The following is a 57,298-nucleotide window of genomic DNA, read 5'->3' as shown; positions in this document are numbered from 1 at the left end:
TGCACGGCGATGGTACTGCACCCGACAGGGCGTGGGAGAGTAGCACGTCGCCGCTATTAACATACTGGACCCCCGGTCGAGCGTCACGCTCCCGGGGGTCCTTCACATACCCACACACAAACACGAAACAAGACAAACCGGGACCGGCCACGACGACAAGACCGGCGGACGGCACCACCCCGGGCCACTCCCACACACACCGGTGATGACGCCGGACATACACGAACCACACCACACACCCTGTCAACACCCCACGTATCGTGGAACACATGACGGTTCATTTCTCCTCGCGCGTGGACATCTCCGCGCCCAATCCCATCGCCGCGGCGGAAGCGCAGGCGCGCGCCCACGGCGTCATCCTCGGCAAACTCAACGATTCCAACCCCACCAAGCACGGTCTCGCCCCCGAACAGGTCCCGGGCGTCTACACGGCCGAACCGCGAGGCCCCCGCACGGCACGCGAGGCCCTCGCGCGGTTCCTGTCCGACGAACAGCGCTTCGCGTCGAAGGACAGCGCCGAATCCCGCATCGTCGACGATGCGCAGGCGACGGACATCGACCCCGATTCCCTGTACCTGCTCAGCTCCACGTCCGAAGCGTATTCGTGGCTCATCAAACTGCTGTGCGACGCGGGCGACGCCGTCCTCGCGCCCAAACCCGGCTATCCGCTCATCGAGTCGATCGCGCGCCTCGAATGCGTGGACACCATCGAATACCAGCTCCAATTCGACGGCTCCTGGTACATCGACACCGCCGCCATCGAACAGCTCCTCTACTCCGAGGAGGGCGAACGCATCCGCGCGCTCGTGCTCATCAACCCGAACAACCCCACCGGATCCTACGTCAAACCCGAGGAGCGCGAGACGCTCGTGCGCCTGTGCCGCGAACGCGGGATCGCCATCATCGCCGACGAGGTGTTCTACGAATACTCGCTCGAGCCGTTCGACGGCAACGCGCGGCTCGCGGGGGAGCGGGGCGTGCTCACCTTCGCGCTCGACGGTTTCTCCAAGATGCTCGCGGCGCCGCACGCCAAGGTCGGCTGGATCCGTGTCTCCGGACCGGAGGACGACGTCATCGAGGCGCAGCGTCGGCTCGACGTCATCGCCGACGACTACCTGCCGATGAGCGACCTCATCGCGGACCGCCTGCCCGAACTTCTGTCCGTCGCGCCGCGGCAGACCGCGCTCGTGCGCGACCGCGTGCGCGCCAACCTCGCCACATTGCACGCCATGCTGGAACGTGACGAACACGGCCTCGTCGACGTGCTGCGCGCGGAAGGCGGCTGGAACGTGCTGTTGCGCGTGCCCGGCGTCATCGACGAGAACGAGCTCGTCCTCAGCCTCATCGAGACCCATGGGCTCACCGGACAGCCCGGCTACTTCTTCGACATGACCACGAACGGCTACCTCGCCATCTCGTTGCTGCCCGAACCGGACCGGTTCCGCGCCAATGTGGCCGCCATACTCGACACGGTCGCCGCGATGCTCGCGTAGGCGGAGGGACATCCGCAGGGGATAAACGGAAAACGGGGGACGCGATGCGAATGGATCGCGTCCCCCGTTATTCGCATATGCGGTCTAAGCCGCGGATTTCGCGGCCTCGTAGCGTTTGCGGATGAGGTCCATGTAGAAGTCGACGGCCTCCTCGGGGGAGCCGTCGAAGACGACGTGCTGCGCGTCGAGGACGAGCGTGCGGTCGATGGCGTATTCGGGGCGCACGATCATGTCCGTGTCATGCGTGGCGACGATCACCTGCTTGTCGTAGGTGAACAGCGCCTCGGCCACGTGACGCGTGCCAATCTCGTCCAGGCCCTTCGACGGCTCGTCCGCCACGATTGCGGACGGGTCGAACGCCAGCGCGGCGGCGATGGCGAGCAGATGCCGCTTCTCCGAATCGAGTTCGGCCGCCTTCGCCTGCCGCATGCGCTGCAGGCCGAAATGCGCGAACAGGTTGCCGATGCGCGCCGCACGCTCCGCGTCCGCGATCTTGTGCTTCTTCAGCGATTCGTCGACCGCCGCCGCGATGTTGTCCGCACGGTAGAACACGTTCGGGATCTCCTCGCGGCGCACCTTGCCCACCCATTCGTCCACCGTCTTCAGATCCTTCTTCGACGACGTGTCGAGCGTGGCTCCCTCGCCGGACAGCGTCACCGTGCCGGCGGACGGCTTGAGCGAACCATCGAGCAGGCCGAGCAGCGTGGACTTGCCGGAGCCGTTGAGGCCGATGATCGCGACGCGTTTCTCGGTGATGGTCAGATCGGTGGGGTTCAGGCCCACGTGCCCGTCATCGTAGACGTGCCCGGCCCCCGCGAGCGTGAACGTGAGCGACGCCGGCTTCGCGACGGCCTTGCGAGAAAAGAAAAAGCCCATGCCCCTCAGTGTAGTGAGTGGCATGGGCCGAGCCGTGAAGCGGAGCGCCCGGTGGGCGGTCCGTAGGCGAGGCCGAGCGGCGGCAGCCGCGAGGTGATGTAGGTCCGGCCGTAGGCCGGTCCGTGATTGCTGGACCGGAGGGGAGCCGTGAAGCGGAGCGCCCGGTGGGCGGTCCGTGATTGTCTCCCTCGGCCGAGGGAGACAACCAACCGTCAGGCAAAGTAGAAGCCCTTGAAATCGTAGTGGTAGACGCGGTAGATGTATCCGGTCGACAGACCCATCTTGTACTGCGCCTGCAGGTTGCCGTCGTCGTCGTACACGCCGAACACGCCCTGCATGCCCGTGTCCACCAGGTTGATGGAGTCGGTGATCTCCTGCGAGGAACTCACGTACGGGGAGTACGGCACGTCGAACGACTGCACCTCCGTGTAGGTGCCGGCCTTCTCGTCGATCAGGTACTTGCGGAACTGGGAGTTGGAGTTCGGATCCTTCGAGCTTTACGCGGTGGAGATGCCCTTGATCGTCGTCCAGTCGAAGTCGGGGCGGGTCATCGCGTAGCCGAAGTTGTTGTCGAACATGTAGATGTAGTACTGGCCGTCCGGCAGGGAGGGATCCTCCTCGTAGGTGATCGAGTGCTGGCCGCCCGTGTCGCCGAAGTCGCCCACCTTGGTGAGGAACGACTTCTGGTACGAGGTGCCGTCCCACACGCTCGGCTCGCCGACCATCCAGTCGAGCTTCGGCGTGCCCTCGATGTCGTCCACCTTGATGATGGTGGAGGTCTCGCGTGCGGAGAACAGCGCGGACCCGTCGGGCAGCAGCTGGATCGTGTTGAAGTGGATCCAATCCCAACGGTTCGTGGCGGTCGGATCGGATTCGTCGATGCCGGAATGGTCGGTGGACGCCTTGTAATCGGGGAACATGTCGCCGAAGTCGATGAGCTGCGTCACCTCGCCGGTGTCCGTGTCCACCTTGATGACCTGGTCCTGCACCGCATGGTCGGAGCGGGTCAGGTCGGTGGCGAGGGACACGATGTTGCCGTCCTTGTCGAGCGCGTAGTCGTGGTGGAGGATGAACCTGTCGCCCAGGTCGATGATCTTCTCCAGCTTGCCCAGTCGGTTCATGCCGACGAAGTGCTTCGTGGAGGCGGAGAACCACATGAGGCCGTTGTCGTCGAACAGGAGGCGGTGCGAACGGTAGTAGAGCACCGGCACCTCGCCGCGCAGCACGCCGTTCACGTCGTAGTAGTACATGAAGTCCTGGTCGTTGGAGTCGTTGCCGAGAATGGCGTACAGACCGTTGCCGAGCGCCTGCGTGGCCGCGTCGGTCGGTTCGACCGGCTGTTCGAGGCGCACCTCCTCCTCGCCGAGGATCTTCGCGCCCTTGTGGGTGATCTGCTTGGTGGCGACGGTCGCGCCCGAGGAGTCCTTCAACGTGAACGTGATCGTGTTCGTCACGTCCGGGATGAGGCCGAGCACGAGGAATTCATGCTCGGTGGCATAGTCCTTGCCCTGCTCGGCGGTGGCGGAGAAGTCCGGGTAGCCGTCCGCGCTCACCGTGTAGGAGACGCTGGACGCCTTGTCGGTGGTGAAGTAGACGTACAGCGACGTGGTGTTCGTGCCGTACGGGTTCTCGGCGACGAACGGGTCGTCGAGCGTGGCGGCCGACTTGTCGCGGTCCGCGGCGAGCTGCTCGTCGGCCATCTTCTGGTAGTCGGCGGTGTAGATGTTCTCGATGCGCGCGTTCAGCCGTTCGACGCGACGCTCCTTGACGGCGGCGGTGACGTCGTCCTGCGAGAGCAGGCACAGGCCGCACGCGACGGCGAGCGTCACGACGGCCGCCGCTATTTTGAGGACGAGATTCTTGCTGGCGGTTCGCTTCATTGTGGAATTCCGGCTTTCATGGTTCGGGCATAAACATGCATATCCACTTCAGTATTATGCCCGGGCCCTTGGAATTCTTGACGTTTGACTGGAATCGTCCTGAAAGCCCCCTGCGTGTCCTCTGGACCGCCGGGATCGGACGTGCGGGCGAACCCGGCACGCGAGGACGGCGCCTAGAGCCTGAACCAGGAGAGCACGTCGTGGAAGAACGCCGGATTCGTGGCGAGCAGCTGGTCCTGCCGGCCCGGGGTGAAGCAGGCGAGCAGGCAGAACAGCAGCGTCCAGCACATCAGGGTGAACACCGCGATCCGTGCGGCGCGCACGCGCGCGGGGACGGGCGGCCTCGTCCCGCCGGCGCGCCGGCAGGGACGCGCGTCCGCGACGGCCACGCACGCCCCCGGCTCGTCGAGCACACGCAACAGGCCGGGCAGGGCCGCCAACGCGAACAGCCATCCGAAATCGCACATGTACCGCCATCCCAGGCCGGCGCTGACGCCGTCGAACAATGCCATCGCCAATCCCAGCACGAGCGCGGCCGTCAGCATGGCCGGCAGCCCGTCGACGGGCGGAGTGACGGACCTGCGGCCGCGACGGTACAGGAAGGGCGCCGCGAAGGCGAGCAGCAGCAGCGGGCACAGCGTGAACAGGCCGCCGACCAAAGGCTCGGTGAACGCCCATTGCGGCAGCGGCGTGGGCGACAGCGCGACGAACGGGAAGGACCCGGTGAACCGGGGCGGCAGGAACAGGTAGTAGCCGAAGACCGGCAGCACGTCCGCCGCGGGCTGGCGGAACGCCGTCATGTCCGTGACGGTGAGCTGGTATTCGTTGCCGAACTCGAGGAACGAGCCGAATCGCGCATGGTTGTACGCCAGCAGCGGCACCAACGGCACCAACGCCGCGCCGACCACGACGGCCGGCGCGCGCAGCGCCTTCGCCCAGCCCGTGCGGCCCGCCTTCAGGTTCGCGACCAGCGCCGCGATCTGCGGCCAGAACAGCGGGATGCCGAGCAGCGCCGCCAGGCAGAAAGTGGGACGGCAGCCGAAGTTCAGGGCGATGCACGCCGCGCCCAACCCCAGACGGGGCAGCGACAGTTCGGGCGCGCCCTCCATGCGCCACCGGTCGGCCGGGGCGAGCGGGCGCTTCGTGGTCTGCGCGCCGAGCCACAGCCACAGTCCGAGCGCCGTGAAGGCCAGGGACGCGGAGAACGGCACCGAATAGAAGTTCGTGCGGAACACGAGATACACGAAGTTGCCGGCCAATGGCACGAACGCCAGCGCCATCGACGTGGCGGCCAGCGAGGCGCGCGGCGCGATGCGGGCGACGACGCGCACCGTGAGCAGCCAGAAGAACAGCAGCGCGAGGAACATGAGCAGGTGCACGGCCGCCGCGCTCGACAGCATCCCGCCCGTCAGCGCGCGGTAGGGGGCGAACAGCAGCACGGCCGGCACCACGCCGAAATACGAATACCATTTGCCGTCGTGGAAGGCGTAATCCCAGTAGATGGGGGTGACGCCCTCGGAGAGCAGACGGCCGCGCGTGCCCACGTCATACGGGTTCGCGGCCTTCGCGAGCGCGTCCGGCACGATGAGGTCGAGCGAGACCCGTCCGTGCAGCAGCGCGTCGGCGAGATGGCCGTACTGGTCGATGTCGTACGTGTACCCGCCGGGCGTATGGAAGCTCAGCGGCACGGCATAGCGCATCTGCCATACGACGTTCACGGCGGTGACGGCGGCGAACGGCGCCGCCAGCGCCGCGAACGCGCACCGTTGGCGCAGGCTGGACGTGTCGAGCGGGATGCGCCACAGGCGCGAGCCCGGCCTCCATGCCATGACGAGCAGCAGCGCGCCCGCCATGAGCGCCACGCGCGTCACGCTGAACGAGAACGGCACGCGCACGTTCGCGCGCACCGCCTGGATCGGCACCACCGACCCCTTCGCCTCCTCGACCCACACGCGCATCACGCCCGATCCGGGCGCATACAGGTACAGGGAACGCGGCGAACGGGGTGCGACCGACTGGGTCGCGGCCGTGGATTCCGCCGTGTTCGGGGAGGCGGACCCTTGGGACCTAGGCGTCGATGCGTCGCGGAACGTGGCGCGCAGGTGGATGACGTGCAACGCGTCCTGCTTCGGCGTGAGCGTATCGACCCGCGCATAGTCGGACGTGCCGTCCGCCTTCACCTCCAGCCAGGCGTCGGTCGGGTCGGACACGCGCAGCATGCCCGTGTCCGTGCGCTTGAGACCGGGTCCCAGCGTGTTCTCGTACGAGGCGGAATCGGTGCTCGCGCCCAGCGTGCGCCAGAACGTCATGTTGAACCCCACGCATTCGATCAGGAGGATGACGAGCGTGGCCGCGAGCACCGCGAAGGCCGCGCGGCGACGGCGGGCGTTGGCGAACGGATGGGGAAGATGAAGCACCCGACCATTCTATAGGCAGTTATTCTCAGGGCTTCATCGCCCGCACCATGTCGGGCTGCGTTGGAACAATGTGAGGCATGTCAGTACGCAAGTCACACCAGGGCACCCCGTTCGACCCCCTCAAGGGCGCGATGAGGCGGGTACGCCGGCTTGCGTCGAACCTGACGCGCTCGGGCCGCGGCGCGTTCGAGGCGGTGGACCCGTTCGGCGCCACCATCGACAAGGCGTCGCGTGCGGCCATCGCCGGAAGCCTGGCGGGAGAGGGCGACGGCAGCCCCGCCGAACTCGACGTCGCCGCGGAGCTCGCGCGCCATTCGCGCCGCCTCGGACCGCTCGTCAAACGCCGCCTGCTCGACTTCGACGACGTGCCCGGCCGTCTCACCCTCGGATGGGCGCAACTGCCCGGCGTGCACGGCAACGGCGGGTTCTCGCTCGGCGTGTTCGCCGACCGCGACCACTTCTCCCAGATCGCCTACGCCGACGCGAAGGGACGCGTCTACGTGGGCGCCGAGATCGGCATGGACGTGCAGGGCCGCGACCCGCGGTTCATGTTCACCAAGGAACCGCGCCACGACCGCGTGGGCGGCGGCATCGTGGGCCGCGACGACAACGGCCGCATGAACTGGCTCGCCTCCTGGCGACGCGACCGCGAGGACGGCACCTACACGCTCGAGCAGATGCGCTACGTGCTGCCCGAACGGATGCGCACCGGGCTCGAATTCCGCGACGCCGTCGCCGTCGCCTTCTTCGCCGCGTACATGCTGCCCCAGATGCACGGCATGCTCATCGGCTTCGGCGCCGGCAACATCTTCCGCAGGCTCAACCGCGAGGCGCCGATGGGCGCGATCCGCCGCTCCGTGCGCGACATGCTCGGGGTGCGCGCGCACGGCATGCGCGTCTCCGGGCTCGAGGACCATTTCGCCGAGCTCATGCGCGAGGCCGGCGCGCTCGACGAGGTCCCCAGCCTCGAGGCGGTGCACGGCGCCGAACCGCTGCACCTGTACACCTCCAGCTACTCCGGCTCCTACTTCTTCACCTGGGATTCGTCCCTGTCCCTGGCGCCGGCGCTGCGCGCGCTCGCCATCGAAGGCAACCTCAACCGCTTCTCCGCGGTGAGCGCGTGGCTGGAACGCAACGCGCGTCTCGGCCTGGAACCCACCGAGGACACGGTCACGCGCGCCCAGGCCGCCACCATCGACCTGAAACTGCTCGACGACCCCGCCCTCATCGCGCTCGGTCCGGACCTGTCGCCCGCGGCCGCGGCCGGCGGGGATGCGGGTGCGGGCGTCGCGGCGGCCGCCGGCGGCGACGCGTCCGGGCCGGACGCGGGCCACAACGCGATGTCCGCGCTGATCAGGACGGCGCGCAGCCTCGCCTGGAGCGTCGCCTACGAGGGCGATGACGAAAGCACCGGCTCCGAATGGGAGTACCGGCAGGGCATGGCGCAGCTCGTGCGCAGCCTGCGCCTGCCGTACCGCTTCGACGTGGAGATCCGCTCCAACCTCGCCGAGGGTCGCGTGGCGGTCGGGTTCACGACCGCCGGCGTGTCCATGATGCCGGCGAGCCGCTACGACGAGGCGTCCCACCGTTGGGTCACGCTCTCCGAAGGCGAACGCGCCGAGATGAGCGCCGCATACAACCTGCGCGTGGGCCTGATCATGGCCGCGCTGAGCTTCGCGGCGAGCGACGATGTGCGCGAGGTGTCGCTCCACGTCGACTCGCTCGGCCTCGAGGAGGCGGTCGCCGAACAGGATTCCGCCATCGAGGAGATGATGAGCGAGGCGCTGAGCGCGTTCGAACGCATGCACACCGGCGACATGGGGGCGGTGCGCGGCAAGTCCGAGCCGAAGGACGGCGACCTGCACGGCGACCCCGCGCGCACGCAGGCGCGTCCCGCCGGCGCCGCTCCCGCCGAACCGGTCGCGGCCGACACCACGGTCGACAGCGCCTCCGACGGGCGCGCGGACGGCGACGACAGCGTCGACCGCAGGTTCGAGGACCTCATGAAGGACGTCGACATCGACGAGACCGCGTTCGCGATGCCCTCCGACGCCCCTTCGCGTTCCGAATCGTTCGGGATCGCCGCGGACGGCGACGGGCGCGGCGCGGGGGACGCCCCCGCCGCGGGCGACGCCGACGACCCGATGAACGTGCTCAAACGCAATCCCACCGTGCGCAACCTCGCCACCGTCACCTTCACGCGCGACGCGTTCCTCACGCGCATCGAACAGGACGCGCTCGACCATCCGATGGACACCTACCGCATGTTCGACGCGGTGATGGACGTCGACGGCGACGGTGCGCTCAAACCCGTCGACGCGGGCTTCGACCTGCGCGACCCGCGTTTCGCGCCGGCTGGCGCGCAGGAGCAGCCCGAGGCCTCCGACCACGAGTTCGGGCCGGATGCCGCCAGGGTGCTCGGCACCGATCACGCGGTGGGCCTGTCCATCCAGCGCGTCGACCTGCTGCAGCGCGCCGAGGACGATTTCCACCGGCTCGCCTCCGACGGGACGCTCCCGTCCGTCGCCAAGGCGCAGGCGGCGATGCGCATCGTCGACATGATCGGCGATCCGGAGCTGACCGAACAGGCGCCGAACATCACCAATGCGCTCATCGACGGCCGGGACACGCCCGAACTCACCATCGTGATGGGCGACGAACTCGACAAGGAGCGGCTCAAGGCGCGCGACCTGCTGTTCGGCGGTCAGATCGACCAGGCCATCGACACCGCCGAAGCGGCCATCGCGCGGCTCGACGCCCTGTACGCGAAGGGCGACGGCGTGCCTCGCTACTTCAACTCGTACGCGGAACGCGTGATCTACAACCGCCTGTTCGCCACGCCGGGGGAGCGCACCGTGCTCATTCCGGACAACCTGTTCTACGCGCACATGGAACTGGCCGACGTGCTCGCGCAGATCAAGGGCGCCAGGGCGTCGCTCAAGCATCTCAACGCGATGGTCGCCTACGCGCCCGCCTACCCGCTCACGCATCTGAAGCTCGCCGTGCAGCTGGCACGCGGCGAGGACTGGGATTCGGCGCGCGCCGCATGCCTCAACGCGCTGCGCGTGGCGCTCGACCGCGACGACGCCGCGTTCGCCTACTACCGGTTCGCCTACACCGAATGGATGCAGGACCGGTTCGCCACGGCCGTCGCCGCCTACCTGATGAGCGACCACATCGCGCCCGGGCAGATCTCCTCCCTGGAAGGCGAGCTGCAGGAACTGGTGGCGCGCGCCGACTCGCAGTGCATCCGCGTGCCCGAGACCGTGGACGACGCGGCGCAGGTGCTCGCCGAGCACGACCTGCCGGTCTGGCCGCACACCGAGGTCGGCGCCATCGTGCGCGACGCCGCGCGCACCACCGTGGACGAGGGCATGTTCGTGCCCGCGCGCACGCTGTCCGTGGCGGCCGCGCGCATGAACGACGACGACGGCACCGGCATCGACGTGGTCCAGGCCCAGTTCATCCGCTCGTTGAACGGGTGAACGAACGGGTCACGCGGCCATCAGCCGTTCGGCCAGCGCCTTGAACTCGGCGCCGATGCCGTCGGGACGCAACGCGCCGTCCGCGTCGAGGACGGCCGGACGTCCCGCCTCGCCGGTCTCGCGCAGCTCCGGCTCGAGCGGCAGCCGCGCCATCAGCGGCACGTCGTGGCCGAGCGCCTCGGTCAGCTGTTCGCTCACGCGCTCGCCGCCGCCGCGGCCGAAGATCTCCAGCTTCTCGCCCTTGTGCTCGTAGTAGCTCATGTTCTCCACGATGCCGCGCACCTTCATCGGCACCTGCAGCGCGACGAGACCCGAGCGCACGGCCACGTCGGACGCGCTCGGCTGCGGCGTGGTCACGACCACGAGCTCCGCGTTGGGCAACGCCTGCGCCACCGAGATCGCCATGTCGCCGGTGCCGGGCGCGAGGTCGAGCAGCAGCACGTCCGGCTCGCCCCACCACACGTCGGACAGGAACTGTTCGAGCGAACGCTGGAGCCTCGGTCCGCGCCACAGGATCGCGCGGTCCGCGCCGGCGAACATGCCGATCGAGATGAGCTTGACGCCCCACGCGGTGACCGGCATCAGCATGCCGTTCAAGTTCGTGGGCTGCGTGTGCACGCCGAACAGACGGGGCAGGGAGAAGCCGTAGATGTCCGCGTCGATGGCGGCCGTGTCGTAGCCGAGCGCCGCGAACGTGGCCGCCAGGTTCGCGGTGACCGACGACTTGCCCACGCCGCCCTTGCCGGAGGCGATCGCGAAGATGCGGGTCCTGACGCCCGGCTTGTTGAACGGGTTCTGCTTGCGTTCCGCCTTGAGACCGGCCACGAGGTCGTCGAGCTTGTCGCGGCTCATCGAGCCGACCTCGATGTGCGGGGTGAGGTCCGCGTCCGGATAGGAGGCGACCGCGCCGTTGATCTGGTTGGTGATGGTCTCGCTCAGCGGGCAGCCGGGCACGGTGAGTTCGACGTGCACGGTCACGTCGTAGGCGTCGCGTGGGCCGGCCGCGGTGCCGTCGCCGTCGTCGTCTTGGCCGGCGGCGGGCGTCGCGTCGATCGCCGCGATCATGCCCAGATCGGTGACCGACCGCCCCAGCTCCGGGTCGATGACCTTGCTCAGCCTCTCGTAGATCGCCGCCTCGATGTGCCTGCTGTCCGTCATGCGTCCCTCCGTATCGCCGTGATCGATCGTATCGTCGTTATGCCGCGTCCCAGCCTAGCGTGAGAACGTCCGCCATGCCAGAGTCAGGCCTCGCCGGTCTCCAGCAGCGTCCTGAACTGGGCCTCGTCGAGCATGGGGATGCCGAGCTCCTCGGCCTTCGCGGCCTTGGAGCCGGCGTTCGCGCCGACGACCACGTAATCGGTCTTCCTGCTGACGGATCCGGCCGCCTTGCCGCCGCGTTCGAGGATCGCCTCCTTCGCGGAGTCGCGTGAATAGCCTTCCAACGAACCGGTGACGACGACCGTCTTGCCGGCGAGCGTCTGCGGCAGCGTGCTCTTCTTGGCGGCGGCGACGCCCACGCCGGCGGCGCGCCACGCACGCAGCGTCTCGCCGCGCCAGTCGCCGGGCTCCTTCGCCGCCGTGAACCAGTTCACCACCGATTCGGCGATCTCCGGGCCCACGCCGTCGATCTGCGTGAGTTCGTCGACGCTCGCCTCTCCGATCGCGTCGAGCGATCCGAGCGACGAGGCGATGAGCCGTGCGGTCGGCGGGCCGAGCCGGCGGATCGACAACGCGACCAGCACGCGCCACAGGTCGGCGTGACGCGCCTTGTCCATCTCGTCGAACATCTTGCGCGTGTTCTCGCCGGGGCGGACGACCACCGGCACGTCGGTCCCGCCGGCGCGCGTCTTCTTATGCTCGACGCGCACGACGACCGCGTCCGCCGGCACGTCGTAGTCCGGGTAGGCGGTCACGGCCACATCGTCGGCGGTCGTCCCCGCGCCGGCGCGCGCAGCCAGCTGCTTGGCGGTGAGCTTCCTCGCCGGCGCGGGCGCCGTCCAGAACGCGGGCACCTGATGCCACAGTCCGGAGCCGCCCACGCGCTTGCGTGTCTTCTTCTTGCGGCCGTTCGCGCCGACGGTCTCGTGGATCTCGATGATCGGCGCCTCGCGCCACACGCGCACGTCGCGAAGGTCCGCGGAGGTCAGGGCGAACAGCCCCGCCTCCGAAGACAGCACCGGCGTCTGGCGTTCCGGCAGTTCCAGCCCCTCGACCGGCTCGTACGGTTCCGGCTCCTCGCCGGGCTTGACGAGGATCTCGGTGATGTTCGGCGCGTAGGTCGCGACCGAATCGGGGCGGTTCTCCTCCGGGTTCGTGAGCGCGATCGCCGACTGGTCGCCCAGATGCTCGATGTCGAACGCCTTGCGCGAGGCGAGCGAGATCACGCGTTCGGTCAGCTGCGCCGGGCAGCTCTCCACGTTCGGGCAGCGGATGTCCTTGTCGCCCTCCTTGGCGGGCGCGAGCTTCGCGCCGCACGAGGGGCAACGCTCCGGCATGACGAACTCGCGCAGCTCGTTCTCGCGGCCCTTGCGGCGTTCCAGCACGGGGCCCACGAGTTCGGGGATCACGTCGCCGGCCTTGCGCACGACGACCGTGTCGCCGATGAGCACGTTCTTGCGTTTCACCTCGGACGGGTTGTGCAGCGTGGTGCGCGCCACCGTCGAACCGGCCACGTACACGGGCTTCAGGACCGCGACCGGGGTCACGCGGCCGGTGCGGCCCACCTGCACGGTGATGTCGAGCAGTTCGGTGTTGACCTCCTCCGGCGGGTACTTGTAGGCGATGGCCCAGCGCGGCGCGCGCGAGGTCGCACCCAGCGTGCGCTGCAATGCGAGATCGTCGACCTTGACGACGATGCCGTCGAGCGCGTGTTCGATGTCGCCGCGGTGCTCGCCGTAGTAGTCGATCATCGCGAGGATCCCGCTGAACGACGTGACGGTGCGGTTGTGCGGCGAGACCGGCACGCCCCACTTCTCGTACAGGGCGTACGCCTCCGACTGGTCGTTCACCTGGTCGTGCCTGCCGGCCGCGTTCGCGCCCCAACGCAGCGTGCCGAGGCCGTGCGCGTAGAAGCTCAGGCGGCGCGTGGCGGTGATGCGCGGGTCCTTCTGGCGCAGCGATCCGGCGGCCGCGTTGCGCGGGTTCGCGAACGGGGCTCGGCCCGCGTCCTCCTGCTCGCGGTTGAGCTCGTGGAAGTCGTCCCAGCGCATGAACACCTCGCCGCGGATCTCCACGAACTCCGGGATGTCGTCCTTCTCGCCGCCCAGGTTCGCGGGGATGGAGCCGATCGTGCGCACGTTCAACGTGATGTCCTCGCCGGTCACGCCGTCGCCGCGCGTGAGGCCCTGCTCGAGCACGCCGTTCCTGTAGATGAGGTTCAACGCGAGGCCGTCGATCTTCACCTCGCAGCTCATCGGCAGCTTCCTGCCCTCCGGCCAGTCGAGGTCGCGGATGACCGAATCGTACCAATCCTTGAGTTCCTCGATGGAGAAGACGTCGTCGAGGCTCATCATGCGGCTGGGATGGCGCACGGACGCGAAGTCGTTCGAGAACGTGCCGCCCACCCGGTGCGTGGGGCTCTGCGGGTTGTCGAGCGCGGGGAACGCGGCCTCCAGCCGTTGCAGGCAGCGCAGTCGCGCGTCATAGGCGGCGTCGGAGGATACCGGGGCGTCGTCGATGTAGTAGGCGATCTGGTCGGATTCCACCCACGCGGCGACGCGCGCCCAGAGGCGTGCGGCGTTCTCCGCGTTCAGCGTGTCGACGTCGAGACGGTCGAGACGGACCGCGTCCGCGTCGGTGGGCGTCAACGCGGCGATCCACGCCTCGCTTCCGGGCGCGAGATGCGTGATGCCCTCGTCGGCGACGATGGCCGGCGCGGCCGCGTCCCCGGACGGGCCGTCACCGGCCTCCATCGCGTCGAAATCCCATGCCAGCTGCTCGTCCGTCATATCCCCGCCTTATATCCGAAGTCGTTCGCATCGATTGTACCCGGAGGCGTCCGGTCTCCTGCCGCAGCGAACGGTTCTCATCAGCAAACATGCGAGGGGCGTGTACTGCCAATCGAACACCGGGACGGGGCTGGGCTGGCGTGAGCAAGCCGATTCGGCCCCTATTCCAGTAATGTGCGTTTACGTGCGTTTGTCTCGCACTTTCGCTATTGAGAATGGTTCGCTGCGAGCCACATGGTGCAGAATGCCGCCAAATACCGCTGGCGGTTCACGATCGTCCGGGCCCTATCCATGAACTCCCGCTTCGACTCCGAAGTTCGGAAGTCGTTCGCGGTGACGTAGACGATGGTCCAACCGTTCGCCTGAAGACGTCCGATGCGGGAGGCGTCGGCCATCATCACCCCCGGATCGGCGTGATGATATCCCTGATATTCGAACGCGACCCTGCAATCCGGATACGCCATGTCCAGCAGCACGTACCCGTTCGTGAGATTAACCCGGTGATTCGGCACGGGCCGGCCCAAGCCGGCGTCGCACAGCAATCGGAATAGTGCGGTCTCCGGCGGGGAGTCCGTGTTTTCCACGATGTATGGCAACGCGGCCAGACAGTTCTTCCTGCCGGCGAACCGCGGACTGGCGGCGACGTACCCGCGCAATTCGTCGAGCGTGGCGACCTTGCGCCGCCGGTCGCGGCTCAGCAGTGCCGCGCCGATGGCCGCCAGATCCTCCACACCGCAATGATTCGCCATCTGCGCCCAGGCCATTGCCGGCGAGGCCACCCAGAACCGCTCGTAATGCTCCTTGCGGTAGGACTCCGTGCCACGGAACACGTGAAAAGAGACGCCCTTGACCTGTTTGCGCATGCCGGCCTGCGGCACCGAGACGTGGATGACGTCGTCGCTGAGTCCACATTCCCGTGGCACGGGAGCGCCCCAGTACCGTATGGCGTTCAGGTAACCGACGTGCAGTGGCGCATTGGTGCGTTGCGCTGCATCATTGCAGCGTTTGCGTTCGCGTCTTCGGCTGGCGACGATACCGCTTTGCATGAACGATCCCATATGTCGACCGTAGAAGAGTTCCGGTTGCAGCGGCAAGCCGTTTCGGGGCATGTGGTCGGAACTCCCTTTTTCGGCGTGTCGGCCGTAGGGATCCCAGTCGTTCCAACGGTCGTGGGTTATCCACAATGCGATGGGGAAGTGGCGGGACTTGGGTATCGATAGGGATGGTGGCGGCAAGTTCCGGCCGGAATGGATTTCTCATTTCGCAGCGAACCATTCTCAATAGCGAAAGTGTGAGGATCCATGACTCCCAATCAAACAACGGACGGGGTGGAATCGACTAATCATGCCGATTCCACCCCGTCCGTTTATGTGTGCTTATGTGCTATTGCATCGCACCTTCGCTATTGAGAAAGGTTCGCTGCAAGGAGAAGGTGGTCGGGCCTAGTGCCGGGCGCGCCAGATGTCGGGCTCGACGTAGATCTCCCACTCATACCACGGCAGGGCCGTGCGGATGTTCGTCTCGATCTTGTCGACGGTCTGCACGTCGTAGTCGCGGTCGAACTTGTCGGTCTCGACCTTGAGACACAGCAGCACCGCGTCCTCGTCCATGTGGATGGCCTGCATGTTGATGAGCCGGTTCACGCCCTGAGTGCCCTCGACCGCCTCGACCAGCATTTCGCGGGTACGCGGGTCGATGTCCTCGCCGATGAGCAGCGAACCGGACTTGAACGCCAGCGCGGCCGAACCGCACACCAGCACGAGGCCGACCATGAGGCCGCCGATCGCATCGTAGAGCTCGTCGCCGGTGACGATGGACAGGCCGATGCCGAGCCCCGCGAACGCGAGGCCGATGAGCGCGAGCGTATCCTCCATCATCACGGAGGCGAGTTCGGCGGACTTGGTGCGGCGCCAGAACTTGACCAGCGAGTCGCTCTCCACCCGCACGCGGGCCATGCGCTCGCGGGCCTCGTGCACGGACGTGTGCAGCCCGTACCCTTCGAGGCAGGCGGAGACGGCCACCACGACGAGCGCGGCGATGAGCTCCACCGATTCGGCCTCGCGCGGCAGGGACCCGTCAAGCAGGCCGGTGAGCTTGCCGACCGCCTGGGAGACGGCGAACACGCCGCCGACGAAGAACAGGAGCGTGGCCACGATGAAGCTCGCCAGGTACTTGATGCGGTGCAGGCCGAACGGATGGTCGCCGTCCGACTTGTGGTCGGAGGTCCGGTCGCCGATCATGAGCACGATCTCGTTCGCGCAATCGGCCACCGAATGCACCGATTCGGAGAACATGGACGACGATCCGGTGAACGCGGCCGCCGCGAACTTCGCGAGCGCCACGCCGATGTTCGCCGCCAACGCGGCCTTCACCGCCGCACCCGCCTTCTTCGCCTGCGGCGCGGCCTGCGTCTTTTCCCCGTCCCGCGATGCGTCGTCCGATTGCCTGATGTCAGTCACTGTCGTTCCCTTTCCTTCCAGCACGGCATTGTAGCCATCCGGGATGTCGCTTCGGCCCGTCCGCGGCGTGATATGGAACGGCGCCCGTCCGATGGAGGGACGGGCGCCGTCGACGGCACGATCGGTTCGGGCTACAGCAGCAGGCCGAACGAGTAGGAGGACGTGGCGCTGCCGACGATCGCGAAGCCGAGGATGAACATGAGCACCCACAGCACGATGCCGATGATGACCGAGACGAGCGCGCCCATGCCGGCCTTCTTCGCGTCGTTGGGGCGGGAGTCCTTCCACACGAGGAACAGGATGAGGCCCACGATGGGGATGAAGAAGCCGAGCACCGCCCACCCGAACGAACCGGTGTCGGACGGGTTCGGCTGCGGCGCGTATCCGGGCTGGGCGTACGCCTGCTGCTGGTAGGCGGGCTGTGCGTACGGCTGCTGGTAGGCTTGCTGCGGCTGGGGCTGACCCGGTTGCGCGGCGTAGGCGCCGTATTCGGGCTGGGGCTGGGCCGGCTGGGTGTAGGCGTTGGGCTGCGGCGCGGCGTAGCCGGGTTGGGCCTGCGGGGCGGGGGCGCCGTATTGCGGCGTCTGCGGGACGGGCGGCACCTGCGGGGATGGAATCTGGTTGTTGTCGGTCATCATGTTCCCTTCTTCTTGATCGAAGGCCCCCGCACCGGCGGGCCGTCGATATGGTCCCGTGAACGCGGCCGTGCGCCCGCGGGGTTCCGACATCCCCATCATACCGCCGATGTGCCCGGATATTGGACATTGAAGACGTTTCCGTGGAAACGGGGAACGGACGAAGGCCGGGGCGCCGTACAATGCCCCGGAAACGGGGAAACCCCGCGGACACGTGTGATGTCCGCGGGGTTTCGCGCCTCGCCTGATCCGACGGTCCGATGGACCGTGCGAACTCAGATGTGGTAGTACAGCTCGTACTCGAGCGGGGTCGGGGCCAGACGGGCCTGGTCGATCTCGTCGCGCTTGAGCTCGATCCAGGTCTCGATGAGATCCGGGGTGAACACGTCGCCGGCGGTGAGGAAGTCGTTGTCCTCCTCGAGGGCGTTCAGCGCCTCGCCGAGGGAGCTCGGCACCTGCTTGATGTTGGCGTGCTCTTCCGGCGGCAGCTCGTAGAGGTCCTTGTCGACCGGAGCCGGCGGCTCGATGTGGTTCAGGATGCCGTCGAGGCCGGCCATCATCTGGGCGGAGAAGGCCAGGAACGGGTTGCAGGACGGATCCGGGGCGCGGAACTCGATGCGCTTGGAGGCGGGGGAGGTGCCGGCCAGCGGGATGCGGATGGCGGCGGAACGGTTGCGGGCCGAGTAGACCAGCGAGACCGGGGCCTCGAAGCCCGGGACCAGACGGTGGAAGGAGTTCAGCGACGGGTTCGTGAACGCGACGACCGCGGAGGAGTGCTTGATGAGGCCGCCGATGTACCAGCGGGCGATGTCGGACAGGCCGCCGTAGCCCTGCTCATCGTAGAACAGCGGCTTGCCGTCCTTCCACAGGGACTGGTGGCAGTGCATGCCGGTGCCGTTGTCGCCGGCGATCGGCTTCGGCATGAAGGTCACGGACTTGCCGGCCAGGGCGGCGGTCTCGTGGACGACGTACTTGTACTTCATCAGGTCGTCGCCGGCGTGCTGCAGCGTGTTGAAGCGGTAGTTGATCTCCTGCTGGCCGGCGCCCGCCACCTCGTGGTGGGAACGCTCGAGCTGCAGGCCGACCTTCTGCAGGTTGGCGACCATGTCGTCGCGCAGGTCCTGGTTGTGGTCGATCGGCGGGACCGGGAAGTAGCCGCGCTTGACGCGGTTCTTGAAGCCGATGTTCGGGGTGCCGTCCTCTTCGGTGTCGACGCCGGTGTTCCACGGGGCCTCGATGGAGTCGACCTCGTAGAAGGAGCGCTGCGCGGAGTTCTCGTAACGGACCTTGTCGAAGATGAAGAACTCGGCCTCAGGGGCGAAGGAGGCGGTGTCGGCGATGCCGGTGGACTTCAGGTAGGCCTCGGCCTTGCCGGCGACCTGACGCGGGTCGCGGGAGTACGGCTCGTCGGTCAGCGGGTCGACGATGGAGAAGGAGACGTCCAGGGTCTTGTGCTTGCGGAACGGATCGATGAAGGCGGTGGTCACGTCCGGGACCAGCTTCATATCGGACTCGTTGATGGCCTGGAAGCCCTGCACGGACGAACCGTCGAACGGCATGCCGTCGGTGAACGCGTTGTCCAGGAACTCGCTGACCGGAACGGTGAAGTGCTGCTGCACGCCGATCAGGTCGGTGAAACGAACGGAGACGTACTCGACGCCTTCCTTGTTGATGAGGGCCTCGGCCTCTTCCGGCGTATGGGCGAAGATCTTATTCTCAGCCACGATCGCTCCTTTAGTTGAGATGACTTACAGGGATAAAGCATAGGGGCGTGCGTTTCGCGTGCTCGAAACTTCGGTTACGAGAATGTTTCGGGCATGGTAACGGCAGGACGCGAACGTTGCGCTGGCGCGGTTCGCGGGCGTCGCGCGTGCGCGGGCGGGAAGAAGCCGGTGTCCGCAACGCGGACGCCTCCCGCGCTCCTCCTTCCTCCCGCACGCACGCGACGCGCATCCGGCCGGATACGACGGGACCCCGGCGGACGAATCCGCCGGGGTCCCGGGAACGATGACGAAAAGGCGTCGCCGTCAGCGGCCGCGCATCGCGCGACGGCTGACCTTCTGCACGCGGTTCGGGTCCATGCCCTTGGGGATGCCGTAGCCGCGCTTCGACTGCAGCGTGCGCAGACGCTCGTTGAGGACGTTCAGCTCCTCCTTGGTGAGCATGAAACGGCGGCGGGGATGGATCTTCGCCATGAGCTTGTTGGAGTGGTTGGACGGCGTGTAGCTCTTCATGCGGGTGATGGTGCGGCGCAGGTCCTGCAGACGGGTGGTGCCGTTGGTGCCGTCGCCCATGATGATGCGGTAGACGGGGATGGCGGAGCCGGCGGTCACGCCCTTGATCTCGCGCTCCTGACGGTCCATCTGGTGCTTGAGCTGGCTCGCGCCGCCCTCGCCGAGCAGGTAGATGCCGTTGTAGCCGGTGCCGCGCCAGATGGCGTCCTTGGTGCGCGCGTCGATCCACACGGGCTGCTCCGGGAAGGTGAAGCCGGCCTTGTTCATGTTGGTCAGCACGCTCACGGCGGCGCCCGGGCGGCCTTCGAGCTGCTTGTAGCCGACCTTGTCCGCGCGGTTGGTGAGGACCATCGTGGACAGCAGGACGCCGAGCATGACGCCGGCGATGACGGTGAGGATCCAGGTCAGCCAGGTCCACTTCATCACGACGCCCAGCACCACGACCAGGACGATCGGGGCGATGAACGCGCCGCCGCACAGCCACGGCAGCTGCTTGTCGTCCTTGTAGGTGTACTTGAAGATCTGGATGATCTGCTTGATCGTGCCGGTCTTCTTGGGCTTCTTCTCGTCCTTGTCAGCCATTCTTCCTCACTTGGATACGGTTTTACGCATACTGGCCGTCGATTGTACCAGCACGCGTGCCCGGCGTCGCACGCCGTGGGGCGCGCGGCACGCTCATCGCGTGTGCAGCGGACGGCCGTCCGCCTTGAGCAGCGCCTCGCCGAGTGTCTCGCTGAACGTGGGGTGCGGGTGGATGAGCCGCGCGGCCTCGCTCAACGGCACGTGGTTGCCGACGAGCTGCTCGGCCTCCGCGATGATGTCGGAGGCGACGGGGGAGACGAGGTGCACGCCGAGCACCACCGGCACGTCCGGCCGATCCGCACGCTCGCCGCTGACCACCGTCATCGCGCCGCCCACGCCGCTCATGAGCATGCGCGCGTTGCCCATCATCGGGTAGGCGGTCTCCTTGACGTTGTTGAGGTTCGGGTCGGCCGTGGCCTCCTGGCCCGTCAGACCCACGCACGCCGCCTCCGGATGGGAGAAGACGATCTGAGGCACGGCGGTCTCGTCGACCGGCTCCGGGTCGAGCCCCGCGATCGCCTCGGCGACCGTCACGCCCTGCTCGAAGGCGCGATGGGCGAGGGCGTGGCCGGCGACGATGTCGCCCACCGCCCACACGTGCGGCGCATGCGTGCGTCCCAGCGCGTCCGTGCCGACATAGCCGCGGTCGTCGAGCGTGACGCCGGCGCGCGCCAGCCAGTCGAAGCCGGTGTTCGGGTCGCGGCCGATGGCGGCCAGCACGATTTCCCCGTACACCTCATGGTCGGCGCCGTCCGTCCCTTGCGCGTAATGGACGGTGGCGCCGAGGTTCGCGCCCGTCTCGACGCGCGTGACGGCCGTGTTCTTCACGACCTTGACGCCCTGGCGCGTCAGCTCGCGGGTGAGCGTCACGGCGGTGCGGCGGTTCCAGCCGGACAGCACGCGGTCCTTGCGGATGAGGAGCGTCACGTCGACGCCGGCCGCGTTCCACATCGAGGCGAATTCGACGGCGACCGCGCCCGCGCCGATGATGACCGCGGAGGCGGGGAACTCGTCGAGCTCCAACGCCTGCGTCGAATCGATGAGCGCGCCGGCGAACGGGATGCCGGGCAGCGGGCGTGGGGAGGCGCCGGTGGCGAGGATCACGTCGCCGGCCTCGATGACGACGCTCCCGTCCATCTCCTCGGCTGCGCCGGCCCTGCGGAAACGCTCCACCGGCGAGCCGGTGACGGTCACGGCGAGGTTCGCGCCCGCCGGCCCCTCACCGGTCCCGTCGACCTCGCGCAGGTCGGTCGCCTCGCCATGGAACACGGTGACGCCGCGATGGGCGAGCAACGCCGCCAATCCGCCCGTCATCGTGTCGACCACGTGCACGCGGTAGTCGCGCAGCGTGCCGTAGTCGATGCCGTCCACCCGCGCCTGCACGCCCAGCTCGGCCGCGCGGTGCACGGTGTCGATGGTGTGCGTGGCGGTGATCAGCGCCTTCGACGGGATGCACCCGCGGTTCAGGCAGGTGCCGCCCACCGTCGCGTCACGTTCGATGAGCGCGACCGACCTGCCCAGTTCGGCCGCGCGCAACGCCGCCGAATAGCCTCCGGGACCCGCGCCGATGATCGCGATGTCGAAATGCTCCGTCATGATGCCTCCTCGAAAACGACAGCCGTCATACAAAGAACCCGGCTCCCATGATAGGGAGCCGGGCGTGGGATTACGCCGAGAGCCGTACGGCGTCGGATCACTCGGGGAAGTGGCCGCGCTTCTTCTCGCGCGGCTTGGGCAGACGCCAGCGGCGCACCTGGATGGCGCGGCTCCACGCGTAGGACGCGGAACGCGAGCCCTTCGCCACGGCGCGCTCGCCGTACTTGGCGACGAGCTTCTTCTTGAGCTTGCGCCACATGAGCCAGATGTCGAGGACCACGGCGGCCAGGTAGACGTACATGAGCAGCATCATGACCATCGAGGCGGTCTGGTTCTGCGCCACGGAGGTGATGACCATCGAAGCGATGAGGATGACGAACGCCACCGGGATGAAGAACTCGCCGATGTTGAAGCGGGCGTCCACGTAGTCGCGGATGTAGATGCGCCACGGCAGGCGCTCCGCCTTCGGCATGTGGTTGATGTCGCCCTTCTGCATCGCCTCGTACTCGGCGTTCTCGCGTTCGCGCAGCTTGGCCTTCGCCGCCTTCGCGCTGGCCTTGCGGTCCGTCGGCACCAGCGGACGCACGCCGGCGGCCTGCGCCTGCTTCATCTTCGGGGTGGGGCGTCCCTTGCCCTTCGTGGGCTCCTTCTTCTCAGGCGCCTGCTCGACGGGCTCCTGCGCGGATTCCTTCTTCTTCAACGGGTTCCATGTCATGCTTGCAGGTTACGGTGACGTCTAGACGCGCCCGCCGCCGCGCGAACGGGCCCCGGGCAAGGCCGCAGAAGGCCTTTTCCGCCGGGATCACGGCCATGGCGGCCGGACGCACGCACCCCATATCACCTCTATATATAAAGGAGAGACGAATGGCACAGCTCACCGCGGACGAGATCCGCTCCCGCGTGGAATCCGACTGGACCCGCATCGTCGACGTGCTGGGACGCAAGATCGCCCTGCGGTCGGTGTCCGCCAAGGGCATCACCGCCGACCACATGAAGCGGTCGGCCGAATTCGTGGCCGAACAGCTGCGCGAGGTCGGCGTGGACGCGAAGGTCGCCCAGTCGACGAACCCGGACGGCACCCCCGGCGCATGGGAGGTCATCGGCTCGCGCATCGTCGACGAGGCCGCCCCCACCGTGCTCCTGTACGCGCACCACGACGTGCAGCCCGTGCCGGACCCGTCCGCGTGGGACACCGACCCGTTCGTCGCCACCGAGATCGACGGACGCCTCTACGGCCGCGGCTCCGCCGACGACGGCGGCGGCATCGCCATCCACTCCGGCGCGCTCAAGGCCCTCGGCGACGATCTCAAGGTCAACATCAAGGTGTTCATCGAAGGCGAGGAGGAGATGGGCTCGCCGAGCTTCATCCCGTTCATCGAGGCGCACCGGGCCGAGTTCGAATCCGACGTGATCGTCGTGGCCGACTCCGGCAACTGGTCCGCCGACATCCCGTCCCTGACCACCTCCCTGCGCGGCAACACCTGCGTGGACGTGACCGTGCGCGGCCTGACCCACCCGGTCCACTCCGGCCAGTACGGCGGCCCGATCCTCGACTCGAACACGCTCGCCGCCATGCTCATCTCCTCCCTGTACGACGCGAACGGCGACCTCGCCGTGCCCGGCGTCGCCTCCGAGGAGCCGATCGGCGGCCTGCAGCGCGACCTCGACGAGGCGTCCGTGCGCGCCGACGCGGGCGTCGTCGGCTCCTACACGCTCGCCGGCACCGGCTCGCTCGCCTCGCGCCTGTGGACCAAGCCAAGCCTGACCGTCATCGGCTTCGACGCGCACCCGGTCGACGGTTCGTTCAACGTGATCAGCCCCGAGACCCGCTTCCGCCTGTCCCTGCGCACCGCGCCGAACCAGCGCCCCGAAGAGGCGCAGGACGCGCTCGCCGCGTACCTCGAGACCCACGCGCCGTTCGGCGCCGAGGTCGAGGTGACCAAGCTGGAGAACGGCATGGGCTGGGCCATGGACCCGGACGCGCTCGCCACCAAGGACGCGCTCGAGGCGATGGAGCAGGCGTTCGGCGTCGCCCCCATCAACAAGGGCGAAGGCGGGTCCATCCCGTTCATCCCCGAACTGCAGCGCATCTTCCCCCAGGCGCAGGTGCTCGTCACCGGCCCGGAGGACCCAAAGGCCAACGCGCACAGCCCCAACGAGTCCATCTCGCTGTCCGGCCTGAAGAACAACGTCATCACCGAGGCCCTGCTGCTCGACAAGCTCGGCAAGTGAGTCTTGCGCAAGTCGGTTCGGTCGTTTATGGTGGAGGGCTGACACGGGAGCTGCCTCGAGGCGGCTGAGAGGAGACCGCAACGGGTCTCGACCGATGGGACGTGGACGGGTAATGCCGCGCCACGGAATTGTCGCTCTTCACCCGTGCCTTGAAGGAAGTAGAGAGAAAGGCACATCCATGACCGAAACCGTCGCCAAGGCCAACTACAAGTGGCGCGTCGTCGACATCGTCGTCGCCGCCATCATCGCCGTCGCATCCGGCGTCATCTTCTGGGGCTGGGACATCGTCTGCGCCGCCCCGCTCGCCCTGTTCGAAGCGGTCACCCCCGGCTTCGAAGGCCTGCTCAACGGATTCTGGCTGTTCGCCGGCCCGCTCGCCGCCATCATCGTGCGCAAGCCCGGCGCCGCCCTCTTCGCCGAGACCCTCGCCGCGTTCCTCGAGCTCACGCTCGGCAACCAGTGGGGCGTGGGCGGCTCGCTCATCGTCGGCATCATGCAGGGCCTCGCCGCCGAGATCGCCTTCGCGATCTTCGCCTGGAAGCAGTGGAACATCGGCACCGCCATCCTGTCCGGCGCGCTCGCCGGCGTGGGCTGCTGGGCCTACTACTGGATGACCAACCCGGGCTGGAACGCCATGCGCGTCACCTGGTACCTGGTCGGCTCCATCATCTCCGGCGTCGTCATCGCCGGCGCGCTCATGTGGGCGCTGCACAAGGCGATCGCCGCCACCGGCGTGCTCGACCGCTTCGCCTCCGGCCGCGCCGAGGCCCGCGTCTGATGCGCATCACGCCCGCCCGCGTCGAGGCGAAGGATTGGGGATGGCGTCACGCCACGCGCAAGGACTTCGCCCTGCGCGGGCTTGACTTCGACATCCGTCCCGGGGAGCACGTGCTGCTCCTCGGCGCCTCCGGGGCGGGCAAAAGCACGCTCATGGCCGGACTGGCCGGCGTGCTCGGCGGATCCGACGAGGGCGAGCAGGAAGGCTCGCTCACCATCGACGGCGTCGAGGCCGGCATCGCCCGCGGCAAGGCCGGCCTCGTGCTGCAGGACCCGGATTCGCAGATCATCCTGGAACGCGTGGGCGACGACGCGGCCTTCGGCTGCGAGAACCTCGCCGTCCCGCGCGACGAGACCTGGCGGCGCGTACGCGAATCGCTCGACCTGGTCGGTCTGAAGGACATCGACCTCGACCGGTCCACGCGCCACCTGTCCGGCGGGCAGCGGCAGCGGCTCGCGCTCGCCGGCGTGCTCGCCATGCAGCCGGGACTCCTGCTGCTCGACGAGCCGACCGCCAACCTTGACCCGGAGGGCGTGCGCGAGGTGCACGACGCGGTGCGCGACGTGCTCGCGCGCACCGGGCAGACGATGGTCGTCGTCGAACACCACATCGATGTGTGGATGGACCTGATCGACCGTGTCATCGTCATCGGCCATCCCGACCCGGATTCGCACGTCGGCGGCGTCATCGCCGACGGAAAACCGGACGAGGTGTTCGGCGAGTATGGGGATCTGCTCGCGCGAGGCGGCGCATGGGTGCCGGGACGCGCGATCCCGGACCGCGCGCCGGCGCGCGTGCGCGCGGACCGCCGCGAACCCGCGCTCGTCACCGAGGATCTGGGCTTCGGCCGCGGATTCCCGCTCGGCGAACACATTGATCTTGAGTTCTTCTCCGGCGAGGTGACGGCCCTGATGGGGCCGAACGGCGCCGGCAAATCCACGCTCGCCCTCACGCTCGCCGGCCTGCTGAAACCGCTCGCCGGGCATGTGCGCGTGCGTGCCGACATCGCTGAAGGTGCTCGCGGCGGCGAGCCGGACAAGTGGAAGAGCCGCGAACTGCTCGGACGCATCGGCATGGTCTTCCAGGAGCCGGAACACCAGTTCGCCGCGGCACTCGTGCGCGACGAGGTCGCCATCGGCCCGAAGTCGATGGGCGCCGACGAGGCGCGCGCGTACGCGATCGCCGACGAGATGCTCGAACGCATGAACCTCTCCCGGTTCGCCAAGGCCAACCCGTATACGCTGTCCGGCGGCGAGAAAAGACGACTGTCCGTCGCCTCCATGCTGGCCGGTGCACCGAGGATCCTCGTCATGGACGAACCGACCTTCGGCCAGGACTTCACCACATGGACCGAGATGGTCGACCTCATCGCCAAGGTGCGCGACCGGGGTTCCGCGGTCGTCATCGTCACGCACGACGAAGCGCTCGTCAAGGCGCTCGACGCGCGCCGCATCATGTTCGGATTCGCAGGGGAGTGACTGTAGTATGAGCGACATCGTTCTGGTCTCGCCGCCGGACGCGCGCAAGGAGCCGGCACGGCCCGCGTCGCCCTCGTGGTTCATCGCGAAGGTGAACCCGGTGGCGCGCATCATCGGCGCGCTGCTGCTGTGCATCCCCATGTTCGTGAGCCTCGACGTGGTCTCCGCCTCCGTGGCGCTCGGGCTCGAGGTCGCGCTGCTGTGGATCGGCGGCGTCGACCCGATCCGCGTGTGCCGCAGCACCTGGCCCGTGTGGATCGCCGCGGTCGGCGGATTCATCTCCGTGCTGCTGTACGGCCGCACCTCCGGCGAGATCCTGTGGCAGGGCGGGTGGATCGTCGTGTCCGAAGGCTCCGTGTATCTCGCATGCGCCACGTTCCTACGCGTGCTCGCCATCGCCGTGCCCGGCGTGGTGCTCGCGCTCGGCCTCGACCCGACCGACCTGGCCGACGGCCTCGTGCAGATCCTGCACCTCTCGCCCCGGTTCGTGTACGGCGGCCTCGCCGGCATGCGCATGTTCACGCTGTTGCAGGACGACTGGCGCGCTCTGGGCCTGTCGCGCCGTTCGCGCGGACTCGGCGACGGCAACGCGATCCAGCGCGCGTTCTCGCAGGCGTTCGGCCTGCTGGTCCTGTCGATCCGCCGCGCCACGAAGCTCGCCACCGCGATGGAGGCGCGCGGCTTCGGCGGCGCCGGCCCGCGTTCGGCGGCCCGCGTCTCGCGCCTGCACCCGATCGACGCGGTGTTCTGCGCGATCTGCTTCGTGATCCCGTTCATCGCGCTCGGCGTCGCCGTCGCCACCGGCAACTGGCACTTCTCCTTCCAAGGCGCGTGACGCCCCGCCGCCGTTGAGGCGCGTGTATGCGTGCGTGCAATGGCGCGGTAGGCGTGACGGTAGGGTGGAGGGCATGCCCATCAACCATGCAGTGATCGACAATCCGAAATCCGACCGCATCAAACGCGTCGCCGACCTGGCCCGCGCCAAGGGGCGCGAACGCTCCGGCCGCTTCCTCATCGAAGGCCCGCAGTCCGTGCGCGAGGCCGTCGCGTGGCGCCCCGACGTGGTGAGCGACCTGTACGTCGCGATCGACGTCGACCCCGACGGCCAGCCGTACCTGTCCGACACGCTCGCGGCGATCGTCGACAAGTCGCAGGAATCCCGTGAGACGCCGATCTACGTGCATCAGGTCACGCGCGACGTGATGAACAGGATCAGCAAGGACGCGCAGGGCATCGCCGCCGTGGGCGACATCGAGACGCTCCACACGGAGATCTCCGCCGTCCGCCTCTCCGAACGCCCGATCATCGCGGCGTTCTGGCAGGTGCGCGACCCGGGCAACGCGGGCACCGTGATCCGCGCCGCCGACGCCGCCGGATGCGACGCGGTCGTGTTCGTCGACGAATGCGTGGACCCGTTGAACCCGAAGGTCGTCCGTTCGACCGCCGGATCCCTGTTCCACATCCCCGTGCTGCGCATGGACACCGGCACCTTCCTCAAGTGGATGGAACGCGCCGGCCTGAACACCATCGCCGCCGACGTGTACGGCACGCCGGAGCGCAGGCCCGAATCGCTGCCCGACGTGCTCGCCGGGCGCGCGGCGTCCGACGCGGACAGGACCGGCGCGAAGGGCGTGCGCGGCGACGCCGTGCTGTTCGGCAACGAGGCGAGGGGATTGCCCGCGGCCATCCTGGAGCGCATGGACCGCATCGTGTCCATCCCGCTGTACGGCAAGGCCGAGTCGCTCAACCTCGGCACCTCCGCCGCGGTCATGCTCATGAGCCTGGCCATGAGCGGACGGTGAGACGCGCGGCACGTGCCAGTTGCATGCCGGTCACGCGCCGGCCGTCCCGCGACCACGTGATGGAACCGGGCGGCCATGTCGAGTCATACCGTGACAATGTGATGTTGGACAACGCTTGGGAAATGTGTGTTTTCGCGTGTTTCCCCACGTGCAATGCACGTCAGTGAAGCAGATATAAAGGAAAGGGTGCTCGTGGCAGAAGCGCTATTCGATGCGCAAGCGGTGACCGATGCGGTCGCCGAAGGCATCGCGAAAATCCAGAACGCCTCCACGCTGGAGGAATTGAAGGCCATCAAGAGCGAATACGCCGGCGCCGACTCGGCGATGACGCAGGCCAGCAAGGCCATCGGGGCACTGCCCAAGGACCAGAAGAAGGACGCCGGCAAGCTTATGGGCAAGCTGCGCGCCGACTTCGGCCGCGCCTACGGGCCCAAGGAGAAGGAGCTCAAGGAGGCCGCCGAGGCCGCCGCGCTCGCCGCCGAGACCGTCGACATGACGCTGCCGGTCGCGCGCAAGCCGCTCGGCGCGCGCCACCCGCTCGCCAAGCTCATGGAGGACGTCGAGGACTTCTTCATCTCCATGGGATGGCAGATCTCCGCCGGCCCCGAGGTGGAGGCCGAATGGTACAACTTCGACGCCCTCAACTTCGGCCCGGACCATCCGGCCCGCCAGATGCAGGACACCTTCTACGTCAAGGGCAACCAGGCGAAGGACGCCGCCGGCTTCGTCGGCTCCAATATGGTCGTGCGCACGCAGACCTCGTCCGACCAGGTGCGCGCCCTGCTGTCGCGCGGCGTGCCGCTGTACATCGCCTCCCCGGGCCGCGTGTTCCGCACCGACGAGCTCGACGCCACCCACACCCCGGTGTTCCACCAGTGCGAGGCGCTCGCCGTCGACAAGCACCTGACCATGGCCGACCTCAAGGGCGTGCTCGACAAGCTCGCCGTGGCCATGTTCGGCCCGGAGGCCAAGACCCGCCTGCGCCCGAGCTACTTCCCGTTCACCGAGCCGAGCGCCGAGCTCGACCTGTGGTTCCCCGACAAGAAGGGCGGCCCGGGCTGGCTCGAATGGGGCGGCTGCGGCATGGTCAACCCGAACGTGCTCAAGTCCGCGGGCATCGACCCGAACGAGTACACCGGCTTCGCGTTCGGCGTGGGCATGGAGCGCACGCTGCTGCTGCGTTCCGACATCAACGACATGCACGACCTCGTCGAGGGCGACGTGCGTTTCGCCGAACAGTTTGTGATGGGGGAGTGATTACCCATGCCTATGGTTGATATCGATTGGCTCAAGGAGCACGTCGAGGTTCCGTCCGACCTCACCTACGAGCAGCTCGCCAAGGACCTGGTCAAGGTCGGCCTCGAGGAGGAGGAGATCCACGCCTCCCAGGTGACCGGCCCGATCGTCGTCGGCTACGTGGTCGACGCCACGCCGGAGCCGCAGAAGAACGGCAAGATCATCAACTGGTGCCATGTCGACGTCGGCGAGAAGTACAACGAGACCGACGAGAACGGCAACAAGGTGCCGCGCGGCATCATCTGCGGCGCGCCGAACATGGCCGCCGGCGAGAAGGTCGTCGTGACCCTTCCGGGCGCCGTCCTGCCCGGCGATTTCAAGATCGAGCCGCGCAAGACGTACGGCCACATCTCCAACGGCATGTGCGCCTCCGAGCGCGAGCTCGGCCTGGGCGACGACCACAACGGCATCATCCTGCTGCGCCACTACGGCTTCACGCCCGAGGAGTACGAGGCCTTGAAGCCCGGCGACGACGCGATGCACCTGCTGCACCTCGACCAGCCGCTGCTGGAGATCAACATCACCCCGGACCGCGGCTACACGCTGTCCTACCGCGGCGTGGCCCGCGAATACCACCACTCCACCGGCGCCGCGTACACCGACCCGGTCAAGGAGCTCAACGCGAAGGTGCCCGTCGCCGCCGGCGAGGCCTCCGGCACCGTGCCGGACGTGCAGGTCGAGATCGAGGACAACAACCCGATTCACGGCGTGCCCGGTTGCGACCGCTACTACGCGCGCGCCATTCGCGGCTTCGACCCGACCTCGCGCACGCCGAACTGGATGCGCCGCCGTCTCATCCGCGCCGGAGTGCGTTCCATCTCGCTCGCCGTGGACGTCACCAACTACGTGATGCTCGACCTCGGCCAGCCGATGCATGCCTACGATCTGGACAAGCTCGAAGGCCCGATCGTCGTGCGCCGCGCGAACGAGGGCGAGAAGCTCGTCACCCTCGACGGCAAGGAGCACGAGCTCAGCCCCGAGGACCTGCTCATCACCGATTCGCCGAACGGCCAGCGCGCCTCGCGCATCATCGGCCTCGCCGGCGTGATGGGCGGCCTGTACGGCGAGGTGACCGCCGAGACGAAGAACATCCTGCTCGAGGCCGCGCACTTCGACCAGGTGTCCATCGCCCGCTCCGCCCGCCGCCACAAGATCCCGTCCGAGGCGTCCCGCCGCTTCGAACGCGGAGTCGACTACCAGCTGCAGCCGGCAGCCGCGCAGATGGCCGCCGACCTGCTCATCAAGTACGGCGACGGCGAGGCCAGCGAGAAGCCGACCGACGTGAACAACACGCACCGCCGCAAGGCCATCCACTTCAAGGCCTCCGAGGTCAAGCGCGTCGCCGGCCTCGACACCGGCGTCAACGCCATCTCCGACATCCTCACCGACATCGGCTGCACCGTGGCCGGCGGCGGCAACGGCGAATTCTCCGTCACCCCGCCGACCTGGCGTCCGGACCTGAACGAGCCGTGCGACCTGGTCGAGGAGGTCGCGCGCCTCGTCGGCTACGACGAGATCCCCGTCACCGTGCCGCCGGCGCCGGTCGAGGGCACGGTCGGACTGACCGCCGACCAGCTGCGCCGCCGCCGCGTCGCCGATGAGCTCGCCGAGTACGGCATGGTGGAGGCGCTGAGCTACCCGTTCGTGGGCGACAACGACTACAAGGCGTTCGGCTACGACGCGGAGGCCACCAAGAAGGTCAGCGTCGAGATCGCGAACCCGCTGTACGGCGACCGCCCGTTCCTGCGCCGCCACATCCTGCCCACGCTCGCCACGACCGTGCAGCGCAACATCCGCCGCGGCATCGAGAACGTGTCGCTCTACGAGCTCGGCCACGTGTACCTGTGGAACCCGGACGCCCCCGCCATCCCGGCCCTGCCCGGCGGCGTGAAGCCCACGCCCGAGCAGCTCGCCGCGCTCGACGCCGGCCTGCCCGACCAGCCCGACCATGTGGCCGGCATCCTGACCGGTCTCGCCGAGAACACCGGCTGGCTGGGCGGCAAGCGCCCGGTCGACTGGTCCGACGCGGTCGAGGCCGTGCACCGCATCGCCGACCGTCTCGGCGCCGCCATCGAGCTCGAGCAGCCGGCCGCCGCCGACGTGCCCGTCCAGTGGCACCCGGGCCGTTTCGCCCGCGTGAACGCCGCCGGCACGTTCGTCGGCTTCGTCGGCGAGCTCCACCCGCACGTCAACGAGGCGCTCGGCTTCCCCGAGCACTCCGCCGCGTTCGAACTGAACCTCACCGCGCTGTTCGCCACGCTCGACGGCAAGCCGGTGCAGGCCAGGCCGATCTCCACGTTCCCGCCCGTCAAGCAGGACCTCGCCTTCACCGTGGACGACACGGTGACCGCCGCCCAGCTCGAGGACGTGGTGCGCGAGGCCGCCGGCGCGAACCTCGAATCCATCGAACTGTTCGACGTGTTCACCGGCGAGCAGGTGGGCGAAGGCAAGAAGTCCCTCGCCTTCGCGGTGGTGTTCCGTTCGCCGGACAAGACCCTGTCCGCCGAGGACAGCGAGGCGATCCGCAAGGCCATCGTCGACAAGGCCGCCGGGATCGGCGCGCAGCTGCGCGCCTGAGACGGGGCGACCGGCCTTCGGTCCGGCGTGCGTGAGCCGGTGGGCCGAAAGCGAAACGCCATAAGTTAACATAAGGTGCAACACGAGGAGGACCCGATGAGCGCACCCGAACAGCAGCCGAACGATCCCGCACAGCAGACGGGAGGGACGGACGCCGGTTCGGGCGTGGGCTCATCGGGTCCCGTCGTATCCGCGGAAGGGTCGCAGGGCACGCCGTCCGGCGCGGCCGCCGCCCCCGGTCAGGGCCGGCCCCAGGATCGTCCGCAGCCCCTGCCCCAGCCGCAGTACGGCCAGTACGCGCAACCCGACTACGGCGCGATGCGCAGCCAGTTCGGCCCGAACTACGATCCGTACCTGTACGGCGCGCCCGACCCGGATCCGAAGCAGGATTCGGGTGACGGCGGCGCGGACCAGGCGGACGGCGTCCCGCAGCCCATGGCGGGCCGCACGCCGGGCGCGGCGTATCCGGGAGGATACCCCGGGGCGCAGGGCGGCCCCTACGGGTGGAACGGCGCGAACGGCGCCGGAGCCCCCGGCGGGCCGTACGCGCAGGGGAACCGTCCCGATCCGGGCGCCGGCTCCGACGGCCACACGCCCAGGTACTTCTACGGCATCGACGTCAACGACCCCAACCAGAACCCGCTGTACGGGCACTGGGACTCCTACGCGATCATCGCGTTCGTCTTCGCGCTGGTCTTCAGCGTCCCGCTGCTGCCGGCCATCATGGGCGGCGTCTCCCTGTGGCGCACCAGGACCTTCCATATGAAGGGGCGTGGCCTGGCCGTCGCCGCCATCGTCATCAACGTGCTCACCACCGCCCTGCAGATCTGGATGTGGGTCAACGGCATCGACGTCACCGACCTGACCAACCAGATGCTCAACATGGTCGGGGGCGGCACGTCCGGTTCTTCCGGTTCCGATTCGATGAGCGCCTGAACGCGCCGGCCGCCGGAATCCCGGGTGGCGGGCGGCCCCGCCGTGCCCGATGCCGGCGTCGTCTCGACACGTGATTACATAATTATGCAATAGTCTGCATAGGTATGTATGCTCGTGGGTATTGCCCATGAAGTGAAGGACGTGATATGGCGAAGTACACGGTGGCCGTGGCGGGTGCCACGGGCTATGCGGGAGGCGAGGCGCTGCGCATTCTGGCCGCCCATCCCGATTTCGAAGTGACCTGCGTGGCGGGCCATTCCTCGGTGGGGGACAAGCTTGGCAAGCACATGCCGCACATCCCGCAACTGGCCGATCTGACCGTCGAGGACACCACCCCCGAGGTCCTGAACGGCCACGACGTGATCATCCTCGCGCTGCCGCACGGCGCCTCCGGCAAGCTGGCGTCCCAGCTCGACCCGGATGCGGTCGTCGTCGACCTCGGCGCCGACCACCGCCTCGAGGAGAAGAGCGCGTGGGACGAGTTCTACGGCGGCGACTTCTACGAGCATTGGACCTACGGCATGCCCGAGCTCATCACCGGCAAGGCCGCCGACGGCTCGTACACGCGCCAGCGCGCCGAGCTGCCCGGAACCAAGCGCATCGCCGGACCCGGCTGCAACGTGACCGCCACCACGCTGGCGTTGCAGCCCGGCGTCGCCGAAGGCCTCGTCGAGCACACCGACATCGTCGCCGACCTCGTCGTCGGCTATTCCGGCGCCGGCAAGAACCTCAAACGCGCCAACCTGCTCGCCGCCGAGGCGTTCGGATCCGCCCTGCCGTACGGCGTGGGCGGCACGCACCGCCACATCCCCGAGATCCTGCAGAACCTCGCGCACGCCGCCGGTCTCGACGCCGCTGCCGCCGACGGTTTCACGCTAGGTTTCACGCCGGTGCTCGCCCCGATGGCGCGCGGCATCCTCGCCTGCGTGAGCGCGAAGATGACCGACAGGGCGAAGGCGCTGAGCGACGAGGAGATCCGCGCCGCGTGGGCCCACGCCTATGAGGGGCAGGACTTCATGGTGCTGCTGCCGGAAGGCGTGCTCCCGGCCACCGCGAACATCATCGGCTCGAACGCCGCCCACCTGCAGGTCGTCACCGACCGCAAGGCCGGCCGCATCATCGCCTTCGCCGCCATCGACAACCTCAACCGCGGCACCGCCGGCCAGGCGGTGCAGTCCCTGAACATCGCCCTGGGCCTTCCCGAAGACCAGGGCCTGACCAAGATCGGAGTCGCCCCGTGAGCGTCACATTCGCACAAGGATTCGCCGCATCCGGCGTCGAGGCGGGCATCTCCGCCGTCGCCGGCAAGAAGGATCTCGCACTCGTCGTCAACAACGGCCCTCTCGACGCGGCCGCCGGCGTGTTCACCTCGAACCGCTTCTGCGCCGCGCCCGTGCAGTGGTCGCGCAAGGTCGTCGCCGACGGGCACGTCAAGGCCGTGATCCTCAACTCCGGCGGCGCCAACGCCTGCACCGGCGAAGAGGGCTACGCGCAGTCCAAGGCCACCGCCGAGACCGTCGCCGCGCTCGTCGGCACGGACCCGGACGACGTGGCCGTGTGCTCCACCGGCCTCATCGGCGAACTGCTGCCGCTCGACCACGTGCTCGACGGCGCGAAGGCCGCCCACGCGGCCCTCGCCGCCACGCCCGAAGCCGGCGCGGACGCCTCGCACGCCATCATGACCACCGACACCAAGCCCAAGACCGTCGAACTCGAAGGCTCCAATGGCTGGAGGATCGGCGGCATGGTCAAGGGCTCCGGCATGATCGCCCCGCAGCTGGCCACTATGCTGTGCGTCATCACCACCGACGCCGTCGTGAGCGCCGGACAGCTCCAGGCCGCGCTCGCCGTCGCCGCCGAACACTCGTTCAACCGCATCGACGTGGACGGCTGCATGTCCACCAACGACACGGTGCTCCTGCTCGCCTCCGGCGCCTCGGGCGTCGAACCCGACAAGGACGAGTTCAACGCGCTCGTCAAGAAGGCCTGCGCCTCCCTCGCCCGCCAGATCATCGGCGACGGCGAAGGCGCCAGCCACGACATCCGCATCACCGTCACCGGCGCCACCACCGAGGACGCGGCGCTCGCCTGCGGCCGCGCCGTCGCCGCCTCCAACCTGCTCAAATGCGCGATCAGCGGCAACGACCCAAACTGGGGCCGCATCGTCTCCTCGCTCGGCACCGTGCCGCCCGAGGTCGCGCCCTACGAGTCCGACAAGGTGACCGTCGACGTCAACGGCGTGCGCATCTGCGAGAACGGCGGCGCCGGCCGCGACCGCTCCGAGGTCGACATGACCCCGCGCGAGGTCCACATCGACATCGACCTCAACGCCGGCGACGCCGAGGCGACCGTCTGGACCGACGACCTCACCCACGAATACGTCCACATCAACGCCGACTACGAAAGCTAGTTCCGGCGGTGCCCGGGGCGGCTGCCGATATTCATCATCCGACACGCTCCGGGCCGCTCAGGCCAAGTCTTTACGGTCTGACGACGAATATCGGCAGCCGCCCCTCGTTTTCCGTTGAAGAGGCGGCGATAAACGAAAGAAGAACATGTCTACTGAACTGAAAGGCCCCGGATTCCATTTCGACGTGCACACCGACCTGCGCGCCGACCAGAAGGCCGAAGTGCTCATCGAGGCGCTGCCGTGGCTCGAGGAGTTCGCCGGCCAGCGCATCGTCGTCAAGTACGGCGGCAACGCGATGATCGACGAACACCTGAAGCAGTGCTTCGCCGAGGACATGGTGTTCCTGCGCCAGGTGGGCCTGCACCCGATCGTCGTGCACGGCGGCGGGCCGCAGATCTCCCAGATGCTCAAGGCGCTCGGCATCAAGTCCGAGTTCAAGGGCGGCCTGAGGGTCACCACGCCCGAGGCGATGGACGTGGTGCGCATGGTGCTCACCGGCAAGGTGTCGCGCGAGCTCGTCGGCCTCATCAACGCGCACGGCCCGCTCGCCGTCGGCCTGTCCGGCGAGGACGGCGGCCTGTTCTCCGCCATGCAGCGCCGGCCCGTCATCGACGGCAAGGCCACCGACATCGGCCTCGTCGGCGACGTGGTCTCCGTCGACGCCTCCGCCGTCGAGGACCTCGTCAACGCGGGCCGCATCCCGGTCGTCTCGTCCGTCGCCCCGAACGAGGACGACGCCACCGAGGTGCTCAACGTGAACGCCGACTCCGCGGCGGCCGCGCTCGCCTCCGCCGTCGGCGCGCACAAGCTCGTCATCCTCACCGACGTGGACGGCCTGTACGCCGACTGGCCCGACCGCAACTCGCTGATCGGCCGCATCGGCGTGGAGAACCTGCGCGACATGCTGCCCGACCTCGAATCCGGCATGCGCCCGAAGATGGAGGCCTGCGTGCGCGCCATCGACGGCGGCGTGCCCCAGGCGCACATCATCGACGGCCGCAAGCCGCATTCCATCCTGAACGAGATATTCACTTCCGCCGGCATCGGCACCATGGTCGTGCCCGAGGACGGCATCGAGATGAGGAGCTCCTATGTCTTCTGATGCGAACACCACCGCGAACGCCGCGTCCGTCGCCTCGGCCGCGACCGCCCTGAGGGGCGGCGAGACGCTCGGCCCCAAGGACGCCGAATGGCTGGGGGAGTACTCCCAGGTGCACATGAACGTGTTCGGCACGCCGCTGCGCGTGATGGACCACGGCAAGGGCACCCGCGTCTGGGACGTCGACGGCAACGAATACCTCGACTTCCTCGGCGGCATCGCCGTCAACTCGCTGGGCTACGCGCACCCCAAGTGGGTGAAGGCCGTCGCCGACCAGGCCGCGAAGGTCGCCCACGTGAGCAACTACTTCGCCACCGAGCCGCAGATCGAGCTCGCCGCGCGCCTCGTCAAGCTGGCGGGCGCCCCCGAAGGCTCGCACGTCTACTTCGGCAACTCGGGCGCCGAAGGCAACGAGGCGGCGCTGAAGCTCGCCAAGCTGTACGGCCGCACGCTGCCCGGCGCCGCGCCCGCCATCGGCGGCAAGCCGGCCCGCATCATCGCCCTGACCAACGGCTTCCACGGCCGTACGCTCGGCGCGCTCTCCGCCACGTGGAAGCCCACCATCCGCAGGCCGTTCGGCCCGCTCGTGCCCAACATCGAATTCGTGCGCGCCGGCGACCCGTTCGCCCTGTACGAGGCGTTCAGCGAGACCGGCGTGGGACACTACGGCAAGGGCCCGGTCGCCGCCGTCATCATGGAGCTCATCCAGGGCGAGGCCGGCGTGAAGCCTTTGGGCGCCGACTACGTCAAGAAGGTGCGCGAGATGTGCGACATCAACCACGCGCTGCTCATCATCGACGAGGTGCAGACCGGCATCGGCCGCACCGGCGCATGGTTCGCCTTCCAGCGCGAGGACCTGTCCGGCGGCGTCACCCCCGACATGGTCACCTTCGCCAAGGGCGTGGCCGGCGGCTTCCCGATGGGCGGCATGATCGCCTTCGGCACGAAGCTGTCCGCCCTGTTCACCCCCGGCTCGCACGGCTCCACCTTCGCCGGCAACCCCCTGGGCGCCGCCGCGGCGCTCGCCACGCTCGACGTGATCGAGGAGGACGGGCTCGTCGCCAACGCCGAAGCCCGCGGCGCGCAGCTGCGCGACGGCCTCATGGCCTGCGGCAACCCGCTGTACGTGTCCACGCGCGGCCGCGGCCTGCTCGACGCGGTCGAACTGGCCCACCCGTGCGCGCACGCCGTGATGAACTGGTGCCTCGAACGCGGCCTCATCGTCAACGCGGTGCGCGCCGACGCGCTGCGCTTCGCCCCGCCGCTCATCGTGTCCGAGAAGGACATCGACGACGCGATCGCCATCCTCAAGGCCGTCCCCGGCGACCTGCCCGACGACTGATCGGCGTCTTTTCCGCCGACCGCAACCTCCCCGTCACCCGCACACCCGAAAGGACCATCATCATGACACCAGAACTGCGCCACATGCTGCGCGACGACGACCTGAACCACGAGGAGCAGAAGCAGGTCCTCGAACTCGGCATGAAGTTCCGCGAGAACCGCTTCTACCACCAGCCGTTCGCCGGCCCGCAGGCCGTCGCCGTGCTGTTCGACAAGCCCTCCACCCGCACGCGTTCCAGCTTCTCCATCGGCGTGGCCGAACTCGGCGGCTACCCGCTCGTCATCGACAAGTCCGGCTCCCAGCTGGGCCGCGGCGAGCCGGTCGGCGACACCACCGAGGTGCTTACCCGCATGGCCTACGGCCTGGTGTGGCGCACGTTCGGCCAGGACCGCGTCGAGGAGATGGCCGCGCACGCCACCTGCCCGGTCGTCAACGCGCTGACCGACGACTTCCACCCCTGCCAGATCCTCGCCGACTTCCTCACCATCGCGCAGTTCCGCGGCGGCGTGGACGCGCTCAAGGGCAAGACCATCGCCTACGTGGGCGACGCGGCCAACAACATGTCCAACTCGTATCTGCTCGGCGGCGCCGTCGCCGGCATGCACGTGCGCGTCGCCGGCCCGCAGGGCTATCTGCCCCGCCCGGACATCGTCGCCGACGCCGAGCGCATCGCGGCCGAGAACGGCGGCTCCATCCTCGTGACCACCGACGCGAAGGAGGCCGTCAAGGACGCCGACTGCGTCTTTACCGACACGTGGGTGTCCATGGGCGAGGAGGCCGAGTACGCGATCCGTTCCAAGCCGTTCTGGCACTACCAGGTCAACGACGAGCTCATGGCGCTCGCCAAGCCGGACGCGCTGTTCCAGCACTGCCTGCCCGCATACCGCGGCAAGGAGGTCACCTCTTCGGTGATCGACGGCCCGCAGTCCGTGGTGTGGGACGAGGCCGAGAACCGCCTCCACGCGCAGAAGGCGCTGCTCACCTGGCTGGTCGGCAAGCAGCGCGGCGACGAAAGCCTGCTCGCATGAGCCAAACGCGTCCGTCCCTCCACCGTCCGGCCACGCGCGCCGCGCGTCTGAGCGCCATCGAAGAGGTGCTGCTCACGCACATCATCACCTCGCAGTCCCAGCTGTCGTCGATTCTCGCCGACGAGGGCATCGCGGTGACGCAGGCGACGCTGAGCCGCGACCTCGACGAGATGAACGCGTTCAAGAAGCGCCTGCCGGACGGCACGATGGCCTACGCGGTCGGGCATGACGCATCGGGCGACGAGCAGCAGGACTCCGCCAAGGCGGAGGCGCAGATGTCGCGCGTGCTGTCCGGTCTGGTGACCTCGGTCGCGGCGGCCCGCAACCTCATCGTCATCCACACGCCGTCCGGCGCCGCCCAATACGTCGCCTCGGTGATCGACAAGCAGCCGATCGCCGGACTGCTCGGCACCATCGCCGGCGACGACACGGTGATGGCGATCTGCAAGGACGACGAGACGGCCGTCGCCCGCGCCGACTGGCTGCTCGCCCTCGCCTCCAAGTGACGCGCGTACGCATGCTGGACACGCCGTGCATAAATATGCAGACTTCTGTATATACTTGCATCAGTTTGTTTTGAAGAAAGGCATCCCATGGCAGATAACAATCGACTCGTGCTCGCCTACTCCGGCGGCCTCGACACCTCCGTCGCCATCTCCTACCTCAAGGAGCGCACGGGCAAGGACGTCGTCGCCGTGTCCCTCGACGTCGGCCAGGGCGGCGAGAGCCTCGAGACCATCAAGCAGCGCGCCCTCGCCTGCGGCGCCGTCGAGGCCTACGTGGTCGACGCCCGCGACGAGTTCGCCAACGAATACTGCATGAAGGCCCTCAAGGCCAACGCCATGTACGAGGGCGTGTACCCGCTGGTCTCCGCCATCTCACGCCCGCTCATCTCCAAGCACCTCGTGCGCGCCGCCCACCAGTTCGGCGCCGACACCATCTCCCACGGCTGCACCGGCAAGGGCAACGACCAGGTCCGCTTTGAGGTGTCCATCGCCTCCATCGACCCGACGCTGAAGGCCATCAGCCCGATCCGCGACCTCGCTCTCACCCGCGACGTGGAGATCGCGTTCGCCAAGGAGCACAAGCTGCCGATCACGCAGACCGAGAAGAGCCCGTACTCCATCGACCAGAACGTGTGGGGTCGCGCCATCGAGACCGGCTTCCTCGAGGATCCGTGGAACGGCCCGACCAAGGACTGCTACTCCTACACCGACGACCCGGCGTTCCCGCCGGTCGAGGACGAGGTCGTCATCGAGTTCAAGCAGGGCGTGCCGGTCAAGATCGACGGCCGCGACGTCACCCCGCTGCAGGCCATCGAGGAGATGAACCGCCGCGCCGGCGCCCAGGGCATCGGCCGCATCGACCTCATCGAGGACCGCCTCGTCGGCATCAAGTCCCGCGAGCTGTACGAGGCCCCGGGCGCCGTGGCCCTCATCACCGCGCACCAGGAGCTCGAGAACTGCTGCCTCGAGCGCGAACAGCACCGCATCAAGCGCGACATCGACAAGCGCTGGGGCGAGCTGGTCTACGATGCGCAGTGGTTCAGCCCGGCCACCCAGTCCCTGAACGCGTTCATCGAGGACACCCAGAAGTACGTGTCCGGCGAGATCCGCATGGTGCTGCACGGCGGCCGCGCCGTCGTCACCGGCCGTCGCTCCGACAGCTCGCTGTACGACTACAACCTCGCCACCTACGATTCCGGCGACAGCTTCGACTCGAAGTCCTCCAACGGCTTCATCGACATCTACGGTCTGCCGAGCCGTGTCGCCGCAGCCCGCGACGTCAAGTTCGGCAACGGCATCGAAGTGCCGGACAACACCGTCGAGTAAGACGGATGGCCTGGCGCGGGCCGCCTGAGGGATGCCCGTGTCGGACTTCCTTGGAAGGGGACCGGTTCTCGCCGGTCCCCTTTTGGTTTCGGCCCGTATCAGCGATGGGCGTTGATCCACAGGATGGCGAGCTGGGTGCGGTTGGTCAGGCCGAGCTTGTCGAGCGCGCTGCTGACCCGGTTGCGCACCGTGCCTTCGCTGAAACACAGCCTCTTCGCGATGTCGCGGTTGTCGAATCCCTCGGCCACGAGCGCCGCGACCTCGCGCTCCCGCTCGTTGAGCATCGACTCCAGCGCGGCCGCATCGGCCGAAGACGCGCCGTGGCCTCGCATCGATCCGGCAGCCGATGCCCTACGCCGTTTCGTCGGGGAGACCGGGCCGTCCGCAGGAGCGGCCGCACGGCCGTCGCCGTCGTCGCCCGTCAGTTTGCCGAGCACGTCGGAACCCAGCACCACCTGACCGGCCATGACCGCCTGCAGCGCCGGCCCCACGGCCGTGACGTCCTGTTTGATGAGATAGCCCTTCGCGCCCAACGCCATCGCCTGCGTGATGTACGCGCGGTCCGCGAACGTGGTCAGGAACAGGATGCGCGCCGCCGGGTCGCGTTCCAATATCTCCCGCGCCGCGTCGAGTCCGTCGCGCCCCGGCATCTGGATGTCGATGAGCAGCACGTCCGGTCGCGTGCCCGGCGAGGCGAAATACCGTGCGACCGCATCGTCGCCGTCGTTCGCCGTCCACAGCGCCTCGGCCGCCCCCGTGGCGGTCAGAATCGTCTCCAACGACTGGCAGACGATCGGATCGTCGTCCACGATCGCGATACGCATCATGCACCCGCCTTCCCGTGAGCCTCCCGAGTTCCATGGCCTCCATATGACCCACGATTGTCCGAAGTTCCGCGGGCTCCTGTATCCGAAGCCTTCCGCGCGTCGCCGTCCGCGGCCCAACGTGCCTTCGGGATCGAAACGAACACGCGCCAACCCCCATCGTAGGGCCCGCAGTACGCGGTGCCGCCCAGGGCACGCACCCGGGATCCGATGTCGGCGATGCCCATGCCGTGCGGGGGAGCGCCGGCGGGATCCGCGTCGTCGCCCGATGGGACCGCGGGGCCGGGGTCGGACACGACCAGCTGCCAGAATGCGGGGAAATCCCGCAACGTCACCCGCGCCTCGCGCGCCATGCTGTGATGCGCCACGTTGGCCAATGATTCGCGGATCACCGTGGACAGGCACCGTGAGACCGGTGCGGGGGCCGCGTCGATGTCGTTCTCCAGACGAACCTCCAACCCCCGTTCCGGTCCGATGCCGCCGTCCGTGCCCGCGGAGGCGGCGAACGACCGGGCCGCGTCCTCGATCTGTGCGGCGAAATCGGTGCCGTCGTCCTCCAGATCGTGCACGGACCGGCGCACCATCGTCATCGCGTCGTCCAACGTCGCGCCCAACGAGCCGAACCCTTGCGCGGCGACGGCGTCGCCGGTCGCCTCGGCCACCGCACGCCCCGCCTGCGCCTGCATGATCGCGCGGGTCAGCAGATGGCCGACGTTGTCGTGGATGTCGCGGGCGATGCGCGTGCGCTCGCCGAGCGTCGCCATGCGCACCGACTGCGCGCGTTCCTCATCCATGTCGGCGATCCTGATCCTGGACGAACGCGACGATTCGCGCAGCCGGTCCTCGGTCCTGCGCAACGCGCGGCGCAGCGTGGGTACATCACGCGAATCCACGCCCATCAGGAAACCGATGCACGTCGACGCGACCAGCAGCGCCGCCGGAACGACATCGCCGCCGAGGCGCGCCTCGACCATCGTCGGGACCAGCGGCACCGCCCACAGCCAACGCATGATGGCCGGTATCGGATGGGAGAGCAGACCGGAACGATCCGTATGATTCGCGATCGGCGGAATCCCGTGCCCGTTGCCGGTCCCGTTCCCCGCCGTCACCGGAGTCGCACGTCGTCCGCCGATTCCGCGCCGTCCCGTCATCCGGATCCGCGCCATATCGAAGGCGACGAGCGGCAGGAACAATCGGCAGTCCGGGGCCGCCACGGCGATGAGGCAGAACGCCGTCACGGGCAGGAACGCCAAGCGCCTGCCGGACAACCATTCGGACAGGCCGGAGACGATCACGGCCAGCAGCATCGCCGTGACCAACGCCGCATCCACCGCGACATGCGCGACCGGCGCGAACGCAAGACACAGGGCGAGCAGCAGCCCCTTCCCGATCATCGTCCGCATGGAACCTCCGCCGCCCGCATCGAACCGTCAGCCTCCAGCCTACCCGCTTCATCGCGGCGCGCCCGTGCCTCCCGGCCCGTTTCCGCCGCGCCCCGCCCCGATTCCCGTTCCGATTCCCGTTCCGCCGGACGATCGGTGACGAATGTCACCGGCTCCGGCCGGAGCCGTGACGTTTGCAGATGGCATGCCGCACCGGCGGGTGGGACGATGGAGGCAACACCCACGGAAGGGAGTCGACATGACGGACCATACGACCGACCACACGACCACCGTGACCCCAACGCCGACGGCGGCGCCGGCCATGTCGCCGGCATCCGCCCCGGACGCCGCGACCCCGGCCGTCAGCGTGTCGAAACTCGTCAAACGCTACGGCGACATGGTGGCGCTCGACCACTTCGACCTCGACATCCGGCGCGGCGAGATCTTCGGCCTGCTCGGACCCAACGGATCCGGCAAGACCACGGCCATCAACTGCATCCTCGCCCTGCTCTCCTACGATTCGGGCACGATCCGCGTGTTCGGCGAGCCGATGACCCCCACCAGCTACGCGCTCAAACGGCGCATCGGCCTCGTCCCGCAGAACGTCGCAGTGTTCAACGAGCTGACCGTCGAGGAGAACATCGACTACTTCTGCTCGCTGTACGTGCCGAAGAAGGCCGACCGCGCTCCGCTCGTCGAAGAGGCGATCGACTTCGCCGGACTCGGCGAATTCCGCCGGTACCGCCCCGGCAAACTCTCCGGCGGCCTGCTGCGACGCCTCAACATCGCGTGCGGCGTCGCGCACAAACCCGACCTCATCTTCTTCGACGAACCGACCGTCGCCGTCGACCCGCAAAGCCGCAACGCGATCCTCGAAGGCATCGAACGGCTCAACGCGGCCGGCGCGACCGTCGTCTACACGAGCCACTACATGGAGGAGGTCGAACGGATCTGCGACCGCATCCTCATCATGGACCACGGCCGGCATCTGGCGCTCGGCACCGCCGACGAGCTCAAATCCATGATCGACACCGGCGAACGCATCACCGTCGAAACGCTCGACCTCGACGAGGCGACGCTCGACCACGTGCGTGCCCTCGGCTTTGTCATCGAAGCGGACTGGGACGGCCGCGAACTCGACGTGCGCTGCCGCCGCGGCGACCACAACCTCGTCGACCTGCTCGGCGTGCTGCGCGCCGCCGGCGTGAACGTCGGCCACCTCACCAGCCGGCCGCCGACACTCAACGACGTGTTCCTCGAACTGACCGGCAAGGCGCTGCGCGACTGACCGGCGCACGCCGCACGCCCCACGGAAAGGAGGCAACCATGTGGACCACATTCGTCATGACGTTGAAGACGAACCTGCGCAACAGGCAATCGCTGTTCTGGCTCATCGTGTTCCCGATCGCGCTCGCCACCCTGTTCAACGGCCTGCTCGGCAACCTCGCGGAAGGCTACGAGCTGAAAGCCCTGCCCGTGGCGGTCGTCGAGGACGCGAACTGGAAGGCGTCGCCCGGCGCAAAGGCGTTCATCGACGGACTGTCCGGCAAGGGAGACGACAACGGTGCCGTCGGTGGCGGTGCCGTCGGTGGCGAAGACGGCGCCGCCGACACGACGGGGGAGGGCTCCGGCGCCGCCGGCGAAAACGGCTCCGCCGGCGTGAACGTCACCGTCACCAAACTGCTCGACGCCAAGACGGTCGCCACCCTCGACGAGGCGCGCGCCAGACTCGCCGACGGCACCGCGAAAGGCTATCTGCACGTCGACGCCGACGGACGCATCCGACTGACCCTGTCATCGCGGGCCGCGGAGGCGATGAACGGACCCACGGCCACCGACTCGAACGGCGCCGTCACCGTGGCCGCGCTCTCCGGCGTGATCGACCTGTACAACCGGACCGACGCGGCGACCCGCGACCTGCTCCGACGCCACCCGGAGGCGCTGCAGGCCCGCGCGTTCTGGTCGTCCATCGGCGACATCGCCGATACGACGCGTGAGACCACGCTCACGAACTCCACGCCGAACGTGATGGCCCGGTATTTCTACGCGCTACTCGGCATGGCCTGCCTCATGGCCATGGGGTATTCAATCACCGCGGTCACCAGCGCGCAGGCGAACCTGTCCGCGTTGGGCATCCGGCGCACGGTCGCGCCGCTCGGCCGCGGACGGCAGCTCGCGGCCGGATTCCTCGCCAGCTGGCTGTGCTCCGACGTGAGCCTCACCATCGCGCTCGCCTACATCCGCTACGTGTGCGACGTGCCGTTGGGCGGACGCGAGCCGGCCGCCGTGGCCGCCGTCGCGGTCGCCTCGTTCATGGCGTGCGCGTTCGGCACGATGATCGGCGCGATCCCGGGACTCAGGCACAGCGTGAAGATCGGCCTGACGAGCGCGATCCCGTGCACGCTGTCCCTGTTCTCCGGCCTGTACGGCGGCTTCGCGATGCAGCTGAGCGACTGGATCACCCGCCACGCGCCCGTCTTCGCGCTCATCAATCCCGCACAGCAGGTGACGAACCTGTTCTACGACATCCTCTACTACGACGACTACCGTCCGTTCGCCACGACCTGCGGCGTGCTCATCGCGATGAGCATCGTGTTCCTGGCCGCCGGCGTCGCCATGCTCAAGGAGCAACGCTATGAACACCTGTAAGGCCACGCTGCGCGTGCTCGCCGCGCACAAGCTGTACATCATCATCTACCTGGTGCTGATCGGCATCATGATGCTCGCCATCAGCGGTTCCGCGTTGTTCGGCGACCGGAACGCCGCGGCCGACGTGTACGAGCCCGGCCGTGCCACCGTCGCCGTCATCGACCGGGACTCCGACCGCGGCGGCGTCGCCTCCTCGCTGCGCGCGTACCTCGCCGCGGACGACGACGTGGTCGACCTCGCCGACGAGCCGCAGGCCCTGCAACAGGCGGTCGCCTCGAACTGGGTGGACCTCATCGTCATCATCCCGGACGGCTACGCGGACAAGTTGCTCGACTCCGCCACATCGAGCGGTGCGGACGGTTCGTCCGGCAAGGTCCCGGCCGTCGAGACCGTCACCAGCTACACGTCCGGCGCCGGGTCGATGGCGTCGATGGCCATCGGCGGATTCCTCTCGCTCACGCGCACCGAACTGATCGGCACGAACGTGACCGGCACGACCGACGCGGCCGATCCGACCGGCACGACCGACCAGACCGGTATGACCGGCACCGTCACGCGCCCCGAGCTGGACGATCTGACCACGGCGACGACGCGGGTGCGCGCGCTCGCCCGCGACAGGAACGCGAACCACGCGATCGCCGTGGACCACACCGACGCGGAAGCGGCCGCCGACGCCGACGCCGCGTCCGCGGGGGAGCGGACGGCGGCCGGCTTCGGCTCCACGATCAAATCGGCCCTCTACCCGTTGTTCCTTGCGATGACCGTGTGCACGGCGCTTGTGTCCGGCGTGTTCAACGCGGGGGAGACGCGGCGCCGGCTGTTCGCCTCACCGCAGCGCTCCTCGACGATGGGCATGCAGCGCATGGCCACGTTGTGCGGGTTCGCGCTCGTCGTGGTCGCCGTCTACCTGCTCGCCGCGGTCGCGCTGATGCTCGCCGCCGGACTCGACCCCATGTCCCTCGCGCCCGCCGGCGTGGCGATGACGATCCTGTCCGCCTGCGTATACGCGCTGATGACCGTCGCCTGCGGATTCCTGCTCGGCGAGGCCGGGGTGGGCGACACGATGGCCAACGGTTTCGCCAACGTGTTCGGCCTGCTGCTCCTGTTCACCTCGGGACTCTCCCTGCCGGTGGACATGCTCCCCGAGTCGATGCTCGCCGTCGGGCGGATGCTGCCCGGCTGGTGGTATTGCACGGCGATCGACGACGCGCTCGGCATCGGCACGGCCTCGTCCGGCGGCGTCGACGCGGCGGGGTGGGCGACGGGCACCGGCATCGTCGCGCTGTTCGCCGTCGCGTTCGTCGCGTTGGGACTCGCCGTCGGCCGTATCCGTCGTTCCCGTCCCGCTCCGGTCTCCGCCGCCGTGACACAGCTCGCCGAGGCGTGACGGGTACGTGGACGTCGGCGGAATCGGGGGTTCCGCGGCGGCGCCTGGCCGGGCATGGGACCGGTCCGGCGCCGTACGTGTATGCGGCCGCGTGCGCGACCGTATGCGCAACGTATGATGGTGGCGGATTGTGACGACCGATTTCCGCGGGCGGCGGGTTCCGCGGGACAAGGAGAGCGAAGTATGGGCGCGAAGAAATTGGTGTTCCTCGACATCGACGGCACGTTGGCGGACGAGAGGCACGTGGTGCCCGAATCCGCGAAGGAGGCGTGCCGCAAGGCGCAGGGGAACGGGCATCTGCTGTTCATCTGCACCGGACGCTCCCTGCCGAAGATCGAGAAGAGCATCCTCGACCTGGGCTTCGACGGCGTGGTCTCCGTGGCCGGCGCGCAGGCGAACATGGGCGACGAGATCCTGTTCCAACGGTTCGTCGATCCCGAGGCGGTGGACGCCGCCGACGCGTATTTCAAGGCGCACGGCATCGAGGCGTACCAGTGGCAGGGCGCGGACGGCATGTACATCTCGGAAGGCTACGCACGTCACCTGAAATCGAAGGGCAAGGCGTTCGACCGCGGCGAATTCGCGCGGTTCTGGCACCGGATCGACGAGGTGGACGTGCCGGAAGGCTCCACGCTGGGACGGACGATCCACGTGTCCAAAGGCTCGTATTTCACCGCCCCCGACCCGGATGTGACGTTCGAAGAGACGAAACGCGACCTCTCGCCGTGGTTCACGCTCGTGCACGGCTCGTACGACAAAATCTCGCCGAACAACGGCGAACTGCTCATCAACGGCGTCGACAAGGGCACCGCGGTACGCGAGGTCGCCGCCCGGCTCGGCATTGACGTCGCCGACACGATCGCCGTGGGCGACTCCGACAACGACACGGCCATGCTCAAGGCCGCCGGCACGTCCGTCGCCATGGGCAACGCCATCCACGGCATCGAGCAATGGTGCGACTTGCAGACCACCGACATCCACGACGACGGCATCGCCAACGCGTTCAGGGAGCTGGGACTGATCTGAGATGGCGAGGAGGTCGCTGCCTTACATGTCCTTGAAACTCACCAGCGACACATCGTCCGCCTGCGCCGCACGGCTTGTGACATGTTCGTCGAAGCCGTTTCTGGAGAAGAGCATGTAGTATCCGTGCTTAGGATGCAGGAGTTCAGCCCGGCTGCGCAGCGTTTCGAGCTGGCGCAGCCCGGTCGGGACGCTGCGCCACTTGCATTCGCAGAACAGCATGGTCTTCGGATCCTCCCCGGTGGCGACGATGTCGATCTCCTCCTGGATGCGGGCTCTGGGGTCGGCTCCCCACCAGCGTCCGGAGTCGAGTATGAGGAACGGCAGTTCTCCGGTCGTGTCGTGCGCCCACAGCCATTGCGTGCAGATGTCCTCGAACACAGGTCCCATGAAGTCGTTGATCGATCGCGTGATGCGTTCGGTGGCGATGTTCGCGTTGCCTGACTGGATCAGCGGCAGGTTCGCCGGTACGTAGCGGTACCAGAATCGGAAGAACGAGTCCTTGATGAGGTAGATTGTCTTGCGTGGCGCGTGTTCGCCGAACGGGGTCTCCTTATAGAGGATGCCCAAGTCGATGAGGTTGCGCAGGTACGTGGCGCATGATGCGGTCTCCATGTGGCATGCCGTGGCGATGACGTTCGTCCGCGAGGCTCCTGATGCGATGGACTGGATGACGGCGTTGTATTCGGACGGCGAGCGCAGCTCCTGCTTGAGCAGGTTGCCGGGCTCTTCGAACAGGTAGCAGTCCGGATCGATGATGTTCCAACGGATGTTGTCCGTGATGCTTTCGGCGTCGTCGAACTGTCTGAGATATTGCGGGATTCCGCCCGTCAGACCGTATGCGATGGCCGCATCCTCGGCGCCGTATCGGGGCAGGAACGTTCGCGTGTCGGCGTAGCCGAACGGCTCCACCTTGATCTGCGCGGTGCGGCGCCCATATAACGGACTGGAGTATCCGAGCACCTGGCGTTCCATGAACGACATCGATGAGCCGCAGAGGATGATCATGAGCCGGCTATCGTCCTTGTGCCGGTCGATGGCGTGTTGCAGGACGGAGCTGATGGACCGGTCGGCCTTCGCCAGATAGGGGTATTCGTCGATGACGAGTGCGAGGCGTTTGCGTCGGGCGAGCGAGAACACCGCTTAATGACGACCTTCTCGCGGCGAGATGAGATTTATAGAATCGTAATTTACTAAATTATGATTCTATAAATAATCGTGTCTCTGGCAAACGAGATGGCCGTGTCGTATGCGGTTGTTCGCGGGGCGATTGGTTTTCGGCTGGCATTTTGCGGAAACGGAGGGCGACCTACGCCATGGCGAGGCTCAAGGCCGTCGGCACGTCCGTCGTCATGGGCAACGCCATCCACGGCATCGAGCAATGGTTCGATTTGCGGACCACCGGCACCCATGACGACGGCATCGCCAACGCGTTCAGGGAGCTGGGGCTGATCTGAGAGAAGTTGGGACGTTGCTGCGTCATTATTCATGACGATGGTCCCAACTTCATAAACCATTTATGAAGTTAGGACCGGAACTTCATAAACCATTTATGAAGTTGCGCGACAGGAGTGAACGGCGGGAGACCTCGCCACCATGCACGGGTGAGGGGCATCGTGTGCTATGTAGTCCGACGCTGATAGGCTGGCATACGGTCTGAAACGTTAGAACACCAACCTTGAGGAGACCTGCATGGCCGAAAACACCGAACACCTCGCCCTGTGGGGCGGCCGCTTCACCTCCGGACCGTCCGCCGCGCTCGCCCGCCTGTCCAAGTCCACCCAGTTCGACTGGCGACTCGCCGACGACGACATCGCCGGATCCCGCGCCCACGCGCGCGCCCTCGGCCGCGCCGGGCTCCTCACCGACGACGAGCTCAAGCGCATGGAGGACGCGCTCGACACGCTCCAGCGCCACGTGGACGACGGCAGCTTCGCGCCCATCGAGGACGACGAGGACGAGGCCACCGCGCTCGAGCGCGGCCTCATCGACATCGCCGGCGACGAGCTCGGCGGCAAACTGCGCGCCGGCCGCTCCCGCAACGACCAGATCGCCTGCCTCATCCGCATGTGGCTGCGCCGCCACGCGCGCGTCATCGCCAAGCTCCTCATCGAACTCGTGAACGCGCTCATCGCCCAGAGCGAGAAGGCCGGCCGCACCGTCATGCCCGGCCGCACCCACATGCAGCACGCCCAGCCCGTGCTGCTCGCCCACCAGCTCATGGCCCACGCCTGGCCGCTGTTGCGCGACATCGAACGCCTCATCGACTGGGACAAGCGCATCAACGCCTCCCCGTACGGCTCCGGCGCGCTCGCCGGCAACACGCTCGGCCTCGACCCAGAGGCCGTCGCCCGCGAGCTCGGCTTCTCCCGCGTGACCGACAACTCCATCGACGGCACCGCCTCGCGCGACCTCGTCGCCGAATTCGCGTTCGTCGCCGCCATGACCGGCGTCGACATCTCCCGCCTTTCCGAGGAGATCATCATCTGGAACACGCAGGAGTTCGCGTTCGTCAAGCTCGACGACGCCTACTCCACCGGCTCCTCGATCATGCCGCAGAAGAAGAACCCGGACATCGCCGAGCTGGCGCGCGGCAAGTCCGGCCGCCTCATCGGCGACCTGACCGGCCTGCTCGCCACCCTCAAGGGCCTGCCCACCGCGTACGCGCGCGACCTGCAGGAGGACAAGGAGGCCGTGTTCGACCAGGTCGACACGCTCGAGGTGCTGCTGCCCGCGTTCACCGGCATGATCCGGACCATGCGCTTCGATGCGGAACGTCTCGAGGCCGAGGCCCCGACCGGCTTCGCGCTCGCCACCGACATCGCCGAATGGCTCGTCAAGAACGGCGTGCCGTTCCGCCACGCCCACGAGCTCTCCGGCGCGTGCGTGAAGATCGCCGAAGGCCGCGGCCAGGAGCTGTGGGACCTCACCGACGAGGACTTCGAGTCCACGTTCGCCGCGTTCCTGCCGGCGGAGAAGGCACCGGGCGTGCGCGAGGTGCTCTCCAGCCACGGTTCCGTCGACTCCCGCAACGGCAAGGGCGGCACCGCCTACGGCCGCGTGCGCGAGCAGATCGCCGACGCCAAGCGCGAGGTCGAGGAGCTCAAGGTCTTCGCCGACTCCACGTCCGACGGCCCCTCCTACAAAGCCCCCGGCACGTTCTAGCCTCCGGTCGGCCCGGCCGGGGCCGGTCCGTCCGTCTCCGGCATCCGGCGCCCGGCATCCGGCACGGCCCGCGTACCAGGCCCCGCACACCGCGTGCGGGGCCTTCTTGTCATCGTCGACATCTACACTGGGCCTCAGCACGAACGGGAGCCCGAAGGGCTGAGAGGAAGCGCCAGCTTCGACCGGGGAACTTGACGCGGGTCATGCCGCCGTAAGGAATCGTCTTCTTTCGCCAAGGCCTCGGGTCTCGGAAGGTCCCGAAAGCCTCGTTCGCACCAGATAACCAAGCCGTGTGGCCGGGCATCCGCGCCGCATGGTCGCATGACCGGGTTCATGAATGGGCGCACCACTTAGGGTACGGTTCCTTTCGTGCGCCCTTTTTTAATATCCGGATCGAGAATCCGGAAGGGAGAACGAGGACTTATGCAGGTCAACGGAGAGCAGGTCACGCTCGACGCGCCCGTCAGCGTCGCCGATTATCTCGAGGCCCACGGCTTCAGGGCCGAACGCGTCGCGATCGAACTCAACGGCGAGATCATCCCGCGCGACAAGCGCGGCGAGGCGATGCTCGACGACCAGAGCGTCATGGAGATCGTCCAGTTCGTCCAGGGCGGCTGATCGGCCGTCCCGAGGCAAAGAACCACAACCCAAGGAAGGGAAACCATCATGAGCAACATCAATCCGGTCACCGAGGCGTCCGTCGAGGCGACGCCGCTGCCGCCGCAGCCTTCGGTCGTCAACCCGGTCGGCACCGCCGCGCCGATCCTGCCCGTCGAGGACAAGCCGCTCAACCTCGGCGGCCACGAGTTCCACTCGCGCTTCATCCTCGGCTCCGGCCGCTACGACCTGAACCTCATCAAGGCGACCGTCGAGCATGCGGGCACCGAGATCGTCACGATGGCGCTGCGCCGCGCCACCACCACCGAGAACAGCGTGCTCGACTACATCCCCGAGGGCATCACGCTGCTGCCGAACACGTCCGGCGCGCGCAACGCCGAGGAGGCGGTGCGCATCGCCCGCCTCGCGCGCGAGGTGTGCCACACCGACTTCGTCAAGGTGGAGATCGAGCACGAGACCAAGTACCTCCTGCCGGACAACGCCGAGACCATCCGTGCCACCGAGATGCTGGCCAAGGAGGGCTTCGTCGTCATGCCGTACATGTTCCCCGACCCGATCGCCGCACGCCAGCTCGAGGAGGCGGGCGCCGCCGCCGTCATGCCGCTCGGTTCGCTCATCGGCTCCAACATGGGCCTGCGCATGCGCGACTTCATCAAGATCATCATCGCCAACGCGAACGTGCCGGTCATCATCGACGCGGGCATCGGCCGGCCCAGCCAGGCCGCCGACGCGATGGAGATGGGCGCGGACGCGGTCATGGCGTACACGGCCGTCGCCTCCGCCGGCAACATTCCGCTCATGGCCGAGGCGTTCAAGCACGCCATCGACGCCGGCCGCGCCGCCTACCTCGCCGGACTCGGCAAGGTGACCGAGGGCCAGGCCGTGCCGTCCAGCCCGACCACGGGGTACCTGCACTGATGGCGTTCTCGGACGAACAGCTCGAACGGTATTCCAGGCACCTGATCCTCAAGGGATTGGGCGTCAAGGGGCAGAAGCGGCTGCTGGAGTCCGGCGTGCTCATCGTCGGCGCGGGCGGGCTCGGCTCGCCGGCCGCGCTCTACCTCGCCGCCGCCGGCGTGGGCCGCATCGGCCTCGTCGACGGCGACGTGGTGGACCTGAGCAACCTGCAACGCCAGATCATCCACACCACCGCGTCCGTCGGCGAGCCGAAGGTCGAATCCGCGGCCAGGGCGATCCGCGCGCTCAACCCGGACGTCGCCGTCGAGACGCACCACACGCTCGTCGACGCCGGCAACGTCGCGGACCTCATCGCCCCGTACGATCTGGTCATCGACGCGACCGACAACTTCTCCGCGAAGTTCCTCGTCAACGACGCGTGCGTGCTCGCCGGCAAACCGTTCATCCACGCCGGCGTCGTCGGATTCGCCGGGCAGGTGATGGACGTCGTGCCCGGCGCGGGCCCCTGCTACCGCTGCATCTTCCGCGACATGCCCGCGGCCGGCGAGATCCCCACCTGCCGTGAGGCGGGCGTGCTCGGCGCGGTCGTCGGCGTGATCGGCAGCCTCGAGGCGACGGAGGCGGTCAAGCTGATCGCCGGCGTGGGCGAGCCGCTCGTCGCGCGCATGCTCACCGTCGACGCGCTCACGATGAACATCCGACGTGTGCCGCTGCCCAAGCGCGTGCCCGACTGCCCGGTGTGCGGCGAGCACCCGACCATCACCGCGCTCGACCCGGACCGCTACATCCAGCCCGCCTGCGCGATCTGACGAAGACGGCGGGACGGCGTCTTTCCTCGGCCCCTGCCGAGGAGGGGCCGTCGGCGAAGCCGACCGGGGAAAAGACCAACCAAGGGGGAGAAGAAGAACAATGCCCATCGCATGGCATGCCGATAGCAACGCCGCGGACGCGGCCACGGACTCGCCCGATACCGTCGAATCCGCGATCCGCCGCATCACGCCGGCCGAATTCGCCGCGCTCGACCCCGCGGACGTCACGCTGCTCGACCTGCGCGAACCGGCCGATGTGGCCGCGCACCCGATCGAAGGCGCCATCAACGCGCCGCTCGACCCGCTCGCGCAGGTCCTGAAGACCGTGCCGAAGACGCGCACCGTCGTCATCTTCTGCGCGGAAGGCTGGTGGAGCGAGGAGGTCGCCGAGATCCTCGCCGACCGCGGCTACGACGTGGCGAGCCTGGAAGGCGGGTTCCGCGCCTACCGCGAGTACCTGCGGGACCGACAGTCGCGAGGGGAATGACCAAGGACGCCCGGGAGGACCCGCCCGTCTGCAATCGCCTTGTGAATCATCCCCGCGGACGAACGCGCGCGACACATCCCCTCCATACAATCGGCACCGTATTGGAAGACCGGACGGCCGGCGGAACATATGGACCCGCCGCCGTCCGCACCGACGACCGATGGGGGATTGACATCGTGGGACGTCTGCTCACCCGAGCGCAGATACGGCGGCTCGTCGCCGACAACGGGCGCGAGGTGCTCGAACACCCGAACATGCAGCGTGAACGCGCCAACTACCAGCACGGCAACGTGTCCACGTTCGCGCATTCCATCCGCGTGGCGTGCCTGGCCGTCTGGCTGGCCGACCGCGCGCACCTGTGGGGCCGCGTCGATCTGAAGTCGCTCGTGCGCGCCGCGCTGCTGCACGACTACTTCCTGTACGACTGGCACGACTGGGACGCGGGCGCGCACCGGCTGCACGGGTTCACGCACGGCAACGCCGCGCTGTGCAACGCCCTGCGCGACTTCCGGCTCAACGCCATCGAACGCGACTCCATCTCCTGCCATATGTTCCCGATGACGCCCACCCCGCCCAGCTACGTGGAGGGATGGCTCGTCACCGCCGCGGACAAGCTGTCCGCCACGCGGGAGACGTTCTCCCTCGACCGGTTCAACAGGGGGAAGCGGCCGGCGGGAGGCGCACGATGAGCATCACCGTGATGAGCATCGCCGCATCGATGGCACCGGCGCCGTTTTCCATGATGACGGACGTCGCGGTGGCGACGGTCCTCGCGGACGCGGCCTCCCCGGCGCCGCAGTCCATCTCCTCCGCGCCGTCCCCGCTCGTCATCGCGGAATACCTGTTCCTGTGGTTCCTGTTCTACAGCCTGTGCGGCTGGGTGTACGAGTCGATCCTCGTCTCCGTGCAGCAGCGACGCCCCGTCAACCGCGGCTTCCTCAACGGCCCGTTGTGCCCGATCTACGGCACCGGCGCGGTGCTCGCCGTCGTGCTGCTGGGCGGCATACGCAACCCGGTGGCGCTGTTCCTGACCGCGTCCGTGGGCGCGTGCATCCTCGAATACCTCACCTCGTGGGCGATGGAGAAGCTGTTCCACGCCCGGTGGTGGGACTACTCGCATTTCCGGTTCAACCTCAACGGGCGCATCTGCCTGCTCGGCGCGATCGTGTTCGGCATCGGCGGCATCGTCATCGTCGACGTCGTCCAACCGCAGGTGGAGCGCGTCACCTCCCTGATCCCGCTCGCCGCGATCCACTGGATGTGCGCCGTGTTCCTCGTGCTCATCGTCGCCGACACCGTGGTCACCGTGGTCGGCATCGTCGGCTTCGAACGGAGCCTCGAACAGTTCCAGGCGGCCGTCGCCAGATACGGCGACGCGTTCGGCGAAGTGCGCGAGAAGGTCGGCGACGCGCTCGGCGACGCCACCGGCCGCGCCGCCGAGCTCGCCGCGGACGTGGCCGCCGGCGCGAACGAACGGCTCGGCGGCGTGCCGGGCAGGGTCGGCGGCAAGGTGGGCGAGCGTCTCGGCGAGTCGCTGCAGTCCGGCCGTGAGATGTCGACCGAGTTCATGCTGCGTGTGCGCGAGGCTGCCGGCAAGGCGTTCAACCGCCAGCAGCGCCGTATGATCGCCTCGTTCCCGCGCCTGAAGGCCACGCGCAACGACGAGGCCCTCCAGCAGCTGCGCGAGGCGTTCGAACGCCTGCGCCGCAACGGTAGGTGAGCGCCGCGGGCCCGTGCGCGAGTGGCCGCGTGGCCGCGGACCCATGGCGGGCCGGCATGGCGAGGCCGGCATGACGGACCGGCATGACGGACCGGCATGACGCGAAGACCCGCGCGGCGCGACCTGTCGTCGTGTCCTGCGAGACTTGGAGACGCCCGAAACCAAGCCGGGTTCATGTCAATCACACAATTCGATAGGGAGAGCGACCAGTTATGGCTCACGTCATCGACTTCAAAGAGGCGGGGTTCGACACCCTGCTCGATGAGCTGGAATGGCGCGGGTTGATCTCGCAGTCCACGGACCGCGATCGACTCGCAGCTGCGTTGAACGGGGAGCCGATCACCTATTATTGCGGTTTCGACCCGACCGCAGCCTCCCTGCATATCGGCAACCTCGTGCAGCTCATCAACATGCGCCACCTGCAGGCCGCGGGCCACCATCCGATCGCGCTGGTCGGCGGCGCCACGGGCCTCATCGGCGATCCGCGCCAGTCGGGCGAGCGCACGCTCAACCCGAAGGACGTGGTGGCCGGCTGGGCCGAGCGCCTGAAGAAGCAGATCGGCGGCATCCTCGTCACCGAGGGCGCCAACCCGGTGCGTTTCGTCTCCAACTACGACTGGACCGCGCGGATGAGCGTCATCGACTTCCTGCGCGACGTCGGCAAGAACTTCCGCCTCGGCACCATGCTCGCCAAGGACACGGTCGCCCGCCGCCTCAACTCGGAGGAGGGCATCTCCTTCACCGAGTTCAGCTACCAGGTGCTGCAGGGCAACGACTTCCTCCACCTGTACGACGAATACCGCTGCACGCTCGAGCTGGGCGGCTCCGACCAGTGGGGCAACCTCACCTCCGGCCTCGACCTCATCCACAAGGTGCGCGGCGTGGACGTCAACGTGTTCACCAGCCCGATCATCACCGACGCGTCCGGCAAGAAGTTCGGCAAGTCCGAGGGCAACGCCGTCTGGCTCGACCCGACGATGCTCTCGCCGTACAAGTTCTACCAGTTCTGGATCAACCGCCCGGACGTGGAGATGGAGAGCCTGCTCAAGGCGTTCACGTTCCTGCCGAAGGCGGAGATCGAGCGCCTCGTCGAGGAGTCGAAGACCAATCCGGGCCGTCGCGAGGCGCAGAAGGCGCTCGCCTGGGAGGTCACCAGCTTCGTGCACGGCGAGGCCGCCACGCAGGCCGCGATCGACGCCTCCGCCGCCCTGTTCGGCCGCGGCGGCGACCTGGCCGACATCGACGCGGAAACGCTCGAATCGGTGCTCGAGGGCTTCAAGGTCGTCGACGAGAACGGCGGGCACGTGTTCCCGTCCGTCGAGGCGGGCGTGCGCGTGATCGACGCCGCGCAGGCCGCCGGCCTGTTCAAGTCCGCCTCCGAGGCGCGCCGCGCCGTCAAGTCCGGCGGCGTGTACCTCAACAACGCGCGCGTGGAGGACGAGGAGGCCGTGCTCGGCGAGTCCGACTTCCTGCAGGGCCGCTTCGCGCTGATCCGCCGCGGCAAGAAGGCCCTCGGCGCGGTCGAAAGGCACTGACCTCTCTCGTATCCCATGCGGGGCGGTCGCACCGGTGCGCCGGCCGCCCCCGTCCATGACGGTGTGACGGTCCCCGTCATGCCATGGCATTCGTGCACACATTCGTTCACACAAGTTCGTCCATCAGGAAAGGCATACACATATGGCAGAAGGCAACGAGCGTTCCGGCAAGTCGTTCGGCGGGCGCAAGGGCGGTTACGGCCACGGCGGTTCCGGCCGTCCGGGCTCCCGCGGCGGCAACGGCTTCAAGCCGCGCGGTAAGGGCGGCAAGTCGTTCGGCGGCTCCCGCGGCGGATACGGCAAGTCCGGCGGTTTCCGCAAGGACTTCCACCGTGACGGCGACCGCGATTTCCGCCGCGACGGCGAC

At 68.1% G+C, this 57,298-nt stretch carries 44 protein-coding genes, 2 pseudogenes and 1 riboswitch; of the genes and pseudogenes, 31 read left to right on the top strand and 15 right to left on the bottom strand.

From position 1 onward, the window contains the following. The first annotated feature begins 269 nt into the window (after nucleotides 1-269). Nucleotides 270-1,493 carry a pyridoxal phosphate-dependent aminotransferase gene (locus GFD21_RS08570; protein ID WP_163197551.1) on the top strand — a complete coding sequence of 408 codons (1,224 nt, stop codon included), beginning with the start codon at nucleotides 270-272 and terminating at the stop codon, nucleotides 1,491-1,493. 84 nt (nucleotides 1,494-1,577) lie between these two features. Here the strand turns inward: GFD21_RS08570 and GFD21_RS08565 are convergent, their stop codons facing one another. The 3 genes and pseudogenes from GFD21_RS08565 to GFD21_RS08555 form a co-directional block, all read right to left on the bottom strand. Further along, complete coding sequence (locus tag GFD21_RS08565) at nucleotides 1,578-2,369, bottom strand: ATP-binding cassette domain-containing protein (protein ID WP_163197550.1); 792 nt, start codon at nucleotides 2,367-2,369, stop codon at nucleotides 1,578-1,580. Nucleotides 2,370-2,581: 212 nt separating this feature from the next. Further along, nucleotides 2,582-4,249, bottom strand: a pseudogene (locus GFD21_RS08560) (aryl-sulfate sulfotransferase). A gap of 173 nt (nucleotides 4,250-4,422) precedes the next feature. Continuing rightward, nucleotides 4,423-6,558, bottom strand: coding sequence for a hypothetical protein (locus tag GFD21_RS08555; RefSeq protein WP_225431757.1), 2,136 nt, complete (start codon nucleotides 6,556-6,558; stop codon nucleotides 4,423-4,425). 185 nt (nucleotides 6,559-6,743) lie between these two features. Here GFD21_RS08555 and GFD21_RS08550 point away from each other — a divergent pair, with 185 nt between their 5' ends. Beyond that, a complete protein-coding gene (locus tag GFD21_RS08550) occupies nucleotides 6,744-10,151 on the top strand; it encodes a tetratricopeptide repeat protein (protein WP_163197549.1) in 3,408 nt (1,135 codons plus the stop codon). 9 nt (nucleotides 10,152-10,160) lie between these two features. Here GFD21_RS08550 and GFD21_RS08545 read toward each other — a convergent pair whose 3' ends face one another. From GFD21_RS08545 to GFD21_RS08505, 9 genes are all read right to left on the bottom strand, one after another. After that, entirely contained in the window at nucleotides 10,161-11,309 is a 1,149-nt protein-coding gene (locus GFD21_RS08545; protein ID WP_163197548.1) for an Mrp/NBP35 family ATP-binding protein, read from the bottom strand. An 83-nt stretch (nucleotides 11,310-11,392) separates the two neighbouring features. Beyond that, nucleotides 11,393-14,098, bottom strand: a complete 2,706-nt coding sequence (gene ligA / locus GFD21_RS08540) for an NAD-dependent DNA ligase LigA (protein WP_163197547.1) — start codon at nucleotides 14,096-14,098, stop codon at nucleotides 11,393-11,395. Nucleotides 14,099-14,304: 206 nt separating this feature from the next. Then, a complete protein-coding gene (locus GFD21_RS08535; protein WP_163197569.1) occupies nucleotides 14,305-15,144 on the bottom strand; it encodes a hypothetical protein in 840 nt (279 codons plus the stop codon). A gap of 396 nt (nucleotides 15,145-15,540) precedes the next feature. Continuing rightward, nucleotides 15,541-16,548 (bottom strand): cation diffusion facilitator family transporter, encoded by a 1,008-nt coding sequence (locus GFD21_RS08530; protein WP_163197568.1) that lies wholly within the window; start codon nucleotides 16,546-16,548, stop codon nucleotides 15,541-15,543. A gap of 140 nt (nucleotides 16,549-16,688) precedes the next feature. Then, nucleotides 16,689-17,195 carry a hypothetical protein gene (locus GFD21_RS11155; protein ID WP_225431748.1) on the bottom strand — a complete coding sequence of 169 codons (507 nt, stop codon included), beginning with the start codon at nucleotides 17,193-17,195 and terminating at the stop codon, nucleotides 16,689-16,691. A gap of 272 nt (nucleotides 17,196-17,467) precedes the next feature. Next, nucleotides 17,468-18,916, bottom strand: a complete 1,449-nt coding sequence (gene glnA, locus GFD21_RS08520) for a type I glutamate--ammonia ligase (protein WP_051922743.1) — start codon at nucleotides 18,914-18,916, stop codon at nucleotides 17,468-17,470. 303 nt (nucleotides 18,917-19,219) lie between these two features. After that, entirely contained in the window at nucleotides 19,220-20,008 is a 789-nt protein-coding gene (locus tag GFD21_RS08515) for a DUF4191 domain-containing protein (RefSeq protein WP_163197546.1), read from the bottom strand. A gap of 93 nt (nucleotides 20,009-20,101) precedes the next feature. Further along, nucleotides 20,102-21,604 (bottom strand): dihydrolipoyl dehydrogenase family protein, encoded by a 1,503-nt coding sequence (locus tag GFD21_RS08510; protein WP_163197545.1) that lies wholly within the window; start codon nucleotides 21,602-21,604, stop codon nucleotides 20,102-20,104. 97 nt (nucleotides 21,605-21,701) lie between these two features. Beyond that, nucleotides 21,702-22,319, bottom strand: a complete 618-nt coding sequence (locus GFD21_RS08505; RefSeq protein WP_163197544.1) for a DUF3043 domain-containing protein — start codon at nucleotides 22,317-22,319, stop codon at nucleotides 21,702-21,704. Between the two features lie 149 nt (nucleotides 22,320-22,468). On the opposite strand from GFD21_RS08505, the gene GFD21_RS08500 reads away from it, so the two are divergent. From GFD21_RS08500 to GFD21_RS08430, 15 genes are all read left to right on the top strand, one after another. Further along, complete coding sequence (locus GFD21_RS08500; RefSeq protein WP_163197543.1) at nucleotides 22,469-23,836, top strand: dipeptidase; 1,368 nt, start codon at nucleotides 22,469-22,471, stop codon at nucleotides 23,834-23,836. Nucleotides 23,837-24,014: 178 nt separating this feature from the next. After that, a complete protein-coding gene (locus GFD21_RS08495; RefSeq protein ID WP_163197542.1) occupies nucleotides 24,015-24,614 on the top strand; it encodes an ECF transporter S component in 600 nt (199 codons plus the stop codon). Continuing rightward, the gene (locus GFD21_RS08490; protein WP_163197541.1) at nucleotides 24,614-26,092 is read left to right on the top strand and encodes an ABC transporter ATP-binding protein; all 1,479 of its coding nucleotides are present in this window, start codon (nucleotides 24,614-24,616) and stop codon (nucleotides 26,090-26,092) included. Before GFD21_RS08495 ends, GFD21_RS08490 begins: the two co-directional genes overlap by 1 nt. 7 nt (nucleotides 26,093-26,099) lie before the next feature. Beyond that, nucleotides 26,100-26,927, top strand: a complete 828-nt coding sequence (locus tag GFD21_RS08485; RefSeq protein WP_163197540.1) for an energy-coupling factor transporter transmembrane component T family protein — start codon at nucleotides 26,100-26,102, stop codon at nucleotides 26,925-26,927. Nucleotides 26,928-27,000: 73 nt separating this feature from the next. Next, complete coding sequence (locus GFD21_RS08480; RefSeq protein ID WP_163197539.1) at nucleotides 27,001-27,894, top strand: TrmH family RNA methyltransferase; 894 nt, start codon at nucleotides 27,001-27,003, stop codon at nucleotides 27,892-27,894. A gap of 153 nt (nucleotides 27,895-28,047) precedes the next feature. Further along, nucleotides 28,048-29,151 carry a phenylalanine--tRNA ligase subunit alpha gene (gene pheS / locus GFD21_RS08475; RefSeq protein ID WP_101621642.1) on the top strand — a complete coding sequence of 368 codons (1,104 nt, stop codon included), beginning with the start codon at nucleotides 28,048-28,050 and terminating at the stop codon, nucleotides 29,149-29,151. A gap of 6 nt (nucleotides 29,152-29,157) precedes the next feature. Next, complete coding sequence (pheT, locus tag GFD21_RS08470; protein ID WP_191996907.1) at nucleotides 29,158-31,767, top strand: phenylalanine--tRNA ligase subunit beta; 2,610 nt, start codon at nucleotides 29,158-29,160, stop codon at nucleotides 31,765-31,767. A 96-nt stretch (nucleotides 31,768-31,863) separates the two neighbouring features. After that, nucleotides 31,864-32,703, top strand: coding sequence for a DUF4190 domain-containing protein (locus GFD21_RS08465; protein WP_225431747.1), 840 nt, complete (start codon nucleotides 31,864-31,866; stop codon nucleotides 32,701-32,703). Between the two features lie 146 nt (nucleotides 32,704-32,849). Further along, nucleotides 32,850-33,944: an N-acetyl-gamma-glutamyl-phosphate reductase gene (gene argC, locus GFD21_RS08460; RefSeq protein WP_163197537.1), complete on the top strand. Its 1,095-nt coding sequence runs from the start codon at nucleotides 32,850-32,852 to the stop codon at nucleotides 33,942-33,944. Then, entirely contained in the window at nucleotides 33,941-35,113 is a 1,173-nt protein-coding gene (argJ, locus tag GFD21_RS08455; RefSeq protein WP_163197536.1) for a bifunctional glutamate N-acetyltransferase/amino-acid acetyltransferase ArgJ, read from the top strand. The genes argC and argJ overlap by 4 nt, the downstream gene beginning before the upstream one ends. Nucleotides 35,114-35,258: 145 nt before the next feature. After that, nucleotides 35,259-36,215: an acetylglutamate kinase gene (gene argB, locus GFD21_RS08450; RefSeq protein ID WP_101621637.1), complete on the top strand. Its 957-nt coding sequence runs from the start codon at nucleotides 35,259-35,261 to the stop codon at nucleotides 36,213-36,215. Next, complete coding sequence (locus tag GFD21_RS08445) at nucleotides 36,205-37,554, top strand: acetylornithine transaminase (protein ID WP_163197535.1); 1,350 nt, start codon at nucleotides 36,205-36,207, stop codon at nucleotides 37,552-37,554. Before argB ends, GFD21_RS08445 begins: the two co-directional genes overlap by 11 nt. Nucleotides 37,555-37,616: 62 nt before the next feature. Continuing rightward, nucleotides 37,617-38,582, top strand: coding sequence for an ornithine carbamoyltransferase (gene argF, locus GFD21_RS08440; protein WP_163197534.1), 966 nt, complete (start codon nucleotides 37,617-37,619; stop codon nucleotides 38,580-38,582). After that, nucleotides 38,579-39,088 (top strand): arginine repressor, encoded by a 510-nt coding sequence (locus GFD21_RS08435; RefSeq protein ID WP_163197533.1) that lies wholly within the window; start codon nucleotides 38,579-38,581, stop codon nucleotides 39,086-39,088. Before argF ends, GFD21_RS08435 begins: the two co-directional genes overlap by 4 nt. A gap of 87 nt (nucleotides 39,089-39,175) precedes the next feature. After that, nucleotides 39,176-40,414 (top strand): argininosuccinate synthase, encoded by a 1,239-nt coding sequence (locus GFD21_RS08430; RefSeq protein ID WP_163197532.1) that lies wholly within the window; start codon nucleotides 39,176-39,178, stop codon nucleotides 40,412-40,414. Nucleotides 40,415-40,512: 98 nt separating this feature from the next. Here GFD21_RS08430 and GFD21_RS08425 read toward each other — a convergent pair whose 3' ends face one another. Both GFD21_RS08425 and GFD21_RS08420 read right to left on the bottom strand, forming a co-directional pair. Then, nucleotides 40,513-41,238, bottom strand: coding sequence for a response regulator transcription factor (locus GFD21_RS08425; protein ID WP_163197565.1), 726 nt, complete (start codon nucleotides 41,236-41,238; stop codon nucleotides 40,513-40,515). Beyond that, nucleotides 41,238-42,641 (bottom strand): sensor histidine kinase, encoded by a 1,404-nt coding sequence (locus GFD21_RS08420; RefSeq protein ID WP_163197531.1) that lies wholly within the window; start codon nucleotides 42,639-42,641, stop codon nucleotides 41,238-41,240. Before GFD21_RS08420 ends, GFD21_RS08425 begins: the two co-directional genes overlap by 1 nt. A gap of 301 nt (nucleotides 42,642-42,942) precedes the next feature. Between GFD21_RS08420 and GFD21_RS08415 the strand changes: the two genes are divergently transcribed. From GFD21_RS08415 to GFD21_RS08400, 4 genes are all read left to right on the top strand, one after another. Further along, entirely contained in the window at nucleotides 42,943-43,908 is a 966-nt protein-coding gene (locus GFD21_RS08415; RefSeq protein WP_225431755.1) for an ABC transporter ATP-binding protein, read from the top strand. 38 nt (nucleotides 43,909-43,946) lie between these two features. Then, nucleotides 43,947-45,269, top strand: coding sequence for an ABC transporter permease (locus GFD21_RS08410; RefSeq protein WP_163197529.1), 1,323 nt, complete (start codon nucleotides 43,947-43,949; stop codon nucleotides 45,267-45,269). After that, nucleotides 45,256-46,656: an ABC transporter permease gene (locus GFD21_RS08405; RefSeq protein ID WP_163197528.1), complete on the top strand. Its 1,401-nt coding sequence runs from the start codon at nucleotides 45,256-45,258 to the stop codon at nucleotides 46,654-46,656. The genes GFD21_RS08410 and GFD21_RS08405 overlap by 14 nt, the downstream gene beginning before the upstream one ends. 183 nt (nucleotides 46,657-46,839) lie before the next feature. Then, nucleotides 46,840-47,682, top strand: coding sequence for an HAD family hydrolase (locus GFD21_RS08400; RefSeq protein ID WP_163197527.1), 843 nt, complete (start codon nucleotides 46,840-46,842; stop codon nucleotides 47,680-47,682). 21 nt (nucleotides 47,683-47,703) lie between these two features. Here GFD21_RS08400 and GFD21_RS11345 read toward each other — a convergent pair whose 3' ends face one another. After that, nucleotides 47,704-48,819, bottom strand: a complete 1,116-nt coding sequence (locus GFD21_RS11345; protein WP_163197526.1) for an ATP-binding protein — start codon at nucleotides 48,817-48,819, stop codon at nucleotides 47,704-47,706. 176 nt (nucleotides 48,820-48,995) lie between these two features. On the opposite strand from GFD21_RS11345, the gene GFD21_RS08390 reads away from it, so the two are divergent. The 10 genes and pseudogenes from GFD21_RS08390 to GFD21_RS08345 all read left to right on the top strand — a co-directional run. Continuing rightward, nucleotides 48,996-49,136, top strand: coding sequence for an HAD hydrolase family protein (locus GFD21_RS08390; RefSeq protein ID WP_404801571.1), 141 nt, complete (start codon nucleotides 48,996-48,998; stop codon nucleotides 49,134-49,136). 235 nt (nucleotides 49,137-49,371) lie between these two features. Continuing rightward, nucleotides 49,372-50,844: an argininosuccinate lyase gene (gene argH, locus GFD21_RS08385; RefSeq protein WP_163197525.1), complete on the top strand. Its 1,473-nt coding sequence runs from the start codon at nucleotides 49,372-49,374 to the stop codon at nucleotides 50,842-50,844. Nucleotides 50,845-50,977: 133 nt separating this feature from the next. Then, a riboswitch (TPP riboswitch) is annotated at nucleotides 50,978-51,080 on the top strand. A 187-nt stretch (nucleotides 51,081-51,267) separates the two neighbouring features. Then, a complete protein-coding gene (gene thiS, locus GFD21_RS08380) occupies nucleotides 51,268-51,462 on the top strand; it encodes a sulfur carrier protein ThiS (protein ID WP_034526307.1) in 195 nt (64 codons plus the stop codon). Between the two features lie 48 nt (nucleotides 51,463-51,510). After that, on the top strand, nucleotides 51,511-52,380 hold the full coding sequence (locus GFD21_RS08375; protein ID WP_101621613.1) for a thiazole synthase: 870 nt from the start codon (nucleotides 51,511-51,513) through the stop codon (nucleotides 52,378-52,380). Then, entirely contained in the window at nucleotides 52,380-53,189 is an 810-nt protein-coding gene (gene thiF, locus GFD21_RS08370; protein ID WP_163197524.1) for a thiazole biosynthesis adenylyltransferase ThiF, read from the top strand. Before GFD21_RS08375 ends, thiF begins: the two co-directional genes overlap by 1 nt. Nucleotides 53,190-53,289: 100 nt before the next feature. Then, nucleotides 53,290-53,676 (top strand): rhodanese-like domain-containing protein, encoded by a 387-nt coding sequence (locus GFD21_RS08365; protein WP_163197523.1) that lies wholly within the window; start codon nucleotides 53,290-53,292, stop codon nucleotides 53,674-53,676. 176 nt (nucleotides 53,677-53,852) lie between these two features. Beyond that, nucleotides 53,853-54,365, top strand: coding sequence for an HD domain-containing protein (locus GFD21_RS08360; RefSeq protein WP_318643750.1), 513 nt, complete (start codon nucleotides 53,853-53,855; stop codon nucleotides 54,363-54,365). Then, the gene (locus GFD21_RS08355; protein ID WP_225431746.1) at nucleotides 54,362-55,396 is read left to right on the top strand and encodes a putative ABC transporter permease; all 1,035 of its coding nucleotides are present in this window, start codon (nucleotides 54,362-54,364) and stop codon (nucleotides 55,394-55,396) included. The genes GFD21_RS08360 and GFD21_RS08355 overlap by 4 nt, the downstream gene beginning before the upstream one ends. Before the next feature lie 212 nt (nucleotides 55,397-55,608). Then, complete coding sequence (gene tyrS, locus GFD21_RS08350) at nucleotides 55,609-56,931, top strand: tyrosine--tRNA ligase (RefSeq protein WP_163197522.1); 1,323 nt, start codon at nucleotides 55,609-55,611, stop codon at nucleotides 56,929-56,931. A gap of 142 nt (nucleotides 56,932-57,073) precedes the next feature. Beyond that, nucleotides 57,074-57,298, top strand: a pseudogene (locus tag GFD21_RS08345) (helicase); the annotation flags it as partial.

Source organism: Bifidobacterium platyrrhinorum (genome assembly GCF_010667645.1).
Taxonomy (GTDB): Bacteria; Actinomycetota; Actinomycetes; order Actinomycetales; family Bifidobacteriaceae; genus Bifidobacterium; species Bifidobacterium platyrrhinorum.
The sequence above is the reverse complement of the archived record's forward strand: the minus strand, read 5'-3'. Positions and strand labels throughout refer to the sequence as shown.

Bases quoted from the DNA above. Each gene is read 5' to 3' on its own strand.
- GFD21_RS08505 (WP_163197544.1), bottom strand. From the start codon at position 22,319: ATGACATGGAACCCGTTGAAGAAGAAGGAATCCGCGCAGGAGCCCGTC.
- argH (WP_163197525.1), top strand. From the start codon at position 49,372: ATGGCCGAAAACACCGAACACCTCGCCCTGTGGGGCGGCCGCTTCACC.
- GFD21_RS08420 (WP_163197531.1), bottom strand. From the start codon at position 42,641: ATGCGGACGATGATCGGGAAGGGGCTGCTGCTCGCCCTGTGTCTTGCG.
- GFD21_RS08500 (WP_163197543.1), top strand. From the start codon at position 22,469: ATGGCACAGCTCACCGCGGACGAGATCCGCTCCCGCGTGGAATCCGAC.
- argB (WP_101621637.1), top strand. From the start codon at position 35,259: ATGTCTACTGAACTGAAAGGCCCCGGATTCCATTTCGACGTGCACACC.
- GFD21_RS08425 (WP_163197565.1), bottom strand. From the start codon at position 41,238: ATGCGTATCGCGATCGTGGACGACGATCCGATCGTCTGCCAGTCGTTG.
- GFD21_RS08490 (WP_163197541.1), top strand. From the start codon at position 24,614: ATGCGCATCACGCCCGCCCGCGTCGAGGCGAAGGATTGGGGATGGCGT.
- GFD21_RS08400 (WP_163197527.1), top strand. From the start codon at position 46,840: ATGGGCGCGAAGAAATTGGTGTTCCTCGACATCGACGGCACGTTGGCG.
- GFD21_RS08565 (WP_163197550.1), bottom strand. From the start codon at position 2,369: ATGGGCTTTTTCTTTTCTCGCAAGGCCGTCGCGAAGCCGGCGTCGCTC.
- GFD21_RS08465 (WP_225431747.1), top strand. From the start codon at position 31,864: ATGAGCGCACCCGAACAGCAGCCGAACGATCCCGCACAGCAGACGGGA.
- GFD21_RS08415 (WP_225431755.1), top strand. From the start codon at position 42,943: ATGTCGCCGGCATCCGCCCCGGACGCCGCGACCCCGGCCGTCAGCGTG.
- GFD21_RS08485 (WP_163197540.1), top strand. From the start codon at position 26,100: ATGAGCGACATCGTTCTGGTCTCGCCGCCGGACGCGCGCAAGGAGCCG.
- GFD21_RS08550 (WP_163197549.1), top strand. From the start codon at position 6,744: ATGTCAGTACGCAAGTCACACCAGGGCACCCCGTTCGACCCCCTCAAG.
- pheS (WP_101621642.1), top strand. From the start codon at position 28,048: ATGCACGTCAGTGAAGCAGATATAAAGGAAAGGGTGCTCGTGGCAGAA.
- GFD21_RS08570 (WP_163197551.1), top strand. From the start codon at position 270: ATGACGGTTCATTTCTCCTCGCGCGTGGACATCTCCGCGCCCAATCCC.
- GFD21_RS11155 (WP_225431748.1), bottom strand. From the start codon at position 17,195: ATGATGACCGACAACAACCAGATTCCATCCCCGCAGGTGCCGCCCGTC.
- GFD21_RS08390 (WP_404801571.1), top strand. From the start codon at position 48,996: ATGGCGAGGCTCAAGGCCGTCGGCACGTCCGTCGTCATGGGCAACGCC.
- GFD21_RS08555 (WP_225431757.1), bottom strand. From the start codon at position 6,558: ATGACGTTCTGGCGCACGCTGGGCGCGAGCACCGATTCCGCCTCGTAC.
- ligA (WP_163197547.1), bottom strand. From the start codon at position 14,098: ATGACGGACGAGCAGCTGGCATGGGATTTCGACGCGATGGAGGCCGGT.
- GFD21_RS08365 (WP_163197523.1), top strand. From the start codon at position 53,290: ATGCCCATCGCATGGCATGCCGATAGCAACGCCGCGGACGCGGCCACG.
- argC (WP_163197537.1), top strand. From the start codon at position 32,850: ATGGCGAAGTACACGGTGGCCGTGGCGGGTGCCACGGGCTATGCGGGA.
- pheT (WP_191996907.1), top strand. From the start codon at position 29,158: ATGCCTATGGTTGATATCGATTGGCTCAAGGAGCACGTCGAGGTTCCG.
- GFD21_RS08445 (WP_163197535.1), top strand. From the start codon at position 36,205: ATGTCTTCTGATGCGAACACCACCGCGAACGCCGCGTCCGTCGCCTCG.
- GFD21_RS08535 (WP_163197569.1), bottom strand. From the start codon at position 15,144: ATGCAAAGCGGTATCGTCGCCAGCCGAAGACGCGAACGCAAACGCTGC.
- GFD21_RS08515 (WP_163197546.1), bottom strand. From the start codon at position 20,008: ATGGCTGACAAGGACGAGAAGAAGCCCAAGAAGACCGGCACGATCAAG.
- GFD21_RS08435 (WP_163197533.1), top strand. From the start codon at position 38,579: ATGAGCCAAACGCGTCCGTCCCTCCACCGTCCGGCCACGCGCGCCGCG.
- GFD21_RS08430 (WP_163197532.1), top strand. From the start codon at position 39,176: ATGGCAGATAACAATCGACTCGTGCTCGCCTACTCCGGCGGCCTCGAC.
- GFD21_RS08375 (WP_101621613.1), top strand. From the start codon at position 51,511: ATGAGCAACATCAATCCGGTCACCGAGGCGTCCGTCGAGGCGACGCCG.
- argF (WP_163197534.1), top strand. From the start codon at position 37,617: ATGACACCAGAACTGCGCCACATGCTGCGCGACGACGACCTGAACCAC.
- GFD21_RS08410 (WP_163197529.1), top strand. From the start codon at position 43,947: ATGTGGACCACATTCGTCATGACGTTGAAGACGAACCTGCGCAACAGG.
- GFD21_RS08495 (WP_163197542.1), top strand. From the start codon at position 24,015: ATGACCGAAACCGTCGCCAAGGCCAACTACAAGTGGCGCGTCGTCGAC.
- GFD21_RS08480 (WP_163197539.1), top strand. From the start codon at position 27,001: ATGCCCATCAACCATGCAGTGATCGACAATCCGAAATCCGACCGCATC.
- GFD21_RS08405 (WP_163197528.1), top strand. From the start codon at position 45,256: ATGAACACCTGTAAGGCCACGCTGCGCGTGCTCGCCGCGCACAAGCTG.
- GFD21_RS08510 (WP_163197545.1), bottom strand. From the start codon at position 21,604: ATGACGGAGCATTTCGACATCGCGATCATCGGCGCGGGTCCCGGAGGC.
- GFD21_RS08545 (WP_163197548.1), bottom strand. From the start codon at position 11,309: ATGACGGACAGCAGGCACATCGAGGCGGCGATCTACGAGAGGCTGAGC.
- GFD21_RS08355 (WP_225431746.1), top strand. From the start codon at position 54,362: ATGAGCATCACCGTGATGAGCATCGCCGCATCGATGGCACCGGCGCCG.
- tyrS (WP_163197522.1), top strand. From the start codon at position 55,609: ATGGCTCACGTCATCGACTTCAAAGAGGCGGGGTTCGACACCCTGCTC.
- thiS (WP_034526307.1), top strand. From the start codon at position 51,268: ATGCAGGTCAACGGAGAGCAGGTCACGCTCGACGCGCCCGTCAGCGTC.
- thiF (WP_163197524.1), top strand. From the start codon at position 52,380: ATGGCGTTCTCGGACGAACAGCTCGAACGGTATTCCAGGCACCTGATC.